At 50.1% G+C, this 57,671-nt stretch carries 57 protein-coding genes and 1 other annotated feature (1 of these 58 cut by a window edge); of the genes, 20 read left to right on the top strand and 37 right to left on the bottom strand.

All coding sequences use genetic code 11. The features are described 5' to 3' along the window. Positions 1-47 precede the first annotated feature (47 nt). Both R5268_RS03355 and R5268_RS03350 read right to left on the bottom strand, forming a co-directional pair. Positions 48-743: a CidB/LrgB family autolysis modulator gene (locus R5268_RS03355; RefSeq protein WP_052926197.1), complete on the bottom strand. Its 696-nt coding sequence runs from the start codon at positions 741-743 to the stop codon at positions 48-50. Continuing rightward, positions 737-1,192, bottom strand: coding sequence for a CidA/LrgA family protein (locus R5268_RS03350; RefSeq protein ID WP_107678175.1), 456 nt, complete (start codon positions 1,190-1,192; stop codon positions 737-739). The genes R5268_RS03355 and R5268_RS03350 overlap by 7 nt, the downstream gene beginning before the upstream one ends. 230 nt (positions 1,193-1,422) lie before the next feature. Between R5268_RS03350 and R5268_RS03345 the strand changes: the two genes are divergently transcribed. Then, positions 1,423-1,719, top strand: coding sequence for a helix-turn-helix transcriptional regulator (locus R5268_RS03345; protein ID WP_036407353.1), 297 nt, complete (start codon positions 1,423-1,425; stop codon positions 1,717-1,719). Then, positions 1,709-3,004 carry a type II toxin-antitoxin system HipA family toxin gene (locus R5268_RS03340; protein WP_317418678.1) on the top strand — a complete coding sequence of 432 codons (1,296 nt, stop codon included), beginning with the start codon at positions 1,709-1,711 and terminating at the stop codon, positions 3,002-3,004. The genes R5268_RS03345 and R5268_RS03340 overlap by 11 nt, the downstream gene beginning before the upstream one ends. A 59-nt stretch (positions 3,005-3,063) precedes the next feature. Here R5268_RS03340 and metG read toward each other — a convergent pair whose 3' ends face one another. After that, entirely contained in the window at positions 3,064-5,097 is a 2,034-nt protein-coding gene (gene metG / locus R5268_RS03335) for a methionine--tRNA ligase (RefSeq protein ID WP_107678178.1), read from the bottom strand. A gap of 256 nt (positions 5,098-5,353) precedes the next feature. Between metG and apbC the strand changes: the two genes are divergently transcribed. From apbC to R5268_RS03305, 6 genes are all read left to right on the top strand, one after another. Continuing rightward, the gene (apbC, locus tag R5268_RS03330; RefSeq protein ID WP_107678180.1) at positions 5,354-6,466 is read left to right on the top strand and encodes an iron-sulfur cluster carrier protein ApbC; all 1,113 of its coding nucleotides are present in this window, start codon (positions 5,354-5,356) and stop codon (positions 6,464-6,466) included. A gap of 271 nt (positions 6,467-6,737) precedes the next feature. Then, positions 6,738-7,382 (top strand): uridine kinase, encoded by a 645-nt coding sequence (gene udk / locus R5268_RS03325; RefSeq protein ID WP_025153374.1) that lies wholly within the window; start codon positions 6,738-6,740, stop codon positions 7,380-7,382. Between the two features lie 69 nt (positions 7,383-7,451). Then, positions 7,452-8,033 (top strand): dCTP deaminase, encoded by a 582-nt coding sequence (gene dcd, locus R5268_RS03320; protein ID WP_046893786.1) that lies wholly within the window; start codon positions 7,452-7,454, stop codon positions 8,031-8,033. 61 nt (positions 8,034-8,094) lie between these two features. Further along, positions 8,095-9,954, top strand: coding sequence for an outer membrane assembly protein AsmA (gene asmA / locus R5268_RS03315; RefSeq protein ID WP_317418679.1), 1,860 nt, complete (start codon positions 8,095-8,097; stop codon positions 9,952-9,954). Between the two features lie 197 nt (positions 9,955-10,151). Continuing rightward, positions 10,152-11,540 carry an anaerobic C4-dicarboxylate transporter DcuC gene (dcuC, locus tag R5268_RS03310; protein WP_046893788.1) on the top strand — a complete coding sequence of 463 codons (1,389 nt, stop codon included), beginning with the start codon at positions 10,152-10,154 and terminating at the stop codon, positions 11,538-11,540. A gap of 69 nt (positions 11,541-11,609) precedes the next feature. Beyond that, on the top strand, positions 11,610-11,888 hold the full coding sequence (locus R5268_RS03305; RefSeq protein ID WP_052956679.1) for a riboflavin synthase: 279 nt from the start codon (positions 11,610-11,612) through the stop codon (positions 11,886-11,888). A 55-nt stretch (positions 11,889-11,943) separates the two neighbouring features. On the opposite strand, the gene R5268_RS03300 is transcribed toward R5268_RS03305, so the two are convergent. The 3 genes from R5268_RS03300 to gndA all read right to left on the bottom strand — a co-directional run bounded on the left by R5268_RS03300 (position 11,944) and on the right by gndA (position 14,646). After that, entirely contained in the window at positions 11,944-12,132 is a 189-nt protein-coding gene (locus R5268_RS03300; protein ID WP_247715628.1) for a hypothetical protein, read from the bottom strand. A 135-nt stretch (positions 12,133-12,267) separates the two neighbouring features. Next, entirely contained in the window at positions 12,268-13,155 is an 888-nt protein-coding gene (locus R5268_RS03295; RefSeq protein ID WP_317418681.1) for a rhomboid family intramembrane serine protease, read from the bottom strand. Between the two features lie 78 nt (positions 13,156-13,233). Continuing rightward, the gene (gene gndA, locus R5268_RS03290; protein ID WP_107678184.1) at positions 13,234-14,646 is read right to left on the bottom strand and encodes an NADP-dependent phosphogluconate dehydrogenase; all 1,413 of its coding nucleotides are present in this window, start codon (positions 14,644-14,646) and stop codon (positions 13,234-13,236) included. Positions 14,647-14,883: 237 nt separating this feature from the next. Between gndA and R5268_RS03285 the strand changes: the two genes are divergently transcribed. Then, positions 14,884-16,455 carry a TerC family protein gene (locus R5268_RS03285; protein WP_218455250.1) on the top strand — a complete coding sequence of 524 codons (1,572 nt, stop codon included), beginning with the start codon at positions 14,884-14,886 and terminating at the stop codon, positions 16,453-16,455. A 54-nt stretch (positions 16,456-16,509) separates the two neighbouring features. Here the strand turns inward: R5268_RS03285 and R5268_RS03280 are convergent, their stop codons facing one another. The 5 genes from R5268_RS03280 to R5268_RS03260 form a co-directional block, all read right to left on the bottom strand. Beyond that, entirely contained in the window at positions 16,510-16,941 is a 432-nt protein-coding gene (locus R5268_RS03280; protein ID WP_317418682.1) for a hypothetical protein, read from the bottom strand. An 82-nt stretch (positions 16,942-17,023) separates the two neighbouring features. Beyond that, positions 17,024-18,208 carry a fimbrial protein gene (locus R5268_RS03275; RefSeq protein ID WP_317418683.1) on the bottom strand — a complete coding sequence of 395 codons (1,185 nt, stop codon included), beginning with the start codon at positions 18,206-18,208 and terminating at the stop codon, positions 17,024-17,026. Next, complete coding sequence (locus tag R5268_RS03270; RefSeq protein ID WP_317418684.1) at positions 18,195-20,705, bottom strand: fimbria/pilus outer membrane usher protein; 2,511 nt, start codon at positions 20,703-20,705, stop codon at positions 18,195-18,197. The genes R5268_RS03275 and R5268_RS03270 overlap by 14 nt, the downstream gene beginning before the upstream one ends. Positions 20,706-20,723: 18 nt before the next feature. Then, a complete protein-coding gene (locus R5268_RS03265) occupies positions 20,724-21,452 on the bottom strand; it encodes a molecular chaperone (RefSeq protein ID WP_218455253.1) in 729 nt (242 codons plus the stop codon). A 118-nt stretch (positions 21,453-21,570) separates the two neighbouring features. Further along, positions 21,571-22,107, bottom strand: coding sequence for a fimbrial protein (locus R5268_RS03260; protein WP_046893796.1), 537 nt, complete (start codon positions 22,105-22,107; stop codon positions 21,571-21,573). Positions 22,108-22,966: 859 nt separating this feature from the next. On the opposite strand from R5268_RS03260, the gene R5268_RS03255 reads away from it, so the two are divergent. Together R5268_RS03255 and tssD are read left to right on the top strand one after the other, a co-directional pair. After that, on the top strand, positions 22,967-24,604 hold the full coding sequence (locus R5268_RS03255; protein ID WP_107678189.1) for a Na+/H+ antiporter: 1,638 nt from the start codon (positions 22,967-22,969) through the stop codon (positions 24,602-24,604). A gap of 184 nt (positions 24,605-24,788) precedes the next feature. Next, positions 24,789-25,265: a type VI secretion system tube protein TssD gene (gene tssD, locus R5268_RS03250; protein ID WP_107678190.1), complete on the top strand. Its 477-nt coding sequence runs from the start codon at positions 24,789-24,791 to the stop codon at positions 25,263-25,265. Between the two features lie 23 nt (positions 25,266-25,288). Here the strand turns inward: tssD and R5268_RS03245 are convergent, their stop codons facing one another. The 13 genes from R5268_RS03245 to hisL all read right to left on the bottom strand — a co-directional run bounded on the left by R5268_RS03245 (position 25,289) and on the right by hisL (position 35,331). Further along, positions 25,289-25,690, bottom strand: coding sequence for a DUF1240 domain-containing protein (locus R5268_RS03245; RefSeq protein ID WP_218427772.1), 402 nt, complete (start codon positions 25,688-25,690; stop codon positions 25,289-25,291). Further along, positions 25,683-26,570, bottom strand: a complete 888-nt coding sequence (locus R5268_RS03240; protein ID WP_317418686.1) for a hypothetical protein — start codon at positions 26,568-26,570, stop codon at positions 25,683-25,685. The genes R5268_RS03245 and R5268_RS03240 overlap by 8 nt, the downstream gene beginning before the upstream one ends. A 204-nt stretch (positions 26,571-26,774) precedes the next feature. Continuing rightward, positions 26,775-27,443, bottom strand: a complete 669-nt coding sequence (locus tag R5268_RS03235; RefSeq protein ID WP_317418687.1) for a hypothetical protein — start codon at positions 27,441-27,443, stop codon at positions 26,775-26,777. 21 nt (positions 27,444-27,464) lie between these two features. Next, complete coding sequence (locus R5268_RS03230) at positions 27,465-27,953, bottom strand: YbaK/prolyl-tRNA synthetase associated domain-containing protein (RefSeq protein ID WP_317418688.1); 489 nt, start codon at positions 27,951-27,953, stop codon at positions 27,465-27,467. Positions 27,954-28,053: 100 nt separating this feature from the next. Then, positions 28,054-28,665 carry a bifunctional phosphoribosyl-AMP cyclohydrolase/phosphoribosyl-ATP diphosphatase HisIE gene (gene hisIE, locus R5268_RS03225; RefSeq protein WP_317418689.1) on the bottom strand — a complete coding sequence of 204 codons (612 nt, stop codon included), beginning with the start codon at positions 28,663-28,665 and terminating at the stop codon, positions 28,054-28,056. Between the two features lie 6 nt (positions 28,666-28,671). Beyond that, entirely contained in the window at positions 28,672-29,451 is a 780-nt protein-coding gene (hisF, locus tag R5268_RS03220) for an imidazole glycerol phosphate synthase subunit HisF (RefSeq protein ID WP_054425498.1), read from the bottom strand. Next, positions 29,433-30,170 carry a 1-(5-phosphoribosyl)-5-[(5-phosphoribosylamino)methylideneamino]imidazole-4-carboxamide isomerase gene (gene hisA, locus R5268_RS03215; protein WP_046893801.1) on the bottom strand — a complete coding sequence of 246 codons (738 nt, stop codon included), beginning with the start codon at positions 30,168-30,170 and terminating at the stop codon, positions 29,433-29,435. The genes hisF and hisA overlap by 19 nt, the downstream gene beginning before the upstream one ends. Continuing rightward, complete coding sequence (gene hisH, locus R5268_RS03210) at positions 30,167-30,763, bottom strand: imidazole glycerol phosphate synthase subunit HisH (protein WP_107678195.1); 597 nt, start codon at positions 30,761-30,763, stop codon at positions 30,167-30,169. Before hisH ends, hisA begins: the two co-directional genes overlap by 4 nt. After that, positions 30,763-31,830 (bottom strand): bifunctional histidinol-phosphatase/imidazoleglycerol-phosphate dehydratase HisB, encoded by a 1,068-nt coding sequence (gene hisB, locus R5268_RS03205; protein ID WP_314047792.1) that lies wholly within the window; start codon positions 31,828-31,830, stop codon positions 30,763-30,765. The genes hisH and hisB overlap by 1 nt, the downstream gene beginning before the upstream one ends. Before the next feature lie 19 nt (positions 31,831-31,849). Beyond that, positions 31,850-32,926: a histidinol-phosphate transaminase gene (gene hisC, locus R5268_RS03200; RefSeq protein ID WP_317418690.1), complete on the bottom strand. Its 1,077-nt coding sequence runs from the start codon at positions 32,924-32,926 to the stop codon at positions 31,850-31,852. Next, entirely contained in the window at positions 32,923-34,245 is a 1,323-nt protein-coding gene (gene hisD, locus R5268_RS03195; protein WP_317418779.1) for a histidinol dehydrogenase, read from the bottom strand. Before hisD ends, hisC begins: the two co-directional genes overlap by 4 nt. Positions 34,246-34,250: 5 nt before the next feature. Then, complete coding sequence (gene hisG, locus R5268_RS03190) at positions 34,251-35,150, bottom strand: ATP phosphoribosyltransferase (RefSeq protein ID WP_107678198.1); 900 nt, start codon at positions 35,148-35,150, stop codon at positions 34,251-34,253. A gap of 34 nt (positions 35,151-35,184) precedes the next feature. After that, positions 35,185-35,308, bottom strand: a sequence feature (His leader region). Continuing rightward, a complete protein-coding gene (gene hisL / locus R5268_RS03185; protein WP_101495319.1) occupies positions 35,284-35,331 on the bottom strand; it encodes a his operon leader peptide in 48 nt (15 codons plus the stop codon). It overlaps the preceding feature by 25 nt. Before the next feature lie 216 nt (positions 35,332-35,547). Here hisL and R5268_RS03180 point away from each other — a divergent pair, with 216 nt between their 5' ends. Beyond that, positions 35,548-36,375, top strand: coding sequence for an SDR family oxidoreductase (locus R5268_RS03180; protein ID WP_046893806.1), 828 nt, complete (start codon positions 35,548-35,550; stop codon positions 36,373-36,375). 3 nt (positions 36,376-36,378) lie between these two features. On the opposite strand, the gene R5268_RS03175 is transcribed toward R5268_RS03180, so the two are convergent. Further along, positions 36,379-36,999, bottom strand: coding sequence for a glutathione S-transferase family protein (locus R5268_RS03175; protein ID WP_052926182.1), 621 nt, complete (start codon positions 36,997-36,999; stop codon positions 36,379-36,381). 214 nt (positions 37,000-37,213) lie between these two features. On the opposite strand from R5268_RS03175, the gene R5268_RS03170 reads away from it, so the two are divergent. Beyond that, on the top strand, positions 37,214-38,416 hold the full coding sequence (locus tag R5268_RS03170) for a serine hydrolase (protein WP_107678200.1): 1,203 nt from the start codon (positions 37,214-37,216) through the stop codon (positions 38,414-38,416). A gap of 45 nt (positions 38,417-38,461) precedes the next feature. On the opposite strand, the gene R5268_RS03165 is transcribed toward R5268_RS03170, so the two are convergent. Next, on the bottom strand, positions 38,462-39,076 hold the full coding sequence (locus tag R5268_RS03165) for an FMN-dependent NADH-azoreductase (protein ID WP_317418691.1): 615 nt from the start codon (positions 39,074-39,076) through the stop codon (positions 38,462-38,464). 205 nt (positions 39,077-39,281) lie between these two features. Here R5268_RS03165 and R5268_RS03160 point away from each other — a divergent pair, with 205 nt between their 5' ends. After that, positions 39,282-39,734: a GNAT family N-acetyltransferase gene (locus R5268_RS03160; protein ID WP_317418692.1), complete on the top strand. Its 453-nt coding sequence runs from the start codon at positions 39,282-39,284 to the stop codon at positions 39,732-39,734. Between the two features lie 155 nt (positions 39,735-39,889). Further along, positions 39,890-40,411 carry a LemA family protein gene (locus R5268_RS03155; RefSeq protein ID WP_317418693.1) on the top strand — a complete coding sequence of 174 codons (522 nt, stop codon included), beginning with the start codon at positions 39,890-39,892 and terminating at the stop codon, positions 40,409-40,411. Between the two features lie 60 nt (positions 40,412-40,471). On the opposite strand, the gene R5268_RS03150 is transcribed toward R5268_RS03155, so the two are convergent. The 5 genes from R5268_RS03150 to R5268_RS03130 all read right to left on the bottom strand — a co-directional run bounded on the left by R5268_RS03150 (position 40,472) and on the right by R5268_RS03130 (position 47,723). After that, positions 40,472-41,839, bottom strand: coding sequence for an L-serine ammonia-lyase (locus R5268_RS03150; protein ID WP_107678202.1), 1,368 nt, complete (start codon positions 41,837-41,839; stop codon positions 40,472-40,474). 129 nt (positions 41,840-41,968) lie between these two features. Next, a complete protein-coding gene (locus tag R5268_RS03145; RefSeq protein WP_218427788.1) occupies positions 41,969-43,288 on the bottom strand; it encodes an HAAAP family serine/threonine permease in 1,320 nt (439 codons plus the stop codon). A 1,010-nt stretch (positions 43,289-44,298) separates the two neighbouring features. Continuing rightward, a complete protein-coding gene (locus R5268_RS03140; protein WP_107678204.1) occupies positions 44,299-45,618 on the bottom strand; it encodes an HAAAP family serine/threonine permease in 1,320 nt (439 codons plus the stop codon). A gap of 841 nt (positions 45,619-46,459) precedes the next feature. Beyond that, positions 46,460-47,068, bottom strand: a complete 609-nt coding sequence (ybjG, locus tag R5268_RS03135; protein ID WP_317418694.1) for an undecaprenyl-diphosphate phosphatase — start codon at positions 47,066-47,068, stop codon at positions 46,460-46,462. Positions 47,069-47,459: 391 nt separating this feature from the next. Further along, on the bottom strand, positions 47,460-47,723 hold the full coding sequence (locus tag R5268_RS03130; RefSeq protein WP_004235784.1) for a GrxA family glutaredoxin: 264 nt from the start codon (positions 47,721-47,723) through the stop codon (positions 47,460-47,462). Between the two features lie 172 nt (positions 47,724-47,895). Between R5268_RS03130 and R5268_RS03125 the strand changes: the two genes are divergently transcribed. The 3 genes from R5268_RS03125 (at position 47,896) to rlmC (ending at position 49,962) form a co-directional block, all read left to right on the top strand. Then, positions 47,896-48,207, top strand: coding sequence for a YbjC family protein (locus tag R5268_RS03125; protein WP_182104875.1), 312 nt, complete (start codon positions 47,896-47,898; stop codon positions 48,205-48,207). 105 nt (positions 48,208-48,312) lie between these two features. Next, complete coding sequence (locus tag R5268_RS03120; RefSeq protein ID WP_317418695.1) at positions 48,313-48,801, top strand: YbjN domain-containing protein; 489 nt, start codon at positions 48,313-48,315, stop codon at positions 48,799-48,801. Positions 48,802-48,837: 36 nt separating this feature from the next. Further along, entirely contained in the window at positions 48,838-49,962 is a 1,125-nt protein-coding gene (rlmC, locus tag R5268_RS03115) for a 23S rRNA (uracil(747)-C(5))-methyltransferase RlmC (RefSeq protein WP_317418696.1), read from the top strand. A 61-nt stretch (positions 49,963-50,023) separates the two neighbouring features. Here rlmC and artM read toward each other — a convergent pair whose 3' ends face one another. From artM to R5268_RS03085, 6 genes are all read right to left on the bottom strand, one after another. After that, the gene (gene artM, locus R5268_RS03110) at positions 50,024-50,692 is read right to left on the bottom strand and encodes an arginine ABC transporter permease ArtM (protein WP_317418780.1); all 669 of its coding nucleotides are present in this window, start codon (positions 50,690-50,692) and stop codon (positions 50,024-50,026) included. A 2-nt stretch (positions 50,693-50,694) separates the two neighbouring features. Next, entirely contained in the window at positions 50,695-51,399 is a 705-nt protein-coding gene (gene artQ, locus R5268_RS03105) for an arginine ABC transporter permease ArtQ (protein WP_046893818.1), read from the bottom strand. Between the two features lie 15 nt (positions 51,400-51,414). Further along, entirely contained in the window at positions 51,415-52,149 is a 735-nt protein-coding gene (gene artJ, locus R5268_RS03100; protein WP_004241743.1) for an arginine ABC transporter substrate-binding protein, read from the bottom strand. 38 nt (positions 52,150-52,187) lie between these two features. Next, complete coding sequence (gene artP / locus R5268_RS03095) at positions 52,188-52,916, bottom strand: arginine ABC transporter ATP-binding protein ArtP (protein WP_317418698.1); 729 nt, start codon at positions 52,914-52,916, stop codon at positions 52,188-52,190. A 118-nt stretch (positions 52,917-53,034) separates the two neighbouring features. Beyond that, entirely contained in the window at positions 53,035-54,498 is a 1,464-nt protein-coding gene (locus R5268_RS03090) for a DUF2867 domain-containing protein (protein WP_317418699.1), read from the bottom strand. Positions 54,499-54,511: 13 nt separating this feature from the next. Continuing rightward, on the bottom strand, positions 54,512-55,411 hold the full coding sequence (locus R5268_RS03085; RefSeq protein ID WP_317418700.1) for a lysine exporter LysO family protein: 900 nt from the start codon (positions 55,409-55,411) through the stop codon (positions 54,512-54,514). Between the two features lie 224 nt (positions 55,412-55,635). Here R5268_RS03085 and R5268_RS03080 point away from each other — a divergent pair, with 224 nt between their 5' ends. Together R5268_RS03080 and macA are read left to right on the top strand one after the other, a co-directional pair. Then, positions 55,636-57,315 (top strand): ATP-dependent endonuclease, encoded by a 1,680-nt coding sequence (locus tag R5268_RS03080; RefSeq protein WP_317418701.1) that lies wholly within the window; start codon positions 55,636-55,638, stop codon positions 57,313-57,315. A gap of 14 nt (positions 57,316-57,329) precedes the next feature. Continuing rightward, on the top strand, positions 57,330-57,671 hold the beginning of the coding sequence (gene macA, locus R5268_RS03075) for a macrolide transporter subunit MacA (protein ID WP_317418702.1). 768 nt of this gene lie beyond the right edge of the window; only the first 342 of its 1,110 coding nucleotides appear in the window; the start codon lies at positions 57,330-57,332; the stop codon falls past the right edge of the window.

The following is a 57,671-nucleotide window of genomic DNA, read 5'->3' as shown; positions in this document are numbered from 1 at the left end:
GAATGAAACAAATGCTGAATTTGCGAGATGGAACTCAAATTTTCAGGTTATCCGAACACGGCCAGCAGAACCGGGAAGATAAACGGTGCCATCAGAGAAGTAATAATCCCGCAGGTCATTAATGCCAGTGAGCTGTAAGCACCTTCCACATAATCGTCTTCCGCGCAGCGGGCAGTACCGAGGGCGTGAGAGGCTGTCCCCATTGCCAGGCCGCGTGAGGCTTTCGTGGTGACTTTCAGTCGTTTGAACAGGGTATGGCCGAAGATAGCGCCGAGTATCCCGACGAAAATCACACAGACTGCACTGATTGCCGCGACACCGCCGATGGAGTCAGAAACAGCGATCGCAATCGGGGTGGTGACTGATTTCGGCAGAATAGAGGCGGCGATTTCCGGTGTCGCGCCCATCATAAAGGCAATGGCGGTGCCGGTGACCATCGCAATCACACTCCCGGCAAAGCAGATAGTGATAATAGATTTCCACTGTGCACGGATTTGATGCAATTGCTCATACAGCGGAAATGCCAGCGCCACCACCGCGGGTTGCAGCAGGTCGTTAAGGATACGACTGCCCTCGAAATAGTGGTTGTATGAGATTCCGGTGAATATCAGCAGCGGAATGATAATCACGATGGATATCAGCAGCGGGTTTAATACCGGCAGCTTAAATTTAATATAGATAGCTCTGGCGAGAAAATAGACGCCGATGGTAAGCGGGAGCGACCACCAGATATGCGTTAACATTTGCGTTTCTCTTGTTGTTCGGTTTTTTCAGTTACTGCGGCAACCGCATCGGCTTCCTGTTGTTCCGGAACCGGCACATGACGGCGGTGAATAAATTCAGAGCTCAGCGCAACAGCACACATGGCAATAAAAGTACTGACGACACAGGCAACCAGGATCGGAAGCAACTGGGCGCTGAGGGTATCGTAATAGTTCATCACACCGATACCGATCGGCAGAAATAACATTGTCATGTTTTTCATTAATAAGGTGCAGCCGGGCTGAACCCAGTGCGCCGGAACAATCTGCAGTGCGAGCAGCACAAAAAGCAGCAGCATACCCACGATGCTGCCCGGGACGGAAAACGGCAGTAACACCGCGATAATATTGCCGGCAAACAGGCACAGATACAGGATCAGAAATGCCCGGAGATAGCGCCAGCCGGTTTCCGCTATCTGTTTTGGTTTCATGATAATGTTCCTTCTTGGATGAACCCATTCATCATACAATTAACTTTTTATTTGTGCTACCGGTCACGAAAAAAATAGTATAACGGTGTGGTTGTCTTGAACGTTTTTTATACATTTATAGTCGCTAAATATTGATTGTAACGGACGTCGGGTAAAATATCAGATACAATAGTATCCAATTTTTAGTTAAATTATCATTTTTGGATATTATAATATCCAAAGGAGGTCTGATGCTATCCCGGCTGTTATTAACTGATGCTGATGTCAGCAAAGCATTTGCCGTCTGGCTGCGTAAAAAGCGCGAAAGCCGGAAATGGTCGCGTGATGCTCTGGCTGCCCGCAGTCTGGTTCCCGCATCTACCATAAAAAAATTCGAGCTGACCGGGCGCATATCATTCCGTCAGCTTTTAACATTATGGCAATGCCTGGATGATATCGGTGTACTTTATGATGTTGTCGATCCGAAAAAACGCACTGAGGTGAAGATACCACAGACAATAGAAGAGGTATTGAAAGATGAATTTTAAGCCTGTTCAGAAACTGACGGTAATGCGGGCATTGTCAACGGGGGAGACAAGGGAAGCCGGAACGCTGGTACAGAACCGGACAGGTGTTTTTTTTCAGTATCACCGTGACTATCTCCGCCGTTTCGGTAACAGTTCACCGGTGACTATGGAAAACAGCACCGAACTTCAGCGTGCACCAGCCGGCCCGCACGGTGGTTTGCACGGTCTTTTTGCAGACAGCCTGCCGGATGGCTGGGGACGTTTGCTGCAGGACAGAGTATTCCGGCAGCAGGGCATTCCGCTGCATAATATTACTGCAATGGACAGACTGGCGTTTGTCGGGCACCGTGGTATGGGGGCATTTTCCTATTATCCGGAATCAGACTATCAGCCGGAAGAAGAGGGATATGCAGATCTGGTTACACTGGGAAGAGATGCTCAGGCGGTGTTTGAGGGGGAGACGGATGTTGTTCTGTCTGCTTTGGTGGCTGCGGGCAGTTCCGGAGGAGCCAGACCCAAAGCACAACTTTATTTCAGGTCCGGGAATTTTTCTGCGTGTTCAACCGGTGAAATTCCGGGTGGCGAAGCCTGGCTGGTAAAGTTTACTTCCGCATCACTACCGTTGGGGCATGATGAGGGATTATGTGAAGCTGTTTATCTGGATCTTGCCGGGCGGGCCGGACTTAATCCGCCACAGTGGCGATTGATCGATACCGGAAGTCAGGGAGCAGCAAAAGCCTGGCTGGCCGTAAAACGTTTTGATCGGACAAACAACGGTACAGATAAACGTTCCGGTCGCTTGCTGATGCACAGTGTATGCGGATTACTGGACGCAGATTTTCGCACACCGTCTTTAGATTACGAGGATCTGATTCGTCTGAGCAGGATGTTGTGCCGCTCGGTTCCCGCAGGGCAACTGCAATTCCGGAGGGCCGTATTTAACCTGCTGGCTGCAAACCAGGATGATCACACCAAAAACTGGTCTTTTCTGCAATCGGATGATGGTCAGTGGCTGCCGGCTCCTTTTTATGATGTAACTTATAATCCTAATAGTATGAATGAGCATACAATGGCTTTCGGCGGATACGGAAGAACACCACCGGCAGGAACAATGAAACATCTGGCGGAACTGGCCGGTTTTGATAACTGGGAAACCGCGCGTCAGGCAATTGCGGAGATTGCGGATGTTGTGGCTGGTTTTCCTGAGCTGGCAAAAGCAGCCGGGGTTTCACCGGATATCCGGCGGGAAATAGAAAGCACACTGACACAGCGGCGGCAAAGCAATCAGCATTTATTGTCTGTATAAAAAACGGCAGCGGATCTGAATGATACGCTGCCGTTATTTTTACTGGTGAACTACAGGATTTACTTCACCTGCTGGCCCGGTTGTGCACCGGAATCCGGGCTGAGCAGGAAAATATCTTTTCCGCCGGGGCCTGCGGCCATCACCATACCTTCAGAGATCCCGAACCGCATTTTGCGCGGTGCCAGGTTGGCAACCATCACCGTCAGGCGGCCTTCCAGCGCTTTCGGGTCCGGATAAGCCTGACGGATACCGGAGAAGACCTGACGGGTTTCGCCGCCGAGATCCAATACCAGTTTCAGCAGTTTGTCAGAGCCGTCAACGAAATCAGCAGACACTATCTGTGCGATACGCATATCGACTTTGGCAAAATCATCAAAGCTGATGGTATCCGCAATCGGATCATCTGCCAGCGGGCCGCTGACCGGTTTGGCGGACATGGCTTTGATATCCTCTTTGGAGGCTTCAATCATCGCATCCACTTTTGCCATTTCAATACGGCTGAACAGCGCTTTGAAGTCCGCAATCTGATGATCCAGCAGCGGTTTTGCAATACCGTCCAGTGTCAGTTCCTGATTCAGGAACGCTTCACTGCGTGCCGCCAGTTCCGGCATAACCGGTTTCAGGTAGGTCATCAGTGCGCGGAACAGGTTGATACCCACAGTACAGATGGCGTGAAGTTCGTCATCTTTACCTTCCTGTTTCGCCACGACCCACGGTGCTTTCTCATCAATATAACGGTTGGCCACATCGGCCAGCGCCATGATTTCGCGGATAGCTTTGCCGAATTCACGGCCGGTATACTCTTCGCTGATGGTTTTTTCAGCATCAATAAACTGCTGATATAACTCAGGTTCAGCCAGTGTTGCGCTCAGGCGGCCGTTAAAGCGTTTTTTGATAAAGCCCGCCGTACGGGATGCCAGGTTAACCACTTTGTTGACGATGTCACTGTTAACGCGCTGTACGAAATCTTCCAGGTTAAGGTCGATATCATCAATGCGTGAAGAGAGTTTCGCCGCATAGTAGTAACGCAGGCTGTCAGCATCCAGGTGATTCAGATAAGTACGCGCCTGAATAAAGGTGCCGCGTGATTTGGACATCTTCGCGCCGTTAACGGTCACATAGCCGTGGACAAACAGGTTAGTCGGCTTGCGGTAACCGCTGCCTTCCAGCATGGCCGGCCAGAACAGGCTGTGGAAGTACACGATATCTTTACCGATAAAGTGGTACAGATCCGCATCAGAATCTTTTTTCCAGAACTCATCGAAATCGAGATTGCCGCGCTTGTCACACAGGTTTTTAAATGAGCCCATGTAACCGATAGGCGCATCCAGCCAGACATAGAAGTATTTACCCGGCGCACCCGGAATTTCAAACCCGAAATACGGCGCATCACGGCTGATATCCCACTGTTGCAGACCGGAATCAAACCACTCCTGCATTTTATTGGCGACCTGCTCCTGGAGCGCGCCGCTGCGGGTCCATGCCTGTAACATGTCAGCGAATGCCGGCAGATCAAAGAAGTAGTGCTCGCTTTCACGCAGTACCGGTGTGGCACCGGAAACCACGGAGCGCGGGTTAATCAGCTCGGTCGGGCTGTAGGTCGCGCTGCACACTTCGCAGTTGTCGCCGTACTGGTCTTCCGCTTTACATTTCGGGCAGGTGCCTTTCACAAAGCGATCCGGCAGGAACATGCCTTTTTCCGGATCGTACAGCTGGGAAATGGTCCGGGTTTCAATATGGCCGTTCTTTTTCAGCGCCAGATAGATATTTTCTGATAACACCCGGTTCTCTTCGCTGTGCGTGGAGTGGTAGTTATCAAAGCTGATGGCGAAATCGGCAAAATCTTTCTGATGCTCGACGCTCATTTTGGCAATCATTTCTTCAGGGGAGATCCCCTGCTGCTGTGCCTTGAGCATAATCGGTGTGCCGTGAGCATCGTCGGCGCAGATGAAGTGAACCTCTTTGCCGCGCATTCGCTGAAAACGGACCCAAATATCAGCCTGGATATGTTCCAGCATATGACCGAGATGGATTGAACCGTTTGCATATGGTAACGCACAGGTTACCAAAATTTTATTAGCGATCTGAGACATAGAGTATTTCACTTCCTCAAATAATAAAGGGTCTTTGATGTTAACCGATCCCGTCCACCCCTGCCAGCAGTAATCCGGCTTTGTGTGTGGTTTTCCGGACTTTTTTCGGCGGTGAGTATCCGGTGATAACCCTGCCGGTTGCAGGGGATTTGTTTTGTGCGGGTTTGCGCGGAATGACTAAATTAATCAGTTGGCTTCTGCTATCATTGATGCCGATAGTTACAGGCAATAAAAATGATAAATCTAAGGAGCCGGGATGAATGTGAAATCCCCCGGGGAGATGAACCCTGAATTGCTGAACGAACAGGTCGCACAGGTACTGGCGACATTTGAGCATCCGACACTCAAACGCAATCTGATTGCCATCAAAGCGCTGAATCACTGCGCGATGCTGGATGATGTGCTGCATGTTGAGCTGGTGATGCCGTTTGTCTGGAAGCGTCCGTTTGAAGCACTGATTGAAGCAAAAACCAAAGAATTACGTAAAGTGACCGGTGCGGCGGCGGTGGACTGGAAACTGCGCCATGATATCGCGACACTGCGCCGTGCCAATGATTTGCCGGGTATTAACGGTGTCCGCAATATTCTGGCGGTCAGCTCCGGCAAAGGCGGTGTGGGTAAATCCAGCACCGCGGTGAACCTCGCGCTGGCACTGGCAGCGGAAGGGGCAAAAGTCGGTATCCTCGATGCGGATATTTACGGCCCGTCCATCCCGAACATGCTGGGTACCACCAAAGAGCGTCCGACGTCACCGGACGGCCAGCATATGGCTCCGATTATGGCCTACGGTCTGGCTTCCAACTCTATCGGTTATCTGGTCACTGATGATAACGCCATGGTCTGGCGCGGCCCGATGGCCAGTAAAGCCCTGATGCAGATGTTACAGGATACCCTGTGGCCGGATCTGGATTATCTGGTCATCGATATGCCGCCGGGCACCGGGGATATCCAGCTGACACTCTCGCAGAACATCCCTGTCACCGGTGCGGTGGTGGTGACCACACCACAGGATATTGCGCTGGTGGATGCGATGAAAGGTATCGTCATGTTCAAGAAAGTGAACGTGCCGGTTCTGGGTATTGTGGAGAACATGAGTGCGCACATCTGCAGTAACTGCGGTCATGTCGAGCCGATTTTCGGCACCGGCGGGGCGGAGAAACTGGCAGAACGCTATCACACCAAACTGCTGGGACAGGTGCCGCTGCATATTTCGCTGCGTGAAGACCTCGACCGCGGCCAGCCGACAGTGATGCGTGACCCGGACGGCGAATTTGCGGATATCTACCGTGAGATCGCGGTCAATGTGACGGCAGAAATGTTCTGGGAAGGGGATAAGATCCCGACAGAAATCGCTTTCCGCGCAGTATAAGCGGGGTTTATGTCAGCTCCGGCGCATCCGGAAAGTAAAAAAGGCCCGCACAGTAATGTGCCGGTCTTTTTTTATGGCAGCAGTAAGAGTGATTACCCCGAAATAATGAGGCCGGATGCCCGATTCTGCTGGAATCTCGCGCCGTTACTCCCTATAATTCAGCGCCGGGCAGACACGTTTTGTTACTCCCGGCCGGATAAGCACCAAAAAAGGCCGCAGCAGATCGTTTCGGTTTTTTTCTCTCCTATTTTCAAACCGGGTTATTTCTATTATGGCTGACACAGCACAGCAGCAGTGCACTATCATCGGTATCACCGGCGCATCCGCGTCAGGAAAAAGTCTGATTGCCAACACGCTTTATCATGAGTTACGTGCTCAGGTGGGCGATCACAATATCGGTGTGATTCCGGAAGACTGCTACTACAAAGATCAGAGCGATGTGCCGATGGAAGAGCGCATCAAGGTCAACTATGACCATCCGGGCTCTATGGATCACGAACTGCTGTTACAGCATCTGAAAGCACTGAAATCAGGTAAGTCTATTCAGTTACCGCAGTATGATTATGCAGAACATACCCGTAAGCCGGAATCTGTTCTGTTCAGCCCGAAACGGGTGATTATTCTTGAAGGGATTCTGCTGCTGACAGACAAACGTCTGCGCGAACAGATGGATTTCTCCATTTTCGTCGATACCCCGCTGGATATCTGTCTGATGCGCCGTATCCGCCGCGATGTGAATGAGCGCGGACGCACGCTGGATTCCGTTATTGCACAGTACAATAAAACCGTACGTCCGATGTACCTGCAATTTATTGAACCAACAAAACAATATGCTGATATCATAGTGCCGCGGGGCGGTAAAAACCGCGTGGCGATTGATATTCTGAAAGCTAAAATCAGTCAGTTCTGCGAGTAAGCCGCCGACAACGAATTAACCCGCGTTTATCCGCCGGTGATAAACGCTGAGTTTAAGAAGGATGATACCATGCGACTTTGTGACCGTGACATTATTCAGTGGCTTGATGACGGCAGACTGACCATTTCCCCGCGTCCGCCGGTTGAGCGGATTAACGGGGCGACTGCGGATGTCCGTCTCGGACATCAGTTCCGGGTATTCCGGGGCCATACGGCAGCGTATATTGATCTCAGCGGCCCGAAAGAAGAAGTGAATGCGGCGCTGGAAAATGTCATGAGTGATGAAATCACCCTGACAGAAGATGAAGTGTTTTACCTGCATCCGGGAGAACTGGCACTGGCGGTAACACTGGAATCTGTCACGCTGCCGGATAACATGGTCGGCTGGCTGGACGGGCGTTCATCACTGGCACGTCTCGGTCTGATGGTGCACGTCACCGCACACCGGATCGATCCGGGCTGGCACGGGCAAATCGTGCTGGAATTTTATAACTCAGGTAAGTTACCTCTGGCATTACGTCCGGGCATGGTGATCGGCGCCCTGAGTTTTGAGCCGTTATCCGGCTCCGCTGACCGGCCGTATAACCGCCGCAGCGATGCGAAATATAAAAATCAGCAGGGAGCTGTGGGCAGCCGTATCAGCGAAGATTAAACGGCGGACAGAGAACTGTCCGTCAGCGGGTTCAACAGAGAATGGGAAAGGAACAGGGATTATGAAACGATTTTTCACCACGCTGATTATTCTGCTTGTCGTTGTGGCGGCGGGCCTTGCGGCCTTAATCCTGCTGGTGAACCCGAATGATTTTCGCGATTATATCGTTAACAAGGTGAAGGAAGACACCGGTTACGAACTGGTAATGAAAGATGATATGCGCTGGCATGCCTGGCCGAAACTGAGCATCATTACCGGTAAAATGACACTGACCGCACCCGATGCTGCTGAACCGGTGGTGACGGCAGAAAATATGCGTCTTGATGTTGAGCTCTGGCCGCTGTTATCACACCAGTTATCTGTCCGTGAAGTGATGCTTGACGGCGCGCTGCTGAAAATCCTGCCTGAAACCGAATCACAGGAGAAGAAAAGTGTCCCTGTGGCCCCGGGTAACCAGAAAGCCAGACCGGTACCGGTTGAGCAGGGAAACAAATGGTCGTTTGATGTGGATCGCATCCGTATTGCCAACAGTCTGCTGGTCTGGCAGGCTCAGGACGGTACGCAGATTAACATGCGTGACATTAACTTCTCTCTCGAACGCAATACCCCTGAACGTTATGTGATAGCGCTGAACAGTAATATTCTGCGTAATCAGCAGGAGCTCTCTTTCAGCCTGAGTTCTGATATCGATCTTTCCCAGTATCCGGTACAGGTCAGCGGCAATATTAATCGTCTGAACTACCGCCTGTCCGGTGCCGGTCTGTATGCCAACGGCATCAACGGTAACGGTACGACGACCTATACCTGGCACGAAGCCGTCGGTCAGGCGCCTCAGTCCCTGATCCTGGAAAACCTGAAACTGAGTGCGAACGAAAGCCAGCTCAGCGGCACAATCGAAGCGGCGCTTGGTGAAACCCCGCGTTATGACATCCAGCTGGCCTCCTCAAAACTGAATCTGGATAACCTGCTCGGTTATGAGCGTGCCGTGCATTCAGAAAACGGGGAAAAACCGGTTGCCACCAAACCGGCGGTGATCACGACCGGCAGTAACGCGGATAAATATGACCTGACCTTTATGAATCACTTCAATGCCACGCTGGCGCTGAATGTGGATTCCCTGATTTATCAGGGGATGGAGATCGGGCAGCTGACGGTGAAAGCAGAGAACCGTGGCAGTATCACGGAAATTTCCAAAATGACCGGTAACGTGTTCGGCGGCCGTTTCTCTCTGCCGATGACGATTTATTCCGAAAAGGTTCCGGCGCAGCTGCGTATTAAACCATTGCTGCAGAATATTGATGTCAAACCGCTGCTGACGGCGTTTAAAATGCCGGAAAAATTTACCGGTCGTCTGAGCTTTGACGGTGATCTGCGCGGCACCGGTTATGATCAGGAAGCGGTATTAAATAACTGGCGCGGTGATGTGGCACTGACAATTACCGATGTTAAGCTGCTTGGTCTGAATATTCCGTATCTGATCCAGCAGTCACTTTCCCAGGCAACTGACAAAGTGGCTCAGCCGCAATCCATGGATGCCATGACCGAAGCGAAAAAACTGGAAGCTATCGGTACGCTGAATAACGGTGAAGTGAAAATCAGTAAAATTCTGGCGGTATCCGATGCCTTTAATATTACCGGCAGCGGGCGGACCAATCTGGTGAAACAAAATCTGGATGTGAACCTGGGTGTTCAGATCTTAAAAGGCTGGGGGAAAACCAACGATCTGGTGACCTGGCTGCAATCCATCCGTATTCCGGTTGTGCTGTTCGGTGACTGGGATAATATTCAGTATAAATTTGAAGTGGAAACCCTGCTGCGTAATCAGTTACAGCAGCGGGTAAAACAGGCAGCCGGAGAGTTGCTGAATGAAAAAACCGGGCGGGATCTCAAAGCTGTGGAATCCTTAATTAACCGGTTATAAATTCGCGGACGATTTATACAAACAGAGCAGTGACGATAATTTATATTGTCACTGCTTTTTTAATGCAGAAGGCCGGAATACATAAATGATACGGGTAATAACCAAGGTTCATTGATACATATCATTTAATCTCACTCCGGTTTTCGGCACAGTGCATTAATCATTTTTATAAATAAAAATACCAGACAGGAGCAGAAATGTTAGACCTTCTCATTGGTGCTGTCGTCGCCGTCGGCGTCGGGCGCTATATTATTAAAGGGTATTCAGCAACAGGGGTGCTGATGGTCGGGGGCTTACTGCTTCTGATCATCAGTGTCATGATGGGAAAAAATATCCTGCCGTCCGCCGCCACCTCTACCGGCTGGGGACCGACAAACATTATTGAATATGTTAAGTACCTGCTGATGAACCGGGGCGGCGACCTCGGTATGATGATCATGGTACTGTGCGGTTTTGCGGCTTATATGACCCATATCGGTGCCAACGATGTCGTCATCAAAATGGTCTCCAAACCGCTGAAGGTCGTGAACTCTCCGTATCTGCTGATGATTGTTGCCTACTTTATTGCCTGTCTGATGTCTCTGGCGGTGTCTTCGGCTACCGGTCTGGGCGTGTTACTGATGGCAACCCTGTTCCCGGTCATGGTGAACGTGGGGATCAGCCGTGGTGCGGCTGCGGCTATCTGTGCGTCTCCGGCGGCGATTATCCTGGCACCGACCTCCGGTGACGTGGTGATTGCGGCAGAAGCTTCTATGATTCCGCTGAAAGAGTTCGCTTTCAGTCTGACACTGCCGATTTCGATTGTGGCGATTGTGTCTATGGCGATTGCCCACTATTTCTGGCAGCGTTTCCTGGATCGCAAAGAAGATATCAAATCTGAAATCCTGGATGTCAAAGAAATTACCACCAATGCACCGAAGTTCTACGCCATTCTGCCGTTTATGCCGATCATCGGTGTTCTGCTGTTTGATGGTAAGCCGTTCAGCATTGGTTTCCTGAGCCACATCGTGCTGCCTGAATTACATATCATCACGATTATTGTCGGCTGTATTATCCTTTCTGCCATTATTGAATTTGTCCGTGGTTTTGACGGTAAAAAAGTGTATGCAGGACTGGATGTCTGCTACCGCGGTATGGCGGATGCCTTTGCAACCGTGGTTATGCTGCTGGTTGCGGCAGGTGTGTTCGCCCAGGGTCTGAGCACCGTCGGCTTTATTTCCGGTCTTATCGACCTGGCGCAGTCTTTCGGTTCCGGTGCTATCGTGATGATGATTGCACTGGTGATTATTACTATGCTGGCGGCGATGACCACCGGTTCCGGTAACGCACCGTTCTACGCATTTGTCGAGCTGATCCCGCGCCTGGCGCAGCAGATGGGTATCAACCCGGCCTACCTGGTGATCCCGATGTTACAGGCGTCTAACCTGGGCCGTACGATGTCACCGGTTTCCGGTGTGGTGGTTGCGGTTGCCGGTATGGCAAAAATTTCACCATTTGAAGTGGTGAAACGGACATCGGTTCCGGTACTCGTCGGCCTGCTGGTCGTGATTGCCGCCACTGAGTTCCTGGTGCCGGTTACACTGTAAAACGCGATAAGCCGCACCGGTTATCCGCTGCGGCTTTTTTGTATCAATACGGAAAGTGTGAGGTTGGCTTTGGATAAGATTTTTACCGGGGTTGTGCAGGGCACGGCACTGATTTTAAAAATTGAAGAAAACAATGATCATCTGATTCATATTGTGCAGTTCCCTGCGGAATTATTACCGGGACTGACGATTGGTGACTCCGTGTCGTATAACGGCTGCTGTCTGACGGTGGCGGCAATTGATAACAGCCATGTCGGTTTTTATCTTTTCACTGATACACTGCTGAAAACGGCTCTCGGGCGATTAGCAACCGGCGATAAGGTTAATATCGAAAGAGTGGCGGTATAAAAGCAATAAAAAAACCCCGTATCTGACGGGGTTTCGCTTTATAAAGGGGAGTTAATTACACGCGGTTAAATGCAATAATGCGGACTGAACGCAGGTCGGCCTGTGACTCGTCGGCAATTTTCTGAGTGGCTTCTTCTAATGCATCCCGGGGTGATACACCGGCTTTAGTTTCTGTGATCTGATGTCCCTGTAAAGTGTCTCCGTTACGGGCGCGCACTTTGTACGATACAAACCAATAATCCATATCATCACCTGCTTCTGTAATTAATCGTTTAACCACCATAGCGATTTAACGGTGAGATTAATGTGACCAGAATCAATCATTTCACTCTCTTTTCGCTGCATATATTTTAAATTTGTTTCTGTTCACAGTTCTGAATTATTCCGCCGTCAATCCGGCGGAAGATTCATTATTCATTTCCTGTAATATAAATGCCCGTTCATTTATCAGGCGCGGATTATCGGAAAACGAAACCGCTCTGACAACAAAAACGAGCAGCAAAATTACAGATACTGAGATACTGAGTGAATAAATCCGCTTACCTGCCGGGGTTTTTGCCGTGAATACCAGGTATGCCAGCGCCAGTACCACGCCGGTAGCCGCACCGCTGAGGTGGGCGATATTGTCAGTCCCTGCCTGCATTCCGTTAACCAGTGTCAGCACGATCATAGCACCGACAGATAACCGGTTACGTGAGTACAATGCGCGGACATCTGCCGGCAGCGCCGGGTTAAATCCCTCTTTAATCAGAAATATCACTGTTGCGGCTGCAATGCCCATAATGGCGCCGGATGCACCGACACTGACGGTGATATACACCGTGTGTGCGTATAAATAAAATGATTGTTCTGTATTAAATTCTGTTGATTGCCAAAGGGCGCTGAATAATGAGGCACTGATACCGGAAACCACATAGATAACCAGCATTCTGAATTTACCGAACAGCGCTTCGCAGTTAATACCAATAACAAACAGCGCCAGGCAATTGAGTACCAGATGAAATATATCGGCGTGAAGGATCATACTGATCGGATAACGCCACCAGTCACCGGTCAGTGACAGTTGATAAACATTGGCACCAAACAGTAAAAGATTACTTTCCCGCGACGGCAGCGGTGAGACATAAAGTTCCTGATAAAAATAAATACCGGTATTGAGCAGCACTAACAGCAGGGTAAGCAGCATAGCAGACAGCCGGAAGGTCTGTTTGGCGGGCAGAATGACCTTTCCCCACGGATTATTGTCCTGTTGTTTTAATTCAGTCATACCGATCCTCTGATAGTTAAAAACCGCGCAGACCGGTCTGGTCTGTGCGGTTTTTCAAATCATAATAAAGATCAGGAATTAGTTATTATCTAACCATTCCGTGTGGAACACGCCGTCTTTGTCGGTACGTTTATAAGTATGTGCACCGAAATAGTCACGCTGTGCCTGGATCAGGTTCGCCGGCAGTACCGCACTGCGGTAGCTGTCATAATAGGCGATAGCGGCAGAGAAGGTTGGTGTCGGAATACCGTGCTGAACACCGTAGCAGACCACGTCACGCAGCGCCTGCTGATACTCATCGGCAATCTGTGTGAAGTATGGGGCCAGCAGCAGGTTAGCCAGTGCCGGATTTTCCGCATAAGCGTCAGTGATCTTCTGCAGGAACTGGGCGCGGATGATACAACCGGCGCGGAAGATTTTCGCGATTTCGCCGTAGTTCAGATCCCAGTTATATTCGTCAGAAGCAACGCGCAGCTGTGAGAAGCCTTGTGCGTAAGAGACGATTTTCCCCAGATACAGGGCACGGCGGACTTTCTCAATAAATTCTGCTTTATCGCCGCTGAATGCTGCTGTTTTTGGTCCTTTCAGCACTTTGGATGCCGCAACGCGCTGGTCTTTCAGGAAGGAGATATAACGGGCAAACACGGATTCAGTGATCAGCGTCAGCGGCACACCGAGGTCGAGTGCGCTCTGGCTGGTCCATTTACCGGTGCCTTTGTTGGCGGCTTCATCGAGGATCACATCGACCAGATAGTTGCCGTCTTCGTCTTTCTTGCGGAAGATATCTTTTGTGATATCAATCAGGTAGCTGCTCAGTTCGCCGTTATTCCACTCGCTGAATACCGATGCCAGTTCATCATTGCTGATGCCGAGGGCATTTTTCATCACAGAGTAAGCTTCGGCAATCAGCTGCATATCGCCGTATTCGATACCGTTGTGCACCATTTTGACATAATGACCGGCACCATCAGCACCGATATAGGTGACACACGGCTCACCGTCAGCCTGAGCTGCAATCTGTTTCAGGATCGGAGCAACCAGTTCGTAAGCTTCTTTTTGTCCGCCCGGCATAATGGACGGCCCTTTCAGTGCACCTTCCTCACCACCGGAAACACCGGTGCCGATAAAGTTAAAGCCCTGCGCGGACAGTTCTTTATTACGGCGGATGGTGTCCTGAAAGAAGGTATTACCACCGTCGATCAGAATGTCACCTTTATCGAGATGCGGGGTGAGGGACGCGATGGTTTTATCGGTGGCTTCACCGGCTTTGACCATCAGCAGGATACGGCGGGGTTTTTCCAGGGAGTCAACAAACTCTTCAATGCTGTAGCTGGGAACCAGTTTTTTCCCCGGGTTTTCAGCAATCACTTCGTCAGTTTTATCAGAAGAGCGGTTAAAAACAGAAACAGAATAACCGCGGCTTTCGATATTCAGTGCGAGGTTACGGCCCATAACGGCCATACCGACAACACCAATTTGTTGTTTGGACATGAAGACTCCTTCAGGAATTGACCCGTGACTAACGACGATTTCGTTAGCTGACTGTTAATTTCGTCACAGTTTAACGCATGTAAAGCCCGCGTGGTAGCGATTGATGCAAACGGTATCGTCATTGCGCACAACAGGAACAGCGGCAAAGTGCGGAATTTTTTATTGCTATTTGGCCGGACAATCCGCATTATTTCGTGTGCAGCATAAGCTGTGTGAATAAAAGGTAAAACTAACCGTATGGAATGGATCGCTGATCCGTCGATTTGGGCCGGCCTGGCCACACTAATCGTACTCGAAATTGTTCTTGGTATTGATAACCTCGTTTTCATTGCCATTCTTGCCGATAAACTTCCGCCTGCGCTGCGTGACAAAGCCCGTATAACCGGTCTGCTGTGTGCGCTGATCATGCGTATTATTCTGCTGTTCAGTCTCTCCTGGCTTATCACGCTGACCAAACCGATGTTCACGATGTTCGGGCATGCATTCAGTGCGCGTGACTTAATTATGCTGATCGGGGGACTGTTCCTGCTTTTCAAAGCCACGATGGAGCTTAACGAACGGCTGGAAGGCGGTGAGCATAACGACGGACAGCAGCGGAAAACCTCGAAATTCTGGGCGGTGGTGGCACAGATTATCGTGCTGGATGCGGTTTTCTCTCTGGACTCCGTGATCACGGCAGTCGGGATGGTGGATCACATCGGTGTTATGGTTACAGCAGTGATTATTGCAATGCTGCTGATGATCTGGGGCAGCCGTCCGCTGACCCGTTTTGTCAATGAACACCCGACCATCGTTATCCTGTGTCTCAGCTTCCTGCTGATGATCGGTTTCAGCCTGGTGGCGGAAGGGTTCGGCTATCACATTCCGAAAGGTTACCTCTACGCGGCGATCGGTTTCTCCATCATGATTGAAATGCTCAATCAGGTGGCGATGTTTAACCGCCGTAAGTTTCTGCGCGGGCGGAATTCCCTGCGTCAGCGTACAGCGGAAGCAGTACTGCGCATTCTGAGCGGTAAACGTGAATCATCGGAGCTGGATAACCGCACGGCAGATTTGATTTCAGATAACCAGGATATTTTTGATCCGGAAGAGCGGCAGATGATTGTCCGCGTACTGGGGCTGTCTCAGCGTAATGTCAACAGTATTATGACTTCGCGTCATGATGTGGAAATGCTGCGGATTGATGCCACCAGTGATGAAATCGCCGCATTGCTGACCAAAAACCCGCATACCCGGGTGGTGATTAAAGGCTCGGGGGATGATGATGAACTGCTGGGGGTGGTGCATGTGATTGATTTGCTGCATCAGCGTTTACAGCAGGACACGCTGGATCTGCACGCGCTGATCAAACAGCCGCTGGTGTTCCCGGAGCAGTTGTCATTACTGAAAGCGCTGGAGCAGTTCCGCCAGGCGCAGACTCACTTTGCCTTTGTGGCGGATGAGTTCGGTTATGTTGAAGGGGTAGTGACACTGACGGACGTGATGGAAACCATCGCCGGAAATCTGCCGGTCAGCGGTATTGAAAATGATGCCCGTCATGATATTCAGTTTACGGATGATAACAGCTGGATAACCAACGGTTTTATGCCGCTGGAAGATCTGATCAATTATATTCCGCTGACACTGGACGAAAAACGGGAATATGAAACCGTAGCCGGATTGCTGATGGAACATTTACAGCGTCTGCCGAAAGTGGGTGAGCAGATCAGAATTGACGGTTGTCTGTTTGAACCGCTGGAAATTCAGAATCACCGGATTAACCGTGTGAAAATCACACTGCCGGAAAATCCGGAAGACAGTGTCGATTAACTGTTAAATAATAACGCCGCCGGAAACGGCGGCGTTATCATCATATCGTGCGGGTTATTCAACCGGGGCACATTCAAAATCACTGAAGATTTTCCGGCTGTTTTTGGCGCGGGGCTTAAACTTCCCGGCCGGTTTGTTATTCACATACACTTCAAATTCAGATGCCCGGGTAATGGCTGAGGTAAAACTGATCCAGGCATTAGCACCACTGCGGGTCGTGGTGTTTTCAGGAATATAATAGGCCTCATCATCAATCAGGAAAGAGATGTCACCGTCAAGGCTCTGGTCATTACTGTAAACAGACACGCTGTTGTCATAGCCTTCCCCCGCACCTTCGTTACAGGCGATAATGACGGCATTACCGGCTCCGTTACTGATACTGTATTCAGTAAATCCCTGAGCAGTCCCCATTGACCAGGTATCAGGGACAGCACTGGCAGAGGCAGAGCAGGCGGCAATCACACCGGCCAGCAGTATTTTTTTCATTAATAAGATATCCGTTGCAGTCATATATTATGATGAATATCGGCGGATTATTCAGAATCCTGATAAAAAATATGTTCCGCCGTCAGCGATAAATCAGGGTAAATCCGGCAGTAGTCTGAATCAGTCCCTCACGAATCTGAGGCTCTGTCTGATAATAACGTCCGCTGACCGCAAAATGATAGACACCTTTGATAATTCCGCTGCCTTTTACCACATCCCACTGAGTTTCATCATCAATATAGGCCGGCATATCGGTACCGAGCGGCCTGGCATTATTATCAATCAGTACCTGAACCCCCACACCCTTCGCGGCATTCTGTCCGGTCAGATTATTCAGCAGCACCCCCTGACGGCGCAGCGCGGCAGAGGCTTCATTACCGCCGGTACCTTCAAAAACGGAGGCCCGGATATTCTGAATAAAGTTGGTGCCGCCGCAGTCGATATACACATCCACGGTTTGCGGGCCGTTTTGCCCGTAGGCGGTACTGCCGGGACCGGAAAACTGACCGGAAGACACTTTGCCGAGGCTGATGATCTGCTCGCGGTTGGAAAAGCGGTACTGACAGGACTCTTTCAGGTATTTAACCGCGATATTACTGGTTTTTTTCAGCGGAATTGACCATCTTCCGTCCAGCACCAGGTTTCCTGCCGGGTCATAAACTGAAATAGCCACCGGATAAGGTGATGCAACATGTACCGGTAAAAACGAAAGCCCCTGGCTGTCATCCGGTTGTTCATCGGTTCTGACCAGCGTGACTTTGATACCCAGTGCAAATTGGTTTTGTGATGTGCAGGGAAGATCAATATCGGTTGAACCATTTACGCCTATTTTACTGTAACGGGTAATTGAGGGGTTAACATAGGTTCCGGAAATTTCCCCGCCGATATCCAGCCGGTAGCCCACGCCGGGTATATTGGATTTAAGCACGGCATATCCGTCTTTTTCGCCCAGAATGATTCCGATACCTTCAGTTGTGACAGCAGCACGATAGGTTTCACCCCGGGTGCAGCGGAAGCGGGGGGATGAATAACTTAAGTGAAAATGCGGGACATACTCAGTTTCAATCAGCTGTCCGCTGGTATTCCGGATAGGCTCACCAAAGCGGTAACTGCCGGAGTTAAAGACACCTATCGTAGCTTTGATATCTTTTGTACCCCGCCAGACGGGGGCAACGTGGCCTTTGATGTCCGTTACTGTACTGAAAGCGGACACCTGTGTGCTGACTATCATGGCGAAGAAAAAAAGCAGTGATTTAATTTTCATCATTAATTATCCCGCAGGTCGCTGACACGACCGACACTTTATCATTCATCAGGTATTTGTGATTAATCTCAGTCAGATCAATCACACATTGCTGCCCGTCGGCGGCACTGGTATCCACGCGGATCGTTGTCATTTTTTCATTCAGATTCAGGAAGATTTTTCCGCCCTGGCCGACAAACGTCAGCGGCTCGTTATCCGGTCCGTATACGGTTGCACCCAGCGGTAACATATTTCCCTGAGAATCCCGGGTTTTCAGTACCACCGGGGCACCGATACGGGTATCGAGTTCGATAAATATCGCACTGCCGGAACGCGGAATAATCGTGCGTTTTGATTCTTCCACGGTGTAATTCTGCCCCAGGTCACGGGTTTCGATACCGACCAGATTTTTGCGGTAAGGCACGAGGTTAGGCTGAATGGCATAACCGGCGCTGTTTGTGTGCGTATCTGCTCCCAGCACCTGCGCATTTTCAATGCCTTCCGCTTTTATAATGGCAAAGGAGTTACCGAGCCTGTTGGCAAAAAGCAATCCGCCGCTGTGGCCGACAATCGCACCTGATGCACTCACATTTAATGTTTTTGAGTCAGGATAATGGCTGTAATCCGCCGAGAAATCCGCAATACCGGTTTTATAACGGCCGCCGGCTGTGGCGTAACGGCTGGTTTCATCTTCATATTGATCCTGTCCGGCGGATAATGAGTAATCAAGATCGTCACTGAGACTGCCGCTGACACCGGCACCGATATTCCGGTTATTGCCGGCATTGAGATAATTGGCGGTCAGATAAGTGTTATTGCCGGCAGACAGCGGAATGCTCAGCGATAATGAAAAGAGCGTGTCATTGTTATACTGATTATCGGTTTTCCGGAGAGAGGCTATCACCCCTGCGCTGTACACGCTCGTGGTATAAGACATAGTATATTGTTTACTGGTTTTGCTGCTGTTCCAGTAATCTGCCGTTGAACCGCTGACACTGACACTGCCTGCGTTATACGGCAGGCGCTGACTCATCGACAGGGTGTACTGGGTTTTCAGTTTATAGGCATTATTCTGCTGCTGTTCATCATACTGAAAATAGCCGTGATTCATCTGCATCGCGTTATAAACGCTGACATAGTTTTTGGTATCAAACTGAATGGAAGAGAGGTTGATATAGGTTTCCGTTGACGGAAATGTTTTGCTGTAACTGAGTTTATAAGAATTCCCTTCAAGGGTTTTATCATTATTTTTCAGTGTCGCTTTGGCGTGGATCACTTCGCCGTTAAAGGCGCCCACGGGGGTATTGATGGTCATCCCGGCTGCGCCGGACAGATAATCGTTACTGAATACTGTTCCCAGGGAGGCCGAAATCCGGTTGCTGACACCATAGCGTAATGAGGCATCGGTTACCGGGTCACCGAATACGGTATTACGGTAGCGCAGTTTACCCATGCCGATATCGAAATCGAGTTTACCGGGACGGGTAAAGGATAAACCGCTCTGCACCGGGATCTGCATTTTCTGAACGCTGCCGTCGGCTTCAATAATATCGACCAGCAGATCCCCGGAATAATAGACCGGCAGGAGATCACTGATTTCGAACGGCCCGGCCGGTACAACCGTGTTGTAAATTTCTGTTCCGGAGTCCGCAAGATACACTTTTACCTGTGCCTGAGTCTTGGCGATCCCCTGAATCACCGGGGCATACCCGGTTTCCCGGTTTGATAACATGCTGTTATCATTACGTAAACGAACACCCCGTAATGAACTGCCGTTGGAAAAAACAGAGCCGGAATAAAAATCCCCGAGTGTCAGTTTGCTTTTTACCGAATCAATATCCCGTTCAAGCCAGGTCATGACCGCCGTATATTTATCATTATTTATCTGGCTGTCATTACGGAAACGCCATTTGGAAATATTAATGCCGGAATTAAGCGTTAATGAATCGGTGGTATTGGAATAGCCTTCTGAGCGGGTGGTATAGCGATTATAAAAATAATTGGTAAATATAACAGACTTACCTTCATCCCAGTTAAGCGGATTACTTTCCGGCGGAACCGGTTTCAGTAAATCCCGCTGCGGGACAGAAAGATGCAGTTGCTGTTTACTGAAAATAAATTCAAATGCGGATTCAGGGATCAGGTCAGATAAATAAAAACAGTCGTTTTCATCCTGTTTTTCTGTCTGTTCATGAAAGGTATCAACGAGAGAATTGATTAATCCCATTGAATTAACCAATTCCGGAGTTAAACAGACCTGCAATTTTCCGGACTTATTATTCTCCAGTTTTATCAGGAATTTCCCGGTATTCTGATCGTTGACATAAACATCAGTACGGTATAACCCCGGCATCTGGTCATTATCGGTGGTCAGGCGGCGTAAATCGACATCTCCGCTGACGGCATAGTTTTTAATAAAAGCCGGGTTAAATTCATAATCGTCGTCGTCATCAGCAAAGGCCACACTGAACGGCAGTGTGGCGGAAAAAATAATAGCAGAGAGATAAACAGGCCATTGCATATGTTTCTTCGGGCAACCTTAATTTACGGTTTTTTCGGCGTCTGAACTGCCGCCGGAATCATTGACATAGCTGAATTTAATGACAGCGGATGACGGAACTGCCGTTAACCGGTTTATTTTTGCCTGTGTGCTGCCGCCGAAAGGCGCCATCATGGCAAGTCCGGGCTGAACATCATATTCCTGTTGATTAACAATGACTTTTGCTTTGTCCGGTGTGATAAAAAATGCACTGTTATTTTTGGCAGACAGCCAGATATCCGTGCCTTGTTTTGTTATTGTCCAGTCCGTTTTATCGGCAGCGGAGCTGTAATCGCCTGCAATTGCAGAAGGGCGGTAAAAGAGTTTGAATTTTGATAAGACAGAAATCTGCAGGTTGTTTTCAACGGCTTTGCTTTTCGGCGGAACATCCAGAATATTAAGGGTAAAAATTGTTTCACGATCAGCAGGAAGCGGTTCACCGGTATACAGAATACGGACGGTCTGCACATTTCCCGGTTTAATTTTAAATAACGGCGGCAGAACGACAAAAGGGGTATCTTCAATATCCGCTTTGGTAACCTCTTTACCGGAACGTTTTTCGGAAAAACCGGTTGTCAGCCAGACCTGACTCAGCGCTGTTTTTTCACCGCTGTTTTCAATATTAACGGATATTTCTTTATCATCGGAAGGATATACAAAACGGGTTCCGGTCACCACAATAGCAGCGCTTGCCGGAATAGCCACCAACGACAGAAAGACAGCTATCATCTTTTTAATCATATTCGCTCTTATATACTCTTATTTTGATGAGTGGAATAAAGAAAAGGAAACAGGGTGATTAGAACAAATTCATCACCCTATTTCCATTATATTTTATAATATAAGATTATTTATAAATAATTTCGAAATCAACGTTAGATTCTACTACACCCGGCTCAGAAGCGCCTACGGCATAATACTTAGCAATATAGTTTAACTGAACATTACCTTCAGCTAATTTGGTAAAACCGACATTCTGGTTGTCTTTATCCATACCCAGTTTAATAAACTGGTCATTCTGGTTATACAGCGCAATATTGACGTTTTTGGCCGTTGTTGCACCAATACCTTTGGTATTCAGTGTTTTTGTTGTCAGATCAATGTTAGGGCCGACAAAACTTAAACCCACGTCAGTCACACTCTCTGCCGCCGCACACTTGGATAATTCGATCGTGAACGGAGTAGTACCGGTGGTATCACCGACATTCTGTAATGCGTTTGCACTGACTTTTGGTAATGTTACTGTTTTATCTTTATTTGCACCTTCAACTACACAGCTTTGTTTTACCACTTCACCTTTAAATGTAATTTTACCATCAGCGGCAACAGCGCCTGCGGAAATAGCAGTAAACAGGATAGCAGTAATTAAATTAATCTTTTTCATGGAATTCTTTCTCGTCGTCGTAATAATGAATTTGGTTATATTTTTGGGTAAGTAACTTAACTTGGAAATACTCTAACACACTCCCTTACATCCTTAGAATTGATCTGGCGCAAGTTTCCAATTGGTAATTTTTTTATCTAAAAAAATGCATTGTTATAGAGTTTAAATCCTGACTGAATCGCTTCAAATGGTTTAAACGACTGAATTAAGTCTATAGTGGTGCTACAAAACAAACATAGATGCGGAACGGTGAGAAAACGTTATGTTCACGGGAGTGTGGTGATGTGTAACCCATTGATAACAAAAGGTTGATAAAAAAATAACACCAATTAATGTTAACTATACATGTACTAATACCACGTCTTATTTTGTTTATTTGGAATATAGCTAAGTATTAATAACCAATATTTAACACGCAATTGATTGCCTGTGTTTAAATAAAATAATAACAATGTGTTTCAGGATAAGACCGGAAGGTTTGTTTCTCATTGCCGGATCTTCTGATGTCTTTTCAGCAGGGTTTTAATCGTCATTACTAAATAATTAATTTATCTGATATTTGCTCCAGGCCATTCCGGTTGTTTTAATTATCCGGAATGAATAATCATTTTTTAAAAAAGAATATTTATTTTTTTATTACAAAAGATAATAACTAACATGTTGTTAAAATGATGGTTTTACTTATCTTATGCGTTAATTATGCAATGCGGATGTTCAGGAAGCGCAGGTGATCAGATTTTGACACACAATAATTTTACATTCCCTACTTTCTCTGCTTTATTTTTACTGTCAATCGTATACTCTGCAAACCCTGAATTGTGGTTATGTATCAGATTTCTGTAAGGATAAAAAACCGCCTATGTCTGTCGTGACACTGATCCTCGTTTTTCTGCTGGCCGTGATTGCCAGTGTGTTTATCTCCCGCCTGCTGCGGGATAAAATCCCGTTACCTTTCATCCAGATTGCTATAGGGGCAGGGTTATCACTTTTTGGTTTTGATGTGGCGTTTGAGCCGCACCTGTTCCTGTTCCTTTTTATCCCGCCGCTGCTGTTTCTTGATGGCTGGCGTATTCCGAAGGAAGCGCTGTTCAGTGATATCAAACCTATTTTCTCGCTGGCTATCGGTCTGGTGTTCTTCACGGTTGTCGGTATGGGGCTGTTTATCCACTGGCTGATCCCGGCGGTTTCCCTTGCGGTTGCCTTTGCACTGGCGGCGATTCTGTCACCGACTGACCCGGTGTCTGTGGCGGCAATGACGGTCAATGCACCGCTGCCGTCCCGTATGGCACATATTCTGGAAGGGGAGTCCCTCTTTAATGATGCCAGCGGTCTGGTGTGTTTCAGTTTTGCGGTAACAGCTGCACTGACCGGGACATTCTCTCTGCCGTCAGCTGCCGGGAAGTTTATGGTGGTGGCGCTGGGCGGCATTATGGTCGGTTTGCTGATTGCCATGTTTATCGGGAAAGTGAACCAGTTCCTGGTGCAGCGTACCGGGGAAGACCCGGCTATCCAGATTATGATCAGCCTGCTGATCCCGTTTGTCTCTTATCTGGCGGCGGAGCACCTGGGGGTATCCGGTATTCTGGCCGCGGTGGCTGCCGGTATTGCGATGCACTATGAGCGCATTGTCGGCCGTATGCAGTCCGCAACCCGCATGCAGAGCAAAGCGGTCTGGGATACCGTACAGGTCGCACTGAACGGAATGATCTTTATTCTGCTGGGGGAACAATTACCCGGAATGTGGCGTGCAGTGCCGCAGGTGGCGGCGGATGCCGGAGCTTCCGCGCCGTGGGTATTACTGCTGTATGTGGTGATTATCACCTTCGGTCTGGCGGTTCTGCGTTTTGCCTGGGTATGGATTGCCATGACACTGACGGTTTTCCGTCAGCGCCGCAAAGGTAAACAGTCCGATATGCCGCATCTGCGCCTGATGGCGATTATGGCAACAGCCGGTGTGCGCGGGGCGATTACGCTCGCCGGTATTCTGACTCTGCCGATGCTGATGAATGACGGTTCACCGTTCCCGCACCGGGATCTGGCTATCTTCCTGGCGATGGGGGTTATTCTGTTTTCGCTGGTGATTGCCGCGGTTGCCCTGCCGGTACTGACGAAAGGGCTGAATACTGACTTACCGCATGATAATGAAGAGCTGAATGCCCGTTTCACCCTGAATGAAGCTGCGATGAACAATCTGCGGGTGCAGATGGCGGAGCCGCTGGAAGACATTGATGAAATGACACTGCGGACAGAAGTGGGAACACACCTGCTGGAGATCTACGGCCGTCATCTTGACAGTAACAGTGATGATCAGACCGCCGGGTTTGACTGGCTGAATGTCATCCGTGTGGAACGTCGGATGTCACTGAACGCCCTTCAGGCGGAGCGGGATGCACTGAAACAGCTGCGTAAGAGTAAGAATATCAGTGAGCACACCTATACACGGCTGGTGCAGGAACTGGATCTGAAAGAAGAGGCACTGAAACTGGCTCTGCGCTGATCGCCGTAGTGCCGGAGAGAAAATCGCTGAAGACCCAGGTTACGGGTCTTCAGCCTGTTGACTAACATAATAACAGCAATCCGGATACCGGATGAATTCAGTAACATGACGGACATATTGGCTTCGCCTTGACAGGAAATTTAACTTAAGGTTAAGTTCATGTTTTCTGACTAAGGACGTTGTTATGGCACATCCGATTTATTTGACGTTAACCGGTAAAATTCAGGGACTGATTTCAGCGGGATGCTCATCTGTTGATTCAATAGGTAACCGTTATCAGGCCGGACATGAAAATGAAATTCTGATACTTAATTTAAGCGCAGGGGCGTTCCGGGCGCAAAATGCCGCCTATAAAGAGCTGATATTCACGAAACCGATAGATAAAGCATTTCCTCTGCTTTACTCCTGTGTCGATAATAATGAGATTCTGGAAGCAACCTTCAAATGTTACCGGACAAGTCAGCACGGACAGCTTGAGGTCTACGCCACATATAAACTTACCGGCGTATCACTGGTGGATGTTGATGATGTTCACGCGAACTTAATCAGCGAAGGCGGCGACGATCCCTATCAGCGCGTCAAAATGAGATACGTGTCCATCTCAAGAGAACATACAAAAGCCAGTACCTCAACATACAGCATTAACAGTGAAATGATTTAACAGACAACGATAAAGGATATGTGCTATTTGCACATATCCTTTGAAATAACATATTCAGTTGGCGCTAACATAGATTTTTTATAACATTTTACATAGCCGCGTGATGTTAAATCATACTCAACATAAAATGAAAAAATAAAACTAAAAACAATACCAAATATCATTATCGCGACACATGCGTTATTTATTTTATTATTTGCTTTTTGTTTTGTTTTGCGATAACCACAAATGAAAAGAAAATATGCACCCCTGGCAAGAAAAGGAACGCCAAAAATAATAACACCAACCTGAAATGAAAATGACACAGTCTCGCTTTTAAGAAAGTATTCAATATAACTTGTTATAGAACCATATGCGCCAAGTGCAACAAAAAAAAGCAGTATAGTTGCAACAAAATACATTTTTACTGGTTTAATTTCATCCACGACTGTTCCTGCCAAAGTTCATGAAAAAATTATCAGCATGGTATCGGCCTTCACCATCAGATCTTGGTTTTCGCTGCTTTCTCAGCTCTCTGATAATAGATTCACTTATTCCAAAGTAATCATCAAGTTTATATAAACCATAAGAAATAACAAGACCTGCAAAAAATATTCCCAGAGATATAACAATAACACTACCGCTGGCGATATATCCTGCCGTCACAAAGTAACCAACTACGACTCCGCCTACTTTCATACTTACCGCAAGCTTTGCCATATCCATCGTCACATTCACAAAAAAATCCGTCAGCGTATATTCATCCTTAAATATCAGTTCAACGACACGGTAAGCCAGAGAATATACAATTGAAAACCGGGTAGCTCCTGCAGAAACAGCGTTCTGGCCTTGAGTCCCCACGCCCATATACAATATTTTCGGATTATCAGCTAAATACCGCGTTGCATTCAGGAAAGCTCTTACCCCTGCATGACCGGACAGACGGATATAAACATTACCATTTTTCCCGACGTATTCAGTGGCTTTAATACCGATATCTTTGAACTCATTAATAATCCGGAAAACGCGGCCTGACTCATAAACACTTCCTGAAAAATTGGAAACAACATCACCGACACCAAATAATGCCTCTTTCGCTGACTGAAAAGGATTCGATGTATTCGTGTTTTTTAAAACATACTCCGCTTCCGCAACCGTAATCAGCGCGGCAACATTCTCATTATCCGTAGTGTCACCCAGTATTGATTTTATTTTAAGCAGATTAGCCTGATGATGTAATTCATCATAATCGGGTCTTTCCTCAAAACCATACGGCGTCTCTGATGAAATGACGGTTCCGCGTACGGGGTCGTATTTATATCCCATGTAACTCTCCCTGTTCATTTCACTTAGGTTATATCATGAGCTGATTATGTACAATAAAACACGTCAAAAATCGCCCTGACAATCCGTTTTTCACAATGAAACTCCCTGCGATGGCTTAAGTGATATAGCCGATAACACAAAGCAGAAAAAAACACGTTTTATCCTGCTTTGTCAGCAATCTGAGACCCGCGCAGCGGGTCTTTTTTACATCACAATATTGCTGCGGGTATGCGCCTGCAACACCCGGGATGCGGTTTGCGTCATGGTGTCATTAATTTCATCAAGCCAGTGGTGAACCTGTTCTGCGGATAACCGGAGTGACGGGCAGTCTCGGTCTTTCTGATTATTCTCTTCCAGCAGCAGAACCAGCTCGCTATCCAGCAGAGACTGAAGCATATCAATCCACAGACCGATTTGATGATTCAGCGGTTTTCCGGCCGGCGGGGTAATGCAGTAGCGGCTGAGTAACTCACCGTCGGTATACTGAAAATCATCCCGCAGTGCCAGCCGTTCTGCCAGCGTGGCGGTTACCGGGGCGGGCAGCGGTGTGCCGAAACAGGTAAATTCATAACTGTCTTCCCGGCTGAACAGGCTGTCATTCAGCCGGATCTGTTTTTCTTCATAATGTATCAGCACTTCGCGCAGCAGCGCGCTGACCGCAAAAAAGTGATCCGTTTTATGAAACTGACTGCCGTTAAGATATGGCGCACTCAGCTGCTGACGCAGAGATTGCTCATCCTCCTCGGGAGAGGAGACAAAACGCCTGCGGGATTTCTGTGTTTTGAACCAGCGGCGCCAGCGGTGTCGCGACATATACAGCAGCAGGCTGAGTAACAGCAGATAATAAAGAGAGTCTAAGAGTTCGTCCTGCATAAGCGCCTTCCCAAGCAAAAATCAGAGTTCACGGCGGACAAACGATACTGTTTCAGGATCGGCAATCCGCTGGTAGTCCTTTGTGTTCAGAATGATCGAGCATTCCAGGCTGCCGGCATTAAAAGCCAGTTCGCTGAAACGCTCAAATAACATCGGATCGGCAACGAGACGGAGATCGGGGTGGAAACTGAACGGCGGGATAGCACCGAAGACACATTGTGTCAGTTCAGCCGTCTCTGCCGGGCTGGCGAGAGAGGCGCGGGTACCGCCGGTTTTTTTTGCCAGTGCCTGCAAATCCGCCTGCTGATCAGAAGGCAGAATCGCGAGAACATACTGACGGACACCGTTTCCTTTGACATGACAAACCAGTGCTTTGGCACCCTGACCGTGGTGTGTGCCGCGCACTCTGGCGACTTCTTCGGTTTTCCCGGCGGAGGTATGATGCACTACGCGGTAGCGGGCATTATGTTCATCCAGCCGGGCAGTCAGTTTCTCAAAAATCGGGTTCATATCACTCACAGTCTCTGCATTTGTTGCCAATATCCTGACCATTATAGAATGTTACGGCAACAAAAACAGCGGGCAAAAAAGGATTTGCCCGGCTTTCGGATTAACGGTGACGGGAGCGGAGTTTTGCGATTACAGTGGCTAAATCCAGATCAGCATCCTGAAGCAGGACCAGCAGGTGATAGAGCAGATCGGCGGATTCAGAGGTCAGTTCCGCCTTATCGCGGACAGTGGCGGCCAGTGCGGTTTCCACACCTTCTTCGCCCACTTTCTGCGCAATACGTTTGGTCCCGGCGGCATAGAGTTGAGCGGTGTAAGAACTGCCCGGATCGGCGTTTTTGCGGGATTTAATCACAGATTCCAGTTCATACAGGAAGCCCTGGGCGGTTTGTGCCGGTGCAAAACAGCTGTTGGTTCCCTGATGGCAGGTCGGGCCGATCGGTAAAACCAGTGCAAGCAGCGTGTCATTATCACAGTCTTTAAACAGATCGGTCAGATTCAGAAAATGCCCGGAGGATTCCCCTTTGGTCCACAGCCGCTGTTTGGTGCGGGAATAAAACGTCACGCGTTTTTCGCTGATCGTTTTGTCCAGTGCGTCGCGGTTCATGTAGCCCAGCATCAGCACATCGCCGGAGACAGCGTGCTGAACAATAACCGGCAGCAGGCCGCCGGTTTTCTGCCAGTCCAGTTGTGCAATTTCCTGTTCCGTGAGCATAGCGTATTACTCCTGTATCCTGACAACGATCCCGTCGCGGGCAAGTCCGCGTTTCAGTTCGCCGATATTAATAATCTGTTTGTGGAAGACGGAGGCGGCAAGCGCGCCGTCAACACCGGCCTGTAAAAACGCATCGCGGAAGTGATCCGGATGACCGGCACCACCCGAGGCAATCAGCGGTACCTGGCACACTTCACGCACTTTTTTCAGCTGTTCCAAGTCATAGCCGTTACGCACACCGTCCTGGTTCATCATATTGAGGACGATTTCCCCGGCACCGCGCTGCTGAACTTCCTGCACCCAGTCGAGGGTGTTACGGGAGGTGGCGATAGTGCGTTTTTCATCACCGGTAAACTGATAGACCTGATAGTTGCCGGTTTCAGCATCGTGCCAGGTATCGATTCCGATGACAATGCACTGCACGCCGAAGCGGTCAGCCAGCCGGGTGATCAGTGACGGATCACTCAGCGCCGGCGAGTTAACGGAGATTTTATCCGCCCCGAAACTGAGGATCGCCGCCGCGTCTTCTGTGCTGCGGATACCACCGGCAACACAGAACGGAATATCAATCACTTCCGCGACTTTAGCAACCCAGCTTTTATCCACCACTCGGCCGTCAGAGGATGCTGTGATATCATAAAATACCAGTTCATCCGCGCCTTCTTCAGCATAACGGCGGGCGAGGGGAACAATATCACCGATGATTTCGTGATTACGGAACTGAACCCCTTTGACAACCTGTCCGTCACGGACGTCCAGGCAGGGAATTATGCGTTTTGCCAGCATGCGATAGCCTCCGGTAATGTCATTTTGCCGTCGAGCAGTGCTCTGCCGACGATCACACCCGCCACGCCGGTGGCAGGGAGCGGGGCGATATCACTCAGCCCGCCGATACCGCCGGACGCCTGGAAAGCAATCTCCGGGAACGCCGCACAGATTTCCCGGTAGAGCGCCACATTAGAGCCCGCCAGTGTGCCGTCTTTCGAGATATCGGTACATAACACGTGGCGCAGTCCGGCAGAGGCGAAATCACGGATCACGTCTTCGATAGTCTGTTCTGAATCTTCCTGCCAGCCGCTGACCGCAACCCGTTTTTTACCGTCAGCGCCGATGCGGACATCCAGTGCGAGGACAATGCGTTCTGCTCCCCAGCGGGCAAACCAGCGTTTTACTTCTTCCGGGGATTTGATCGCCGTGGAGCCGACCACTACGCGGGCAGCGCCGGCTTCAATCAGAGCCGCCACATCTTCTTCAGTGCGGATACCGCCGCCGATCTGTACCGGCACGCTGACACCTGCCAGTAAGGTTTTCAGCAATGCGATCTGGCGTTTGGCCGGATCTTTGGCACCGGTTAAATCCACAAGGTGCAGCAGTTCCGCCCCTTCGCGCTCATAGGCCTGCAAACGGCTGAGCGGATCAGCGCCGTAATCGCGCTGTTTTGCATAATCGCCCTGGTGAAGGCGCACTACCTGTCCGTCAATTAAATCCAGTGCGGGAATGATCATGACGATTTCATCTCCAGAAAATTTTTAATCAGAGTGATACCGGTTTTGCCTGAGCGCTCCGGGTGGAACTGTACGCCATAAAAATTATCGCGGCAGAGAACACTGCTGAAAGCCTCACCGTACGTGGTGGTGGCCGCCGTGGCGTCACTGACCGGGCAGGCGTAACTGTGCACAAAGTAAAAATAGCTCTGCGGCGCGATATCACGGAACAGCGGCAGATCAGCAGTAAATTCGACGGTATTCCAGCCCATATGCGGCACCGGCAGACCGTCCGGCGTCATTTTTTGTACGGGGGTATCAATCAGGCCGAGCAGCTCAATATTACCCTCTTCGCTGGTGCTGCCGAGCAGCTGCATGCCGAGGCAAATCCCCAGCACCGGCTGGGTCAGGGAACGGATGGTGCTTACCAGTCCGCGCTCTGTCAGCTTTTCCATCGCCGCACCTGCGGTGCCGACCCCCGGCAAAAACACTTTATCTGCCTGACGGATAAGGTCAGGGTCGGCGGTGACCATCGGCTGATAACCCAGACGCTCCACCGCGTAGCGGACGGAGGCGATATTGGCGCAGCCGGTATCGGTGATCACTATGCGCATCACAACACCCCTTTTGAACTCGGCAGAACATTACCTTCCACGCGGATGGCCTGGCGCAGTGTCCGTCCGAACACTTTAAACAGGCTTTCAGCTCTGTGGTGATCGTTCTTCCCTTTGGTTTTCAGGTGTAACGTGCAGCCCATGGTGTAGGAGAGCGAGCGGAAGAAGTGCTCGATCATCTCGGTGCTGAGGTCGCCGACACGCTGATATTTAAAATCGGCTTTGTATTCCAGGTGCGGGCGGCCGGAAATATCCAGTGCACAGCGGGCAAGACATTCATCCATCGGCAGGGTAAAACCGAAACGGGTGATGCCGCGTTTGTCACCGAGCGCGAGTCTCAGGGCTTCACCCAGTGCCAGCCCGGTATCTTCGACGGAGTGGTGATCATCAATCACCAGATCACCGCTGACCTGAATATTGAGACGAAAACCGCCGTGGGTGGCTATCTGATCCAGCATGTGGTCAAAAAAGCCGACGCCGGTGCTGATGGTACTGCCGCCCTCGCGGTCGAGCCACACCTCAGTGAGAATATCGGTTTCTTTGGTTTTTCGCTCCACGCGGCTGTAGCGGTCACGGCGGGTCAGTTGTTCTGCGATGCTGTTCCAGTCAGTGCCCGGCTGTCCGTAACGCAGACCGGTAATACCCATATTTTGCGCAAGCTGAATATCGGTTTCACGATCGCCGATCACATAGCTGTTTTGCACGTCGATCACACCCGGCAGCAGATATTTCTCCACCAGAGTGGTTTTCGGTTTACGGCAATTGCAGTTATCCGCCGGTTTGTGCGGGCAAATCAGGACTTCATCAAAGGTAATGCCCTGAGAGGTAAAAACCTGCATCATCAGCTGGTGCGGAGCCTCGAAGTCGGCCTGCGGGAAGCTGTCAGTACCGAGTCCGTCCTGGTTGGTGACCATCACAAAGCGGTATCCGGCGTCTTTCAGTTTCAGCAGCGCGGGGATCACATCCGGCTCAAAGGCCAGTTTGTCTAATCTGTCCACCTGGAAATCCACCGGGGGCTCGGTAATCAGGGTTCCGTCGCGGTCAATAAATAAAACGTTCTGTGTCATGATATCCGTTGTCCTCAGATTATGGCATTTCAAGCGCGGCGATGGCGGCGATCACCCGCAGGCATTCTGCCCGGGTGCCGACAGTAATACGCAGGCAGTTTTCCAGTCCGCGTTGTTTACGCTGATCACGTAAAATAATTCCCTCATCCCACAGACTGCGGAAGACCCGCTCCGCATCACGGAAACGCACCAGAATGTAATTGGTTTCACTCGGGAAAACGGTTTCCGTCAGCGGCAGTTTGCCCAGCTCATCACACAGCATCTGCCGGTTGCTGCGGATTTCGCTGACGCGTGCCTGCATGACGGCAATGCCCTCCGGCAGCAGCGCTTCGGCGGCAATGGCGGCCACCGGGGATGACAGCGGATACGGTGCGATCACTTTCATCAGCACATTAATAATCTCCGCAGAGGCCAGTGTGAAGCCGCAGCGCAGTCCGGCGAGAGCAAATGCTTTGGAGAGCGTGCGCAGGATCACCAGGTTCGGGTATTCTTTCAGCCACGATGCCACACTGAACTCCGGGCAAAACTCGATATAAGCCTCATCAACCACAATCAGTGCGCGGTTATCGACAATATCAAACAGATAACGCAGATCCTGTTCGCGGATCGGGTTACCGGTCGGGTTGTTCGGGTGGCAGACATACAGCACTTTGACGTTATCAAGGCTGGTGGCAATGCTGTCCAGATCCAATTGCCAGCCATCGAGCGACGGCACCACTTTCTGTGCGACACCAAACGTTTCCGCGCTGACGCTGTACATACCGTATGTCGGCGGGCAGAACAGCACGGCATCTTTTCCCGGTTCGCAGAAGGCGCGGATCAGTAATTCAATGCTTTCATCCGCCCCGCGTCCCGTAATCACCTGATCCGGACTGACACCGGCGTAAGCTGCATAACGGTTGATCACATTGGCAGGCTGACATTCCGGATAGCGGTTCAGATTGCGATCCGTAAAGGTAAAATCCGGTGCCAGCGGGTATTCGTTGGCGTTCAGCCAGACATCCCCGTTACCGCCGAGGCGGCGTGCCGACTGATACGGTGTCAGTAACTGCACATTTTCGCGGGCCAGTGCCATCGCGCTGAATGGTTTGTTCATCCGTTATTCTCCTCTGCTTTCAGGGCATTCATCCGCAGTGTCACGGCATTTTTGTGCGCGGTAAGCAGTTCCGCCGCCGCCAGGGTTTCAATCGCGTCTGCCAGCCCGGATAACCCGGCCGGGGTCAGTTTCTGTACGGTCATCCGTTTCATAAAATCCGCCAGTCCGAGGCTGGAGTATGTTGAGGTGTAGCCGTAAGTCGGCAGGACGTGGTTAGTCCCTGAAGCATAATCTCCGGCGGATTCCGGCGACCAGTCACCGAGGAAGACAGAACCGGCGCTGTTAATGGCAGGCAGCAACGCGTCCGGGTCACGGGTCTGGATAATTAAGTGTTCCGGGCCGTACTGATTGCTGATGGCCACACAGGTGTCCAGGTCGCGGGCGATAATGATGCGGCTGGCGGACAGCGCCTGACGGGCAATCTCTTTGCGTGATAATAATTCGAGCTGAGAGTTGGTTTCTGCCACCACACGTTGTGCCATCTCTTCATTCGGGGTGACCAGCACCACCTGAGAATCCGGGCCGTGTTCCGCCTGGGAGAGCAGGTCGGCGGCCACAAAGGCCGGGTTTGCACCGCTGTCAGCGATCACCAGCACTTCAGAAGGCCCGGCCGGCATATCAATCGCTGCGCCGCCGATAGTCTGGCTGACCTGACGTTTTGCTTCTGTCACATAAGCATTGCCCGGCCCGAAAATTTTGTCAGTGGCGGGGATGGTTTCTGTACCGAATGCCATGGCGGCAATTGCCTGGGCACCACCGACCTGGTAAATCGTTTCCACACCGCAAAGTTGTGCGGCATATAAAATTTCATCCGCGACCGGCGGCGGTGAGCAAAGAATAATCTGACGGCAACCGGCAATTTTTGCCGGGACGGCCAGCATCAGGACAGTGGAAATCAGCGGTGCGGTACCGCCCGGGATATACAATCCGACACTGTCCACCGGACGGGTGACCAGCTGGCAGCTGACGCCGGGCTGTGTTTCCACATCAATCACATCCGGGATCTGCGCTTCGTGAAAGCGGGTGATATTTGCTTTTGCTGTCGCCATCGCGGACTTCAGTGAGTCCGGCAGGCGGTCAGCGGCAGCGGCAATCTCTGCGGCGCTGATTTGCAGCGTTGTTACCTGTGTTTTGTCAAAGCGCGCACTCAGCGCGCGCAGGGCATCATCGCCGTTTTCACGCACATCGCGGATGATGTCACTGACCACGCGGCTGATATCACCGGATGCGGCTATCGCCGGACGCATCAGGGCATCCGCCTGCTGTTGTGCATCAAGGTTTTCCCAGCGGATCAGAGTATTAAAGGTCATTGCGGTCATTGTCATCACTCCATCATTTTTTCAATCGGCAGAACCAGAATGGAGCTGCAACCCAGGGCTTTCAGTTTTTCCATGGTTTCCCAGAACAGGGTTTCGCTGCTGACCATGTGCATCGCCACCAGATCCGGCTCACCGGCCAGCGGCAGCAGGGTAGGACGTTCCGCACCCGGCAGCAGGGCGATCACTTCATCCAGTCGCTCAGACGGGGCGTGCATCATGATGTATTTGGATTCACGCGCCTGGATCACGCCCTGAATACGGGTCATCATTCGGTCGATAAGCTGCTGTTTGGCCGAAGGCATCTCACCGTCGCGCTGGATAAGACAGGCTTTGGAGCGGTAAATCACTTCCACTTCGCGCAGACCGTTGGCTTCCAGTGTGGCGCCGGTGGAGACCAGGTCACAGATGGCATCGGCCAGCCCGGCGCGCGGTGCCACTTCCACCGAGCCGTTGAGCAGACAGGATTTAAAACGGATACCTTTCTGATCAAGATAGCGCTTGAGCAGGAACGGGTAAGAGGTGGCGATACGGCTGTCCTGAAGACACTCCGCGCCGTTGTAGCTGAAATCCACCGGAGCGGCCAGCGAGAGGCGGCAGGAGCCGAAATCCAGGCGGCGCAGAGTGAAGTAGCGCGGGTTTTGTCCCTGTGCCTGACGGCTTAATAATTCTTCTTCCAGCACGTTTTCGCCGATAATACCGAGGTCAACCACACCATCCATCACCAGCCCCGGAATATCGTCATCACGCACCCGCAGGATATCGATCGGCATATTCTCTGCGTAGGCAATCAGGCGCTGCTGTTGTAAGTTGATTTTTATGCCGCAGCGCGCGAGTAATTCGCGGGAATCTTCACTTAAGCGACCTGACTTCTGAATGGCTATCCGTAAGCGCGTTTTATCTAACATTTTGATTATCCTTTAATTTTATAATTTTTTAGGTATAAAAAAACCCCCGGAAAAAAGATTCTTCCGGGGGTTCTCTATTACACGCATGCCACCGGAAGCTCTGAACGTCTTCCGGCACCAATCGCCTGAAAGACTAGTCAGGGTGATGGTGGTGGTGATGGCTGAACTGGATGCGTGTCATGATAATCTCTCGTTGTTTATCTGCTTGTTGCTATCACGGATAATGTTGTCATGATGGTGATAACGATATTTATAAATTCAATGTATATAAATTGCTTGTCTTTCAACCTATAGAACTCACCCGGACTTTGCAACCCCTTTTTTGCAAAGAAAACAGAAATTAAGATAATTTACTGAAATAAAAAGAAAAATAAGCCACACAGAGAGGTCGATCACGATGAAAACAGTTTCTATCGCGGGGCTGGGCTGGCTGGGAATGCCGCTGGCACTGCATCTTGCGGATATCGGTATCCGCGTTAAGGGCACCAAAACCACGCCGGACGGCACAGAGGCGGCGAGGATGTGCGGTATTGAGTGTTATATGCTGAATCTGACGCCGGAACCAGAGTGTGATGCTGATGATCTGGATGAATTTTTGCAGACAGATATTCTGGTGATCACGCTGCCTGCATCCAGAACTGCGGGCGGCGGTTACCTGTATGTGAAAGCGGTGCAGAACCTGGTGGATCTGGCGGCGGCGCGCGGCGTGTCACGGGTGATTTTTACCGGTTCAACCGCCGTTTACGGTAATCAGACCGGGAAACTGACGGAGAATTCGCCGGTCGATCCGGTGACAGAATCGGCCAAAGCGATTGTCGAAATTGAGCACTGGCTGAATGAGTTGCCGGGCGTGTCAGCGGACATTCTGCGTCTGGCCGGGCTGGTAGGGGAATCCCGTCATGCGGGGCGTTTCCTGGCCGGAAAAACGGCGGTGAAAGGCGCAAATCAGCCGGTTAATCTGGTGCATCAGGATGATGTGATTGCGGCGATCCGCCTGCTGATCCAGCGTCCGCACGGCGGCCATCTGTACAACCTGTGTGCGCCGCAGCATCCGTCACGGGCTGAATTTTATCCGGATATGTCACGTCAGATTAATTTACTGCCGCCGGTCTTCAGAGAAGAAGATATCTCTGAAGGGAAAGAGATTGACGGCAGCCGCATCTGCCGGGAATTGGGGTTTGAGTATCAGTACCCTGATCCCGGCCGGATGCCGATGACGGAGTAGGTGTTAACTGACCGGCAGCGCCACGATATCGCGGTAGGCCGGACGGGTTTCAATCCGTGCAAACCAGCGCTCAATGTGCGGGAAGTCCGGTCTGTCGTGACACACTTCCCGCCACGGATAGAGCAGCGGTGCCAGTGCCATATCTGCGATACTGAACGTATCACCGGCGATATAATCACGCTGTGCAAGGTCGTCGTTGAGCATGGCAATCAGGTGATTCAGTGACTGTTTCAGTTCCGCAACACGGGCCGGATCACGCTGCTCTGCCGGGGTTCTGACCAGAAGTCCCATCATCGCTTTGATATACGGGAACAGACTGCCGTCTGACCAGTACATCCACTGCGCTGCCCGGGCGCGGAATTCCGCATTATGCGGCAGCAGTGTGCCGTCATCATATTTATCCGCCAGATAACTGAGAATGGCGTTGGATTCCCAGAGAATAAACTCACCGTCCTGATACGTCGGGATGGTTTTATTCGGGTTCATGGTGAGGTATTCGGGGGTATCGAGGCCGCCGAACGGCCCGCCCGCATCTTTCTGCTGATAAGTCAGCCCCAGCTCAGTCAGACACCATAAGACTTTCTTGACGTTAGACGAGTTTTTTCTGCCCCAGACGGTTATCATAGTGACTCCTGTTGATAGAAATGCGATGACGTGTGCGTATTGTCGGTTATTTTATGTCATGAAGTGTAAATTTTTACACGAAATGCCCGTAACAGGAAGAATCGCGTTAAAGTGTCATTGGCTTACCATTCATGAAATGAATATAGTATTCATTATCACAGAGTTATCACTCTTATTTTTGTCACGATGTACCGGGTTTAAAGAGGGAAGAGTAATGCAGACAGTAATCAGTTCACGGGTAACCGGTTTAATCGGCGGGCTTGCTTTCGGATTTTTAAGCATCGGCCACGCGTTTGCGGAGGAAACACCGGTTGCACCGCAGGTGGATGCAAAAGCGTATGTGCTGATGGACTACAACAGCGGGAAAATCCTGGCATCCGCCAATGCGGATGAGCGCCTTGACCCGGCGTCACTGACAAAAATTATGAGCAGTTATGTGGTCGGACAGGCCATTAAAGCCGGAAAAGTAACACCGGATGACATCGTGACCGTCGGTATTAATGCCTGGGCAACCGGTAACCCGGTGCTGAAAGGCTCTTCCCTGATGTTCCTCAAGCCCGATGACCGCGTAAAATTAATCGACCTTAATAAAGGGATGGTTATTCAGTCCGGCAATGACGCCAGTATTGCGCTGGCGGAATATGTGGCAGGCAGTCAGGAAACGTTTGTTTCCCAGATGAACAGTTACGCCAAACAAATTGGCCTGACAAATACACATTTTAAAACCGTTCACGGACTGGATTCCGAAGGGCAGTACAGTACCGCCAAAGATATGGCGCTGCTGACCCAGGCGCTGATCAGCGATGTGCCGGATGAATATGTTATCCATAAAGAGAAAGAATTTACCTTCAATAAGATCCGCCAGCCGAACCGCAACCGTCTGTTGTGGAGCACCAATCTGAATGTGGACGGTGTAAAAACCGGTCACACCAGCGGAGCGGGGCATAACCTGGTGGCTTCCGCAACCGACGGCCCGATGCGTCTGATTTCTGTGGTGCTCGGCGCACCGAGTGATCGCGTCCGTTTTGCGGAAAGTGAAAAAATCCTCTCCTGGGGCTTCCGTTTCTTTGAAACTGTCGCGCCGGTGAAAGCCGATACACCGCTGACCACCGAGCGCGTCTGGTTCGGGGATATTTCAGAAGTGCCGCTGGGCGCGGAAAAAGACATTTATGTCACTATCCCGAAAGGCAAACTTAAAGATCTGAAAGCGACCTTTGAGCTGGACAGCACGACCCTGGAAGCACCGCTGGCGAAAAATCAGGTAGTCGGAAAAATTAACTTTATCCTCGACGACAAAGTCGTTGAACAGCGTCCGCTGGTGGTTCAGCAGCAGGTTGAGGAAGCCGGTTTCTTCGGCCGTATCTGGGATTATATTGTCCGCTTCTTTGCCGGACTGTGGCATTCCGTCTTCGGTTAAACATAATAACCTGCCGGTTATCTGACCGGCAGGTTTTCCTGCTTATTACCGGTAATTCCGGACAAACTGCGTGATGGCATCACCGGCCGCCGCCTGTTTTTCTGCAACCGCATCCGGTGCCTGTGCCACACCATCAACGCCGATCACATCCACATCCTGTATGCCGATAAAATCCAGTATTACTTTCAGATACGGCACCCCGAAATCATTCACGCCATTTTCATAAATACCGCCACTGCTGCTCAGAATGACAGCTTTTTTACCGGTTATCAGCCCGGTTCTGCCCTGCGGGGTATAACTGAAGGTCAGCCCGGCACGGATTAATAAATCAAAATAGTTTTTCAGCTGCCCGGGAATGGTGAAGTTATACATCGGCGCGGCCATAACGATAACATCATGTGCTTTTATCTCGGCAATCAGTGCATCAGAAACGGCAATTGCTGCTTTCTGCTCAGCGGTCATTTGTTCCGGTGGTACCGCGTAATAAGCGGAGTAGAGCTGCTCATCCAGGACAGGCAGGGCATCAGCCACCAGATCCCTGACGGTAATATTGTTCTCAGAGAAACGGGTTTTCCATACATCATAAAAATGGGTGATCAGTTGGGTGGTTTGGGATTGTTGTCCGTTAACAGATGATTTTAACAGCAAAAGGCGGCTCATTGTGGCTCCGTTTATGACAGATGCAGACAGGCTGCGGATACACGGAAGCATAAAAGAGAGTGGTGCAGCGGACAATCCGGTGAAGCGCGGGATTTAATCTGAATTAAGGAAGAAAAACACGGAATGCACCATACGGAGCGGCTATTTTTTATCAGACCGGCAATACTGTTCCGGCAGATAAAAACCGGTAACAACAGGAGAGGCGATGATTCGTTTATGTCCGGTCAGTAAAGATAACTGGGAAGCCTGTATTGATTTAGAGGTACGGGAGGATCAGGAAGATTTTGTGGCATCCAATGTGTATTCGCTGGCACAGCTTCAGTTTGTCAATAATTTCAGTGCCGATGCGATTTATGACGATGACGTTATGATTGGCTTTGCCATGTACGGCATTGATGATGATGATGGCATGTTCTGGATCTGGCGCTTTATGCTGGATGCAAAATTTCAGGGAAAAGGGCTGGGAAAAGCAGCATTTACGGCGCTGCTGGAAAAAATTACCGCGATGAATAACACCCGGGAGCAGCCTCTGCCCTGGTTGCGGTTAAGTTATGAGCCGGAGAACGAATACGCGAAACACTTTTATCAGCGTTTTGGCTTTAATGCGGTGCAGATGATGGATTTTGGTGAGGAAATGGCGCAATTACCGCTATCTTAATAAGGTTATTCCCCTTTCAGGCGGTAATTTATTATGCTGTCTGCTGAATTACCCTGTTGAAATCCGTATAAGATCCGATATTACATCCTGATATCGGATTTTTTTATAAAAAAGGACCGGTATTTTTACACACCGGTCAATAAAGGATTAAAGATATGGGGACAATTGTGTTTATCGCGCTGGTCATTGCGGTGGCCGGAATCGTATGGATCCGGCGGGTATATCTCCGGATTAATGACCTTCAGGCACCACTCACGGAGGCTTATGCGGCGGTTGACGGCATGTTACGCCAGCGGGCTGAGAGGATAGGCCCGCTGGTGGATATGACGGAAAAAGCAGGCATTCAGGATGCAACACTGTTTTATTCCTGGCAGGATGCGTATCCGCGTTATACAGAGGCGGCGACACTGGATGAGAGTGTCAGTGCCGCAAATGATATCAGCAGTGTTTTTTATCATATTATGACGCTGACAGAGACCTTCCCGGTGCTGATTGCAGACCCGCAGTTTGTCCGTATTCAGCTGGCGGTCTGTGATGTGGAGGACGCGCTGAATCCCGGTATCCGGGCATTTAATGAAGCTGTGATTCAGTACAATATTGCGGTTCAGCACTACCCTGACACGCTGGTGGCCGGATTGTTCGGCTTCAGACCCAAAACCCTGCTGCTGATGTCCTGATATGAAAAACCCCCGCAATCTGCATTGCGGGGGTTTTTGCAGTCATGAAACGGAAACTAATCAGTCACACGGGATCACTTTGATTGCCAGGCCGCCCTGTGAGGTTTCGCGGTATTTGGCATTCATATCTTTACCGGTTTCATACATGGTTTCGATAACTTTATCGAGGCAAACGCGCGGTTCACTGACACGGCGCAGCGCCATACGGGCGGCGTTGACAGACTGAACAGCAGCAATGGCGTTACGCTCAATGCACGGCACCTGCACCTGCCCGGCAACCGGGTCACAGGTCAGGCCGAGGTTATGCTCCATCGCGATTTCCGCTGCGATAAAGACCTGCATCGGGCTGCCGCCCAGCAGTTCGGTCAGACCGGCAGCCGCCATGGAACAGGCGACACCGACTTCACCCTGACAACCCACTTCCGCACCGGAGATAGACGCATTCATTTTGTACAGTGAACCGATCACGCTGGACACCAGGAAATAACGGGTATACGCGTTTTCATTCACCGGACGGATGAATTTATCGTAATACGACAGCACTGCAGGGATGATCCCGCAGGCACCGTTGGTCGGTGCGGTAACAACACGGCCGCCGGCGGCGTTTTCTTCGTTAACCGCGAGGGCGAACATATTGATCCAGTCGACAACCTGCATCGGGTCAGTGGAGGTGTTATCACTGGTGACCAGCTGACGGCGCAGTGCCGCAGCACGGCGTGGTACACGCAGCGGCCCCGGCAGCAGACCTTCGGTGTTCACACCGCGCTCAATACCGGCTTTCATCACATCCCATACTGCCGCGAGGTGAGCGGAAAGCTCTTCTTTACTGCGCAGAGCCAGTTCGTTCTGCATCACCAGCGCTGACAGAGACAGCCCGGTTTCGTTACAGTGTTTTTGCAGATCAGCGGCATACTGATACGGATAAGGCACTTTGGTTTCGCTGTCCGCAGCCTGACCAAAATGCTCCTCGTCCACGATAAAGCCGCCGCCGACGGAGTAATACGTTTTCTTGTACAGTAATTCATCACCGCTGAATGCGCTGATTGACATGCCGTTTTCATGCAGCGGCAGGTTTTCTTTATGGAAATTCATCCCGTTATCGCGCGGGAAATCCACTTCATGGCGTTGGTTTGCCAGCAAAAGGCGTTCACGTTCTTCAACATCCCTGATAAAGCCCGGTATCGCATCAATATCAACAGAATCCGGCAGATTACCCGCAAGACCCATGATGATCGCGATATCTGTTGCGTGACCTTTCCCTGTCAGAGACAGAGAGCCGTACACATCAACCTGAATGCGGGTGGTTTTTTCCAGCAGTCCGGCCGCGATAAGGTCATCAGCGAACTGTTTGCCTGCTTTCATCGGACCGACCGTGTGGGAACTCGACGGACCAATACCAATTTTGAAGATGTCAAATACACTGACCATATTGCTCGCCCCCTATGTTAAGGCGTGGATTAATAGTGTCGTGAAAATTCACGAAGCCGTTACTTTTCAGTTCCGGCTGATTATTGTTGTTGCTGTTGCCCGCCGGAGAGGGCAACAGTCATTTATTTATTAACCAAAAAACAGCTGATACAGATTGTAGAACACCGCTGAAATTGCAATGAGACCCATCACAACCACAAACAGATTACTCAGGTGACCGGCATATTTACGCATCGCAGGCACTTTGCGGATAGCGTACATCGGCATGATAAACAGCAGCATGGCGATAATCGGGCCACCCAGGGTTTCAATCATTCCCAGAATGCTCGGGTCCAGTGTGGCAACAATCCAGGTGGTGACCAGCATAAACAGGGCAGTCAGTTTATTCAGTTTAGACGGCGCAATGCTTTTACCTTTGGCGCGTAATGCTTTGTTAACCAGACCGTTAAAACCTTCACGGGCACCGAGGTAGTGACCCAGGAATGATTTGGTGATAGCAATAAACGCGATGAATGGTGCGATATAGGCAATCATCGGGTTTTGGAAGTGGTTTGCCAGGTAAGACAGAATGGAGATGTTCTGATCTTTTGCTTCCTGCAGATTCTGCGGGGAGAGGCTCAGCACACAGCTGAACACAAAGAACATTACGGTCAGTACCATCATAATGTGAGCGTATGCCAGAATGCGGGAGCATTTTTTCTCAGCATTCTCACCGTACTCTTCACGCTTGGCGACAGCAAAGGCGGAGATAATCGGGGAATGGTTAAAGGAGAACACCATCACCGGGATCGCCAGCCACAGCGTTATCAGCAGACCGTGACCGGTTACACTGACCGTATTGCTGTCGAAAGTGAGAGTTTTAAAGACATCAGTGCTCCAGTGCGGGATCAGATACAGCGCCAGCACCATCAGAACCGCCACAAACGGGAATACCAGCACGCTCATTGCTTTGACAATCGCGGCTTCACCGAAGCGGATAATACACATAATCCCGATAATCAGTACCAGTGACAGAATAATGCGCGGCGGAGCCGTCATATGCATCTGGTGAATGATAAAGCTTTCCACGGTGTTGGTGATAGCCACACTGTAGACCAGCAGGATCGGATAGATAGCGAAGAAATAGAGCAGGGTGATAAGGCCGCCGGCTTTGGCGCCGAAATGCTCTTCAACCACTTCAGTAATATCTTCGCCCGGATTTTTACCGGACAGCACGAAGCGGCACATACCGCGGTGTGCAAAAAAGGTCATCGGAAAGGCCAGCACGGCCATAATGATAAGCGGGATCAGCCCGCCGATACCGGCGTTAATCGGCAGAAACAGTACGCCCGCACCGATAGCTGTTCCGTACAGTCCGAGCATCCAGACGGTATCGGATTTACGCCATTTGCGATAATCATTGCTGGTGTCAGTCTTGCTGACCACAACCTGCGGTTGTGTTGTATCCATAGAAGTCTCCAAAATGTACAACAATAACAACAATTAAAATTTTGCACGCTGACCTGTGCATTTATTCGTCTCTGAAATAGGGTCTATGTACGTAACCAGATAAAAAATAAGTAAAGCTAAAAAGTCACCTGTAATTGCTTACCGGTAAAAATAATAAACAGCAGCGACCTGATATCTGTAATGGATAAATAAAGGTCTCTGCATTAATTCATATTCAAAAGTACCTGAAATTGATAACTCTCTTTCTGATGGTGAAAATATACTGTTTTTCAGTGGAAAACACCGTGATCGCAGTCTCAAATGCTATAAATCTCAGTAAAACAGGCTCTGTTGCAAGATTTGATAAAATTGTTAATCCGTGTTTACGGAATAGAGTATGCCGAAACGGCATATGAAATGACCTGTTTTGTAATAATGTCATTTTTGTCTGTATTCTATTTAATTAAATTAATTTATTCATATATTAATAAATATATCATCTGCACACGATTTCATTATTTTTAAATAGTAAAAAGCATATTTTCACAGGACAAAAACCACTTTTATAATGTGGTTTTTGTTTTTATCATTTTGTTTTTTATGATGAAAATGTTTTCTGGTTCAGTCTTTGATAATACTGGCCGTGTGCGGGGGAGAGGACAGTATAAAATATGTCATTATATAATGATGGCAGGGGATGTCCCGGATGATTAAAATAATTATTTTAATCACGAATTAAGTAACCAGAGTGATACCGGTGTCAGACAGAACAGAAATGTTAAATAAATAGCAGAATAATATTCTGTGAACAAAAATAATACTGTCAGCAGTGAAAAATGTGGTTTAAAAAAGATCAGCAACGGCGGGAGCAATTAAACGCGGATAAAAAAATACCGGCGTGCGGGCCGGTATTCTCTGACTCATACTTCATGGTGTTGGTTTGCCTGCTTTCATCAGACCAACCGTGCGGGGATCCGGCTGAGGATTGTTACTGCTGTTACCCGCCGGAGGGGGCAACAGTCATGTATTTATCAGCCAAAAAACAGCTGATACAGATTGTAGAACACCGCAGAAATGGCGATAAGACCGATGACAACCACAAACAGATTACTCAGGTGACCGGCATATTTACGCATCGCAGGGACTTTGCGGATAGCGTACATCGGCATGATAAACAGCAGCATAGCGATAATCGGACCGCCCAGGGTTTCAATCATTCCCAGAATGCTCGGGTCCAGTGTGGCAACAATCCAGGAGGTTACCAGCATAAACAGGGCAGTCAGTTTATTCAGCTTAGACGGTGCAATGCTTTTACCTCTGGCGCGTAATGCTTTGTTAACCAGACCGTTAAAGCCTTCACGGGCACCCATGTAGTGTCCCAGGAATGCGTTGGTGATAGCAATAAACGCGACTAATGGTGCGATATACGCAATCATCGGATTGTGGAAGTAGTTCGCCAGGTAGGACAGAATGGAGATATTCTGATCTTTTGCTTCCTGTAAATTGACTGGTGACAGGCTCAGTACACAGCTGAACACAAAGAACATCACGGTCAGTACCATCATAATGTGGGCGCATGCCAGAATGCGCGAGCATTTTTTCTCCGCATTTTCGCCGTATTCCTGACGTTTTGCGACACTGAATGCTGAAATAATCGGAGAATGGTTAAACGAGAATACCATCACCGGGATCGCCAGCCACAGCGTCACCATCAGACCACGACCGGTGTCACCGGCAGAGTGATTGCTGAAAGAGAGCGTGTCAAATATCGCCGTATTCCAGTGCGGGATAAGATACAGTGCCAATACCATCAGAACGGCCACAAACGGGAATACCAGCACGCTCATTGCTTTGACAATCGCGGCTTCACCGAAGCGGATAATACACATAATCCCGATAATCAGTACCAGTGACAGAATAATGCGCGGCGGAGCCGTCATATGCATCTGGTTAACGATAAAGCTTTCCACGGTGTTGGTGATAGCCACACTGTAGACCAGCAGGATCGGATAGATAGCGAAGAAATAGAGCAGGGTGATCAGGTTCCCTGCTCTGGCACCGAAATGTTCTTCAACCACTTCGGTAATATCTTCACCCGGATTTTTACCGGACAATATAAAGCGGCACATGCCGCGGTGCGCGAAAAAGGTCATCGGGAAGGCCAGCACGGCCATAATGATCAGCGGGAGCAGCCCGCCGATACCGGCATTAATCGGCAGAAACAGGATACCGGCACCAATGGCTGTACCGTACAGTCCGAGCATCCAGACGGTATCGGATTTACGCCATTTGCGGTAATCATTACGGGTATCAGTCTGACTGACCACGACCTGTGGTTGTGTTGTTTCCATAGATGTCTCCAAAATTTGCAACAATAACAGCGAAAAAATGCACGGTGAGCTGTGCACAAAATGTGTTTCTGAAGCAGGGTCTATGTACGCAACCGGATAAAAATAAATAAAACGGGAAAATTACCGGTAATTGCTTGCCGGTAAAAATAATAAACAGCAGAGGCCTGATATCTGCAACGGATAAATAAAAGCCTCTGCATTAATTCATATTCAAAAGAATCTGAGATTGGTGGTTGTCTTTTTGTAGTGAAAATATACTGTTTTTTAGTGAAAAACACTGTGATCTTCATCTCATTTGCTATAAATAACATTAAAACGGGTCATGTTGCAACATTTAATAATGTTGTTAATCCGTTTTTGCGGAATGGGGTATGCCGAAACGGCATGGGAGGTCAGATATTCTGCAATAATGTCATTTTTATCTGTTTTTTATTTAAACAAATTTATTGGTTCAGGTGTTAATTAGTATATGTGCTGAACAATATCGTATTATTACAAAATAAGGATAAGCGGGATTATTACCGGATGAGAATTATTTGAAAATTTCGTTATTCATTGTTTTTAAACAAAAATTAATCTTTCATTGAGTTTGTGGTGATTCAGAGTGTATGCAGGGAGTCAGATAGTATAAAACAGAGGGTGATATAATAGGCACATTGTGTATCCCGGATGATTAAAATAATTATTTTAATCGCGAATTAAGTGAGCAGGGTGATACTGATGCCTGACGGAACTGAAATGTTAAATAAATGGCAGGGTAATATTCTGTGAATAAAAATAATACTGTCAGCAATCTAATACCGGCACACCGGCCGGTATTATCGGATTTATGTTTGTACCGTTATTCCTGTACCCAGCCTTTGCGGATAGGTATGGCAAAACAGAGGCGGTAGAGTGTCTGCAACCGGTTTTGCAGTGCCGGGCCGAACAGACTCCAGAGCAGCTCTGTCAGTGCACAGGCAATCAGCACGGTAATAAAGGCGCCCAGCATATCCACCGGCCAGTGAACGCCGAGGAAAACCCGCGACCAGACGACAATCAGCGCCGGGATCATCAGCAGCAATCCTGCGCGGACATTACACCAGAACAGGCAGCCCAGCGCGAAGGTAAATACAATAATACCGTGATTGCTCGGGAACGAGGCGGTTGGTGCGTGTTCCAGAAAACTGTGTCCGAACGGTTCGGCAAACGGGCGGGCGTGCGGCCAGAGTGTGCCGATAATCCAGGAGGCGGCGAAACCAATCAGCAGGGCAATGGCACTTTTGCAGACGGCACGGCGCTGGCGGGCCATATTCTCCGGTGTTCCGCGCAGCCAGAGTCCGGCGGCAACGACCGGAAACAGCAGAACCAGATATTTTGCCGCGAAAGTGGCTGCAATAATCATGGCATGAGATGTTTCCGGCGTGGCATTGATCAGGAGAAAAAGCGAATGATTCAGATTTTCCAGCACATCGGACTCCTTAAAAACACACCTGTGTATATCCGGCAATAAAATGACGGGTCAGGGTAGCCGTCTTGTGCATCAAGGTAAAGTAAAAATATCTTGGTTAATCGTGCTATTACGTAACATTGCAAAAAATTGACAAAATCTGAAGCAATAACAGGCGGGATAAACAGCAGGCAATAAAAAACCCGATAGTTAAAACCAAATTGGTGACTATCGGGCTTCCTCAATCTTGGGGATATTCAAAGAAAAGCAGTGGCACTTATTCAGACTGCGTCGCGGCAGGAAAGTTCGGAAAAAGATTCAAAAAAATGAAAATAATTTTTTGATGTTGAAAATCAGCAGGATAGAAGAAGAGAAAACAAGCCGTTTCCCGGGCGGGAAACGGCAGTATAGCTTAGCTGAACAGGCCGAGATTGGCTTTTGCGTAAGCTTCGAAATCAGTGCAGCCGCCGATGTGCTTTTCATCGATAAAAATCTGAGGAACAGTTTCGACCGGTTTACCGACAGTGACAGATAAATCTTCTTTGCTGATACCTTCAGCGTGAATATCAATATAGCGGTAATCGAAGTCATCACGTTCGTTTTTCAGTTTTTCTGCGAGTTCTTTCGCACGAACGCAATAAGGGCAACCCGGACGGCCAAAAATAACGGTATACATGAAAAGCTCCTTCATTCATCAGTAACACCGGAAGTGGTGCTTTAATGAGATAAATTATGCCTGTATCATAGCGGTTAGGAAAGAATGTTGTGACGATTTGTGCGGTAGTCCGCATCAATGGTTCAGAGAGTATCCGCAGTGCGGAAAGCAAAGCACAATCGCAGAGGATAAAATGACAAATAAACAGCCGCGACAAATGCGTTCATTAGGAGACATGCCGCGCCCGGTGATTATCTGTGAGGTTATCGGTGTGATATTACTGCTGCTGGTTTATCTGGCAGTGAATGATTTTATCGCGCTGCCCGGTTTTATGAGCAGTAAAAATGTACTGATGATAATGGCGTTTGCCGGCCTGGGGTGTCTGGTACCGGCGGCAATCAATATTGTCTGGCGCGCGATCAGTGCGATGCCGTCCGTCGGGATTGACAGCAAAAGCGGGGCCGCTAAAAAGACCCGGCAGAATAAAAATGAAAAAAAGCAATAAAACGTTATTCCCCTTCACGTTTTTCAGCTAAGATCCGTTATTGGTCTGCGGGTGACATTTTTCCCCGCTGTACTTTTGTTTTTCCGGTTAAAAGGCTTCAGGTTCATGAGCATTCCCGATCTCACGATATTACGCACATGGCTGGATCAGCTGCAACTCTCCTGTTTTGAGTGTGATTCCTGCCAGGCACTGCATCTGCCGCATATGCAAAATGTGGACGGTGTGTTTGATGCCAAAATTGATATCCTTGACGATATGCTGGTGTTCTCGGCGCTGGCGGAAGTCCGCCCGACCGCGATTGTCCCGCTGATTGCCAACCTGAGCCAGATCAACGCCAGTTCGCTGCTGGTCAAAACGTTTATGGATATTCAGGATTCCACCATGCCGAAACTGGTGGTCTGTTACTCGCTGCCGCTTAGTGCCGGGCTGACGTTTGAGCAGTTCTCTCTCTCTATGCAACTGATGGAAGAACAGGTCGGTGCGGTGGTATTTGAGCTGTTCAGTAACAATATGCTGTTTGATCCGAATGATGCGGAACCGGAAGATGAAGAAAGCTTCCGCGCTGATTCCGTTCCTTCTCCGGTGATCCACTGATTATCCGTACCACTTTCGATATCCGGGACACCTGTCATGCATTGCCCCCAGTATTCATCCGGCCGCTGCCGTTCCTGTCAGTGGCTTGAAAAACCCTATATTCAGCAGATTGATGATAAAGAGCAGGATCTCCGCACGCTGCTCTCTCCGTTTGCTGTACAAAACTGGCTGCCGCCGGTCCGCAGTGCGGAAACCGCATTCAGAAATAAAGCGAAGATGGTGGTCAGCGGCAGTGTTGAGCGCCCGGTGTTCGGGATTGTCACGGATAACGAACCGGTGGATTTATCGGACTGCCCGCTTTATCCGCCGCATTTTGCACCGGTATTTGCTGCGCTGAAACCCTTTATCGCCCGCGCCGGACTCACGCCGTACAATGTGGAACGCCGCCGTGGCGAGCTGAAATTCCTGCTGCTGACCGAAAGCCGAGCCACCGGTAAAATGATGCTGCGCTTTGTGCTGCGTTCGGAGAAAAAGGTGGCGCAGTTACAGGACGCACTGCCGTTTTTACAGGCGCAATTACCGCAGTTATCGGTGATTTCCGCTAATATCCAGCCGGTCGCAATGGCAATTCTGGAAGGGGAGCAGGAAATTATCTTTACCCCGGATGAGGTACTGGAAGAAACCTTCAACGGTATTCCGCTCTATATCCGTCCGCACAGTTTTTTCCAGACCAATCCGGATGTTGCCTCACAGCTGTATCATACTGCCGGGCAATGGGTACGTGAGCGGGGGATCACCCGCTTATGGGATCTGTTTTGCGGCGCGGGAGGATTCGGCCTGCACTGTGCGGATAAATCCACACATCTGACCGGGATTGAAATCAGCCCGGAGGCCATCGCCTGCGCCACCCGTTCAGCGGAAAAAATGGGGCTGGAGAATGTCACGTTTCAGGCACTGGATTCCGCGCAGTTTGCTCTCGCTAAATCTGCCGTGCCGGAACTGGTACTGGTTAATCCGCCGCGCAGAGGGATCGGCAAAGCCTTGTGTGATTACCTGAATACCATGGCGCCGGAGACGATTATCTATTCCAGCTGCAATGCACAGAGTCTGGCACAGGATCTGGCGCATCTCACACAGTATCAGCCGCAGCGCGTGCAGTTATTTGATATGTTCCCGCATACCGCACATTATGAAGTGCTGGTACTGCTGACCAAAAAATAAATCGCCGGAATAAAAAAACGGGGCTGCGTACAGACGTCAGCCCCGTTTTTGTATGAGCGGATCAGTTGCGGTGTTCGAATGCCAGCGCCCGGCGTTCAATCAGACGCATCGCCAGCGTCAGCAGGCTGTTGACAACCAGATAGATAATCCCGGCGGCAATAAAGACATTCAGGTCATAATCCTGACCAAACAGGCGGCGGCTGTAACCCATCACTTCAAGTAATGAAATCGTCGTGGCCAGAGAGGTACTTTTGAAGATCAGCACCACTTCGTTGGAATAGGATGATAATGCACGTTTAAAGGCATACGGCAGGATAATCCGCATCGTCTGCTTCTGTGACATCCCCAGCGCCTGGCAGGATTGCCACTGCCCCTGAGGGATCGCTTTCACCGCGCCGTAGAACAGCAGCGTTGAATAGGCGGCACTGTTCAGTGCCAGAGTCACCATAGCGCAGAGCCACGGAGATGACATCAGTTCCCACAGCTGCGGATACGCTTTTAATCCCTCAAACTGCGCCGGTCCGAAATAAATCAGGAAAAACTGGACCAGCAGCGGTGTCCCGGTAAACAGGGTGATATACCCTTTGACCAGCTGAGTCAGAATCCGGGGTTTGAGAGAGAGTATCAGTGTAAACAGTACTGACAGCAGAAACGCCGTGACCAGTGCGGCAAAGGTCAGTGACAGACTGACCGGCAGGCCCGGTAATACGGCAATAATATAATCAAATATGCTCACTGGCCGCTCCGTTCAAAACGTGTGGTACGTAATTCGATACGTTTGAGGATGTACTGACTGACCAGCGTAATGGCGAGATAGATAAGCGCCACGATGCTGTACCAGGTGAAAGGCTCTTCAGTACGGCGGGCAATGCTTTGTGTCTGCAGCATCAGTTCATTAATACCAATCAGATACACCAGCGCGGTATCTTTCAGCAGAACCAGCCACTGGTTACCCAGGCCCGGCAGAGCATGACGCCACATCTGCGGCATGATAAAGCGGAGGAAAATGGTGGTACGGCTCAGTCCGAGTGCCTGACCGGCTTCACGCTGACCGTCCGGGACGGCTTTCAGCGCACCGCGCAGAGTCTGTGACGCATAGGCGGCATAGAGCAGGGAAAGGGCGGTGATACCACTGAAGATCGGCACATACGGGCCGTTATCGATCTCAAGCGTCAGGGTGAAGAAGCCCAGATCGATACCGTCACTCAGCCGGATAATCACTTCCTGAGTACCGTAATAGACAAACAGAACCACCAGCAGCTCAGGTAAACCACGGATGAGTGTGACCAGACAGGTTCCGGCAAAGGCGACAGGTTTCCAGCGTACGTTTTCCCAGAGGGTAAACAGCATCGCGAGCACAAGACCAATCAGGAGTGCAGAAACAGCAAGGCCGACGGTTACCCCGGCGGCACTTGTTAAAGAAAGAAAATCGTTCATTAATTTTTTATGTTATTACTCAAACCATTTCTTATAGAGGGTATCGTAAGTACCGTCCGCTTTGACCTCACCAAGCGCCTTGTTGAGTTTGTCTTTCAGCTCACTGTTGCCCTTACGGACTGCAATAGCCAGGCCGGTGCCGAAATATTCCGGATCGGTGACACGCTCACCCACGGTTTTCAGATTGTCATTGCTCTTCAGCCATTCATTGATAACAGCTGTATCACCGAAGACAGCGTCAATACGTCCGCCTTTCAGATCCAGTACCGCATTCTGGTAGCTTTCATAAGGAACAATTTTCATGTCCTTAAATTGCTCCATCAGGTATTTCTGATGCGTGGTGCCGTTCTGGATGCCAATCTGTTTCCCTTTGAGGCTGTCAATGCTATCAAATTTGCCCGCGACTGCAACGAAAACAGCAGAGTTATCATAATAAGTATTGGTGAAATCAACCTGCTTCTGACGCTCCGGTGTTACGTCGATACCGGCCATCAGCGCATCAAAACGCTTGTATTTCAGGCTCGGGATCAGGCTGTCAAAGGCCTGGTTGGTAAAGGTGCATTCCGCGTCGATTTTGGCACACATCGCCTGAGCCAGATCCACATCAAAACCGACGATTTCGTTTTTCTCATTCACGGTTTCAAACGGGGCATAACTCGCTTCTGTCGCGAAACGGATTTTTTCTTTTTCTGCCGCCGCTGCGGAGAAAGCAAACGCGCCGATTAATGCGGCAATAACCAGTTTTTTCATAGCAACATCCTATTTTAGTGTTCAGTGGCAGAAAATAATCAGTGTGACAGATAACCGGCAAATGCCTCTGTCTGCGGCGTGGTAAAGCATTGCGCGCCGCCCTGTTCAACGATACGGCCGTTTTCCATATACACCACTTTACTGGCGGTTTTACGGGCGATATCCACTTCGTGAGTCACAATCACCTGGGTAATCCCGGTCTGCGACAGTTCTTTAATAATATCGACGACCTGAGAGGTAATCTCCGGGTCCAGTGCTGCGGTCGGTTCATCGAATAACAGCACCTGCGGTTCCATCATCAGGGCGCGGGCAATCGCCACACGCTGCTGCTGTCCGCCGGATAAATGCAGCGGGAAGCGGTTTGCAAAATCAGTCAGACGCAGACGCGCCAGCAGCTTTTCAGCTTTTGCCTGAGCGGCTTCTCTGGTCAGACCCAGTACCCGGACCGGCGCTTCTGTCAGGTTATCCATGACGGTCAGATGCGGCCACAGGTTATACTGCTGGAATACCATCCCGACATTCTGACGCAGCGCACGGATCTCACCGGCAGAGGGCGTGGTGGTAAAATTAAAATGGTGATCCGCAATGGTCAGTTCACCGGAACGCGGCATTTCAAGCAGGTTCAGTGCCCGCAGCAGCGAACTCTTACCGGCACCGCTCGGCCCGAGCAGTACCATGGTTTCACCTGCACCACATTCCAGGTTGATATCGAACAGCGCCTGATGCTGTCCGTAAAAGCAATTGATGTTTTTTAATTGAATACTCATGCTGTAATTCTGCATACTCAGTGACGTTGAGTGAATATTAACGCCGTAAGAATAAATATGCAATTATTTCTGCATAAAAAACTACTAAAAAAGCAAACTAATAACTTTTACTGAGTGATTATGTCTTCTCTGATGCTGATAGGGTGTATGCTGACGCCCGTTTGACGATAGTTTTCGCCATGCCTTTAAAGATGAATAAATGAGCGGGCATCATAGCGAACCAGTAGAGCAGCCCGCTGAATCCGGCAGGATGCCACCAGGCGCGGACATCCAGCGTCCGCTGATGGCCGTGGTCGCGGATGGTAAACGTCAGCCGTCCCAGCCCCGGGGCTTTCATGCCGAACAGGAGAGAGAGTTGCTGCCGGGGTTTAACGGTGATCACTTTCCAGCCGTCGATTTTATCCCCGGGTTCGAGGGTATCGCGATCCGGGCGGCCGTAAGTGATTTTATTGCCGCACAGATCATCCAGCCGTGCGCGGACAGACCACAGAATATTGGCGTAGAAATAACCGTCTTTACCGCCGATCTGCTGAACAACATGCCACAGCGCATCAGCGGAAGCGGAGGTGTTCAGGGTAAAACCGGCCTGTTTGGGGTAGAAGCCGAAACCCGGCCGCCAGCGGGCACGGACTTCGGGGTCATAACCCCAGTCCTCATTATCCACGGCATCTGCTTCATCCTTCAGGGTCTTGCGTACGGCATCATCAAAACTGAGCAGCGTCTGCGGAATCAGCGTCTGAAGCGGTTTTCCGTCGCCCTGCAGATCATATTTCAGTCCCATAATCAGCTCTTTGGCAATCCCTTCCGGCACCGTGGTGATAAGCCGCAGAAAATGAACTGAAATCAGCCGCAACGGAATAGGCAGCGGGATCATCAGCCGTTTTTTACCGCTGATGGTAATAAAATGCCGGAACATCTCCAGATAACTGAGGTAATCCGGCCCTGTGGCATCAAAGCGGCGGTTTCCGTCAGCAGGATGCGCGAGCAGACCGGTCAGATAATTCAGCAGGTTTTCCAGCGCCACCGGTGAGGATTTTGAGCGCGCCCAGCGCGGCGGGGTGAGGATGGGCAGGTTGTACACCATGTCCCGCATGATTTCAAAAGCAGCCGAGCCGGGACCGACAATAATTGCCGCGCGGATCTCGGTGACCGGCACACGGCTGTCCGCAAGAATTTCGCCGGTCAGCCTGCGGGCGGCGAGATGCGGGGAGTCGCTGTCTCTGTGCTGCATCGCGCTCAGGTAGATCACTTCGCGTACAGCTGAGTTATTCAGCACCGCCTGCACGTTTTCCGCTGCCAGTCGCTCGCGCGCCAGTAAGTCCGCCTCATCCGTCATGCTGTGGACGAGGTAGTACACCACATCAATATCCTGAAAAAGGGTTTCCAGGGTGGATTTATCATACAGATCCGCATAGCAGCAGCGGGTATTTTCCCAGCCCTGTGCCTGCATCCACTCCACCCGGCGGGCGGCGGCGGTGACCTGATGACCGGCGGCGATCAGTTGCGGGATAAGATTCTGTCCGACATAACCGCTGGCGCCCAGTACTAAAATCCGCTGAGGCAAAATCCGTTGTTGTGGCATACATTTTCACTCTTCAGGTAAACAGGGCTATCAGTACCGGTGCAAACAGACTGAGGACAAAGCCGTGCACAATCGCGGCCGGGACAATCGATACACCACCGCTGCGCTGCAATACCGGCAGGGTAAAGTCCATCGTGGTGGCGCCGCCGAGGCCGAGGGCGGCTGCACGGTGACGGTTGATCAGCAGCGGGATCAGCATAATCGCGGCAATTTCCCGCACCAGGTCGTTAAAGAAGCCGACACTGCCGAGTACCGGACCGAATGCGTCGGTCAGCAGAATACCGGACAGTGAATACCAGCCGAAGCCGGAGGAGAGCGCCATCCCGGTTTTGACCGGCAATCCGGCAATCAGTGCCGCGAGTGCGCCGCCGAGCAGTGAGGTGGCTGCCACAATCAGGGAAACCAGCATACCGCGGCGGTTAATCAGGATCTGGCGCAGCGTCATACCGCTGTTGCGCAGCTGGATACCGACCAGAAACAGCAGAAAAATCAGGGCATATTCACTGGCGGCACCGGCAAAGGAGAGAAATGACCAGCCGAATAACCCGGTGGCAAAGCCAGACAGCAGCACACCACACAGTTGCAGGGATTCCAGCACCATATGCAGGCGGGAAGGCGGTTTTTGCTGTTTGTGAGCCGGGACCTGCCACGGGTATTTTTTGCCGTATAAAAACAATCCGGCAAGGTTACAGCCCAGTACCACCACCGAAAAGGTCAGCGTGTACTGCACTATCACCAGCAGATTGGCGCCGAGATTTTCCACCAGCGCCAGACTGATCCCCATCAGAAACAGTATCACATACACCATCGCGCTCAGACCGCGGCCGATGATTTTTTTCAGTGCCGTGCTGCTGACCGGGATGAGATAACCCGCAATAAGCGGTGCGAGAATAATTAATAACCCTGAGTACATGTGTGTCGTTTCCGTAAAATAATGCCGTCTTTCTTGTGTTCGTGTTAGTGTCTGATTAAAAAGCAGGCGATTATAGCGGCATTCCCACCAGAATTGCTACGTATCCCTCTGTTTTCATGTTTAGTATAAGTCAAAACCGTTTTTATTTATTACATTGTGATAATACTTTATTGTGATCATTATTGTCATAACACAGGCGGTATCCGGCAAACAGTGAGGGAACTATGATTCTGGAAAGAGTGGAAATTCTGGGTTTTCGCGGTATAAACCGGCTGTCATTACCATTGACCGGCAATACGGTACTGATTGGTGAAAACGCGTGGGGGAAATCCAGTCTGCTGGATGCCCTGACTCTGACACTGTCACCGCAGGCACTGAATGCAAAATTTATCCTGAGCGACTTTTATCACGCCGCTGACAGTGAATCAGGACCTGTCCGTCACTTACAGATTGTTCTGATATTCCGTGAAACCCGTCCCGGACGTTACCGCTCCCGCCGGTTCCGTGAACTGGCGCCGCTGTGGCGCAGCAACGGGGATGAATATCAGCGGATCAACTACCGTGTCAGTGCCGATCTGGCGGATGACAACACGATTACCAGCCAGCGCACGTTTCTGGATGAAGCCGGTGAGCCGCTTCTGCCGGAAAAAACAGATACCTTTATCCGTGAAATTATCCGTCTTTATCCGGTGCTGCGTCTGCGTGATGCCCGCTTTATGCATGGACTGAGAAAAGGAATGCCTGAATGTGAGGAGGAGTGTGATCTCCGCATGCAGACAGAAACCTTTAATAACCGGATGGCGGATCTGACCCGTGCTCTGGTCAGCAATCCGCAGACACTCTCCAATGATGATTTGCAGGATGGCCTGGAAGCCATGAAACAGCTGCTCAGCCACTACTTTGCCGAACAGGGGGAGTATCTGCTGGATCGCCGTAAGGCGCGGCAGCTGAATATTGAACCACGCCAGCGGGCATGGCAGGCGCTGGAAGGAATTAACCGCGTGGTGGCCGGTCCCAATCAGCGTAATGTTCGGCTGATTATCCTCGGTATGTTTGCCGCGCTGCTTCAGTCCAACAGCGGGCTGAAACTCGATCCGTATGCCCGGCCGATCATCATTGTGGAAGACCCGGAAACCCGCCTGCATCCGATTATGCTGTCGGTGGCGTGGGGGCTGCTCAATCTGTTTTCTTTACAGCGTATTACCACCACCAACTCCGGCGAGCTGCTTTCGCTGGTGCCTATTCATGATATCTGCCGCCTGGTGCGGGAATCCACCCGTGTCGCCGCTTACCGGCTGGGGGAAAATCATCTGTCGCCGGAAGAACTGCGGCGTATCTCATTCCATATCCGCTTTAACCGCCCGTCCGCACTGTTTGCCCGCTGCTGGCTGCTGGTGGAGGGGGAAACGGAAATCTGGCTGATGAACGACCTGGCAAAACAGTGTAATTACTACTTTGAGACAGAAGGGATCAAGGTAATTGAGTTTGCCCAGTGCGGTCTTAAACCTTTGTTAAAGTTTGCCAACAAAATGGGTATAGAATGGCATACGCTGGTTGACGGCGATGAAGCCGGTAAGAAATACGCGGCTACCGCCGCACATTTCTCATCGGGGCTCAATGATGTTGAGCAGGACAGACTGACCCGTCTGCCCGCGCCGGACATGGAGCATTTTTTGTATCGTGAGGGGTTCAGCCGCCTGTATCACAAGGTTGCGGATATCCCGGAGAATATTAAAATGCCGGCCCGCCGGGTGATTACCAAAGCGATTCACCGCACCTCGAAACCGGATCTGGCGATTGCGATTGCCAATAATGCCGCAAGCAGGGGTGTGGATTCTATCCCGCTGTTGCTGCGCCGGATGTTCTCCCGCGTGGCATGGCTCGCCAGAGGGCGGGCTAACTGAGGAAACAGGAATTCATGAGAGCAGTTTCAAAGAAAAAAAAACTGACCGCCGGCATTCTGATCATTCTGATCGCCGGCGGTTTCTGGTTTTTTAACCGTGAAGAAGCACCGGTCAGTTATATGACGGAAGATGTGCAGCGCGGGACACTGGAAAAAAAAGTGATGGCCACCGGCAAACTGGATGCCTTGCAGAAGGTGGATGTCGGGGCGCAGGTCAACGGACAGTTGCAGACCCTGAATGTCAAAGAGGGAGATTTTGTTAAGAAAGGGGATCTGCTGGCCGTTATCGATCCGGTCAAAGCACAGAACGTGGTGATTGAGGCGGAGCAGACAGTCAGTGAAATCAGAGCACGGCTG

Origin of the sequence: Morganella sp. BCCO 40_0007 (assembly GCF_032989665.1) — a bacterium.
Classification (GTDB): domain Bacteria; phylum Pseudomonadota; class Gammaproteobacteria; order Enterobacterales; family Enterobacteriaceae; genus Morganella; species Morganella sibonii.
Note: the sequence above shows the minus strand (reverse complement) of the source record. Positions and strands in the feature narration are given on the sequence as shown.

Excerpts from the sequence above, each read along its gene's own strand:
- R5268_RS03355 (WP_052926197.1), bottom strand. The coding sequence starts at position 743 with ATGTTAACGCATATCTGGTGGTCGCTCCCGCTTACCATCGGCGTCTAT.
- R5268_RS03350 (WP_107678175.1), bottom strand. The coding sequence starts at position 1,192 with ATGAAACCAAAACAGATAGCGGAAACCGGCTGGCGCTATCTCCGGGCA.
- R5268_RS03345 (WP_036407353.1), top strand. The coding sequence starts at position 1,423 with ATGCTATCCCGGCTGTTATTAACTGATGCTGATGTCAGCAAAGCATTT.
- R5268_RS03340 (WP_317418678.1), top strand. The coding sequence starts at position 1,709 with ATGAATTTTAAGCCTGTTCAGAAACTGACGGTAATGCGGGCATTGTCA.
- metG (WP_107678178.1), bottom strand. The coding sequence starts at position 5,097 with ATGTCTCAGATCGCTAATAAAATTTTGGTAACCTGTGCGTTACCATAT.
- apbC (WP_107678180.1), top strand. The coding sequence starts at position 5,354 with ATGAATGTGAAATCCCCCGGGGAGATGAACCCTGAATTGCTGAACGAA.
- udk (WP_025153374.1), top strand. The coding sequence starts at position 6,738 with ATGGCTGACACAGCACAGCAGCAGTGCACTATCATCGGTATCACCGGC.
- dcd (WP_046893786.1), top strand. The coding sequence starts at position 7,452 with ATGCGACTTTGTGACCGTGACATTATTCAGTGGCTTGATGACGGCAGA.
- asmA (WP_317418679.1), top strand. The coding sequence starts at position 8,095 with ATGAAACGATTTTTCACCACGCTGATTATTCTGCTTGTCGTTGTGGCG.
- dcuC (WP_046893788.1), top strand. The coding sequence starts at position 10,152 with ATGTTAGACCTTCTCATTGGTGCTGTCGTCGCCGTCGGCGTCGGGCGC.
- R5268_RS03300 (WP_247715628.1), bottom strand. The coding sequence starts at position 12,132 with ATGGATTATTGGTTTGTATCGTACAAAGTGCGCGCCCGTAACGGAGAC.
- R5268_RS03295 (WP_317418681.1), bottom strand. The coding sequence starts at position 13,155 with ATGACTGAATTAAAACAACAGGACAATAATCCGTGGGGAAAGGTCATT.
- gndA (WP_107678184.1), bottom strand. The coding sequence starts at position 14,646 with ATGTCCAAACAACAAATTGGTGTTGTCGGTATGGCCGTTATGGGCCGT.
- R5268_RS03285 (WP_218455250.1), top strand. The coding sequence starts at position 14,884 with ATGGAATGGATCGCTGATCCGTCGATTTGGGCCGGCCTGGCCACACTA.
- R5268_RS03280 (WP_317418682.1), bottom strand. The coding sequence starts at position 16,941 with ATGAAAAAAATACTGCTGGCCGGTGTGATTGCCGCCTGCTCTGCCTCT.
- R5268_RS03275 (WP_317418683.1), bottom strand. The coding sequence starts at position 18,208 with ATGATGAAAATTAAATCACTGCTTTTTTTCTTCGCCATGATAGTCAGC.
- R5268_RS03270 (WP_317418684.1), bottom strand. The coding sequence starts at position 20,705 with ATGCAATGGCCTGTTTATCTCTCTGCTATTATTTTTTCCGCCACACTG.
- R5268_RS03265 (WP_218455253.1), bottom strand. The coding sequence starts at position 21,452 with ATGATAGCTGTCTTTCTGTCGTTGGTGGCTATTCCGGCAAGCGCTGCT.
- R5268_RS03260 (WP_046893796.1), bottom strand. The coding sequence starts at position 22,107 with ATGAAAAAGATTAATTTAATTACTGCTATCCTGTTTACTGCTATTTCC.
- R5268_RS03255 (WP_107678189.1), top strand. The coding sequence starts at position 22,967 with ATGTCTGTCGTGACACTGATCCTCGTTTTTCTGCTGGCCGTGATTGCC.
- tssD (WP_107678190.1), top strand. The coding sequence starts at position 24,789 with ATGGCACATCCGATTTATTTGACGTTAACCGGTAAAATTCAGGGACTG.
- R5268_RS03240 (WP_317418686.1), bottom strand. The coding sequence starts at position 26,570 with ATGGGATATAAATACGACCCCGTACGCGGAACCGTCATTTCATCAGAG.
- R5268_RS03235 (WP_317418687.1), bottom strand. The coding sequence starts at position 27,443 with ATGCAGGACGAACTCTTAGACTCTCTTTATTATCTGCTGTTACTCAGC.
- R5268_RS03230 (WP_317418688.1), bottom strand. The coding sequence starts at position 27,953 with ATGAACCCGATTTTTGAGAAACTGACTGCCCGGCTGGATGAACATAAT.
- hisIE (WP_317418689.1), bottom strand. The coding sequence starts at position 28,665 with ATGCTCACGGAACAGGAAATTGCACAACTGGACTGGCAGAAAACCGGC.
- hisF (WP_054425498.1), bottom strand. The coding sequence starts at position 29,451 with ATGCTGGCAAAACGCATAATTCCCTGCCTGGACGTCCGTGACGGACAG.
- hisA (WP_046893801.1), bottom strand. The coding sequence starts at position 30,170 with ATGATCATTCCCGCACTGGATTTAATTGACGGACAGGTAGTGCGCCTT.
- hisH (WP_107678195.1), bottom strand. The coding sequence starts at position 30,763 with ATGCGCATAGTGATCACCGATACCGGCTGCGCCAATATCGCCTCCGTC.
- hisB (WP_314047792.1), bottom strand. The coding sequence starts at position 31,830 with ATGACACAGAACGTTTTATTTATTGACCGCGACGGAACCCTGATTACC.
- hisC (WP_317418690.1), bottom strand. The coding sequence starts at position 32,926 with ATGAACAAACCATTCAGCGCGATGGCACTGGCCCGCGAAAATGTGCAG.
- hisD (WP_317418779.1), bottom strand. The coding sequence starts at position 34,245 with ATGACCGCAATGACCTTTAATACTCTGATCCGCTGGGAAAACCTTGAT.
- hisG (WP_107678198.1), bottom strand. The coding sequence starts at position 35,150 with ATGTTAGATAAAACGCGCTTACGGATAGCCATTCAGAAGTCAGGTCGC.
- R5268_RS03180 (WP_046893806.1), top strand. The coding sequence starts at position 35,548 with ATGAAAACAGTTTCTATCGCGGGGCTGGGCTGGCTGGGAATGCCGCTG.
- R5268_RS03175 (WP_052926182.1), bottom strand. The coding sequence starts at position 36,999 with ATGATAACCGTCTGGGGCAGAAAAAACTCGTCTAACGTCAAGAAAGTC.
- R5268_RS03170 (WP_107678200.1), top strand. The coding sequence starts at position 37,214 with ATGCAGACAGTAATCAGTTCACGGGTAACCGGTTTAATCGGCGGGCTT.
- R5268_RS03165 (WP_317418691.1), bottom strand. The coding sequence starts at position 39,076 with ATGAGCCGCCTTTTGCTGTTAAAATCATCTGTTAACGGACAACAATCC.
- R5268_RS03160 (WP_317418692.1), top strand. The coding sequence starts at position 39,282 with ATGATTCGTTTATGTCCGGTCAGTAAAGATAACTGGGAAGCCTGTATT.
- R5268_RS03155 (WP_317418693.1), top strand. The coding sequence starts at position 39,890 with ATGGGGACAATTGTGTTTATCGCGCTGGTCATTGCGGTGGCCGGAATC.
- R5268_RS03150 (WP_107678202.1), bottom strand. The coding sequence starts at position 41,839 with ATGGTCAGTGTATTTGACATCTTCAAAATTGGTATTGGTCCGTCGAGT.
- R5268_RS03145 (WP_218427788.1), bottom strand. The coding sequence starts at position 43,288 with ATGGATACAACACAACCGCAGGTTGTGGTCAGCAAGACTGACACCAGC.
- R5268_RS03140 (WP_107678204.1), bottom strand. The coding sequence starts at position 45,618 with ATGGAAACAACACAACCACAGGTCGTGGTCAGTCAGACTGATACCCGT.
- R5268_RS03130 (WP_004235784.1), bottom strand. The coding sequence starts at position 47,723 with ATGTATACCGTTATTTTTGGCCGTCCGGGTTGCCCTTATTGCGTTCGT.
- R5268_RS03125 (WP_182104875.1), top strand. The coding sequence starts at position 47,896 with ATGACAAATAAACAGCCGCGACAAATGCGTTCATTAGGAGACATGCCG.
- R5268_RS03120 (WP_317418695.1), top strand. The coding sequence starts at position 48,313 with ATGAGCATTCCCGATCTCACGATATTACGCACATGGCTGGATCAGCTG.
- rlmC (WP_317418696.1), top strand. The coding sequence starts at position 48,838 with ATGCATTGCCCCCAGTATTCATCCGGCCGCTGCCGTTCCTGTCAGTGG.
- artQ (WP_046893818.1), bottom strand. The coding sequence starts at position 51,399 with ATGAACGATTTTCTTTCTTTAACAAGTGCCGCCGGGGTAACCGTCGGC.
- artJ (WP_004241743.1), bottom strand. The coding sequence starts at position 52,149 with ATGAAAAAACTGGTTATTGCCGCATTAATCGGCGCGTTTGCTTTCTCC.
- artP (WP_317418698.1), bottom strand. The coding sequence starts at position 52,916 with ATGAGTATTCAATTAAAAAACATCAATTGCTTTTACGGACAGCATCAG.
- R5268_RS03090 (WP_317418699.1), bottom strand. The coding sequence starts at position 54,498 with ATGCCACAACAACGGATTTTGCCTCAGCGGATTTTAGTACTGGGCGCC.
- R5268_RS03085 (WP_317418700.1), bottom strand. The coding sequence starts at position 55,411 with ATGTACTCAGGGTTATTAATTATTCTCGCACCGCTTATTGCGGGTTAT.
- R5268_RS03080 (WP_317418701.1), top strand. The coding sequence starts at position 55,636 with ATGATTCTGGAAAGAGTGGAAATTCTGGGTTTTCGCGGTATAAACCGG.